The following is a 54,395-nucleotide window of genomic DNA, read 5'->3' as shown; positions in this document are numbered from 1 at the left end:
CGCGTCGCCGGATCGGCGCCCGGGTTGATGGCGAGCAGCGCCAGCGCGGTATCGCCGCCCTTCGTGCGCAGCCAATCAAGCACGCCCGCGGTCTGGGCGGGGGTCGCGAACCATTCGAGCGTGTCGATCGCGATCGGCCTGCCCGTCGCGAACAATGCGACGTCCACTGGCGTGCTGGCGAGCCGCGCGGCGTTGGCGTCGAGCAATTTGCGGCGATCGGCGGGCGACGCCTTCGCCCATGCCTCGGCCAGGTCGGCGTTGGCGCTCGACTTGATCGCGAACATCTGACGCGTCGTCATCATCGGCGCGAGGTCGGGGGTGCCGACCCGCGCGACGAACGCGTCGAGCTTGCGACGCTCCAACGCCACGAGCGTATCGGTCGCGGTATTGTCGCTGATCGAGATCATCAGCGTCGCGAGCGTTTGGATTGTCACCGGGCTGCCCGCTGGCCAGCTTTGCGTGATGCCGGAGGGGAGCGAGGCCGGGCCGACGGGCACGACTTCCGCCCATTTGCGCTCGCCGCCCGCGACCTCGCGCGTCAGTTCGCCCAGGACCCAGAGCTTGAACGCCGATCCCAGCGGCGCTGCCCGATCGGGATTGTACCCCGCCAGCAACCGCTGCGCATTGCCGTCCAGCGCATAGATTCCGAAACCGCTATTGCCCGGCAACGCACGGAAGGCGGTGGCGAGTTTCTGGACGCTGTCGCCGGCAATTTCGAAACCGGCGAACAGCAGCGCGCTGACCCGGTGCGGCGCGGTCGGTTCGATCGCGAGCTGGATGTTGGCGACGCCGCGCTCGAACTTGACTCGCGCGGTGCCCGACAAGGCGTTCGCGGCGGTGAAGGATTCCAGCGCGAGCGGCTTCCCCAATTGGCCGGTCAACTGGACGATGAGCGTATCCCATTTCTGTTTGGGAATCGCTGCCTGGAACGACGGCGCGAAAAAGCTGTCGAACGCCGTGGTTCCCGCGATCAGGGACGGCAGTTCCCCGGCTCGCGCGATGATCGCCGGGTCAGCGGCAGTAGTAGCGGGTGTGGAAGGCGGTGGCGGCGGGGTCTGTGCGGTCGCCGGCGTGGCCGCGAGCAATAGCAGTCCGATCAGTCCGCGCATCTCTACCTCCCGAAGATCAAGCGTCGATCGCTTCCTCGTCCAGTCGCGCAGCGTTTTCCTGGATGAAGGCGAAACGGTGCGCAGGATTGGTGCCCATCAGCCGGTCGACCAGATCCTTGACGCCAGCGCGCTCCTCATATTCCTGGGGCAGCGTGATGCGGATCAGGCTCCGCGCCTTCGGGTCCATCGTCGTTTCCTTGAGCTGGCCCGGGTTCATTTCGCCCAGCCCCTTGAACCGCGCGACTTCGACCTTCTTGCCCTTGAACTCGGTCGCCTCCAGCTCGGCGCGGTGCGCGTCGTCGCGGGCATAGGCGCTCTTGGTCCCCGCGGTCAGGCGATAGAGCGGCGGCTGCGCGAGATAGAGGTGCCCGCGCCGCACCAGATCGGGCATTTCCTGGAAGAAGAAGGTCATCAGCAACGTCGCGATATGCGCGCCGTCGACATCGGCGTCGGTCATGATGATGACGCGTTCGTAGCGCAGGTTGTCGGGCTCGCAATCCTTGCGTGTGCCGCAGCCGAGCGCGAGCGTCAGGTCGGCGATTTCCTGATTGGCAAGGATCTTGGCCGATGTGGCCGACGCGACGTTCAGGATCTTGCCGCGGATCGGCAGGATCGCTTGAGTCTTGCGGTCGCGGGCCTGCTTGGCCGAGCCGCCCGCCGAATCACCTTCGACGATGAAGATTTCGGTACCCTTGGGGTCGTCCGCCGAGCAGTCGGTCAGCTTGCCGGGCAAGCGGAGCTTGCGCGCGGAGGTGGCCGACTTGCGCTTGACCTCGCGCTCCTGCTTGCGCGCGAGCCGCTCGTCCATCCGCTCGACGACATAGGCGAGCAGAGCCTTGCCGCGGTCCATGTTGTCCGACAGGAAATGGTCGAAATGGTCGCGCACCGCCTTCTCCACGAGGCCGGCGGCTTCCGGGCTGGTGAGGCGGTCCTTGGTCTGGCTCTGGAATTGCGGATCGCGGATGAAGACCGACAGCATCAGTTCGCACCCGGTCATCACGTCGTCGGCGGTGATGTCCTTGGCCTTCTTGTTGCCGACCAGTTCGCCGAACCCGCGAATGCCGCGGACGAGCGCGGCACGCAGGCCCGCTTCGTGCGTGCCGCCGTCGGGTGTCGGGATGGTGTTGCAATACCAGCTGTAACTGCCGTCGCTCCACAGCGGCCACGCCACCGCCCATTCGACGCGGCCCTGATTCTCACCGGGAAAGTCCTGGTTGCCCGTGAAGAACTGCGCGGTCGCGGTCTCGCGGTCGCCGATCTGTTCCTTCAAGTGATCGGCGAGGCCGCCGGGAAACTGGAACACCGCTTCTGCGGGCGTATCGTCGGTGATGACCGCAGGATCGCATTTCCAGCGGATCTCGACGCCGGCAAACAGATACGCCTTCGACCGCGCCAGCTTGTAGAGCCGCGCGGGTTTGAAATGCAGTTCGGGGCCGAAAATCTCCGGGTCCGGCGTGAAGGCGACCGAGGTGCCGCGCCGGTTGGGCGTCGGGCCCACCGTTTCCAGCGGCGCGAGCGTCTGCCCCTGACTGAACCGCTGGCGATAGAGCTGGCGGTCGCGCGCGACCTCGATCACCGTATCCACCGACAAGGCGTTGACCACGCTGATGCCGACGCCGTGCAGGCCGCCGCTCGTGGCATAGGCCTTGCCCGAAAACTTGCCGCCCGAATGCAGCGTCGACAGGATCACCTCTAGCGCCGACTTGCCGGGGAATTTGGGATGCTCGTCGACCGGCATGCCGCGGCCATTGTCGGTGATCGTGATGCGGTTGCCCACGTCGAGCGTTACTTCGATCCGCGTCGCATGACCCGCGACCGCTTCGTCCATCGCATTGTCGAGTACTTCGGCGGCGAGATGGTGCAGCGCGCGCTCGTCGGTCCCCCCGACATACATGCCGGGGCGGCGGCGGACGGGTTCGAGCCCCTCCAGCACCTCGATCGAGGAGGCGGTATAGTCGCCGGCCGGCTTGGGAGAGGAGGCGAACAGATCGTCGGACATGGCCCGCTATACGAGGCCGCGAATCCCCGACGCAAGCGCGCCGGCGTCCCTTATCCACAACAATGGGCGACCGCGCCGAAATGCGGTCGCCCGGAGTGTCGTCAGCGCTTGGCGATCTTTAGCGTGCTGGTGTCTAGGCTGGCGGTGGTTGTGCTGGACGCGGTTGAGGCAAGAGTAGTGGCGCCCGACGCAGAGGGGACGTCGACCAGCGTCGTGGTGGTGCCGTAATTATAGCCGGCCAGCATCTTGATCTGCTGCCCATTGCCCAGATCGCCGCCCGTGCAGCTCAGGAGCTTTTCGATGCAGTTGTTGGTCCACAACGCGAGGACGCTGTCCTCCCAGGCGCCGAACCAGTCGGCGTGGAAGGTGGTACCCGGCTCGCTCGGCGTCATGCCGGGCATGCGGTCGGACGACAGATACCAGTTCGCCGCAGTCGTATCGGTCGTATACCAAGCGCCGAGCTGGAATTCGGGAATGATATAGGGATAGCCGGCGGGGCATTTGGGCTGGGCGTATTCGTCATAGACGCGATATGCCAGGTGGCTGCGGTGATCGGGGCTGTCGAGCTCCTTGCCGTTCCAGCAATCGGGCGCGACCAGCACCGCGCCGAGGCGCGAGCCCGCCGGGCAGCCGGCGAGCGCTTCCTTGATCGACGCGAAGTGGCCTGACACGGCGCCGGTCCCGTCACAATTCCACCAGCGCTTGGCGATGTTGGTGGGCGTGCTCGCCGGGTCGAACATGTTGTAGCCGAAGATGTACCGTAAGCCCCGCGGCAACGGTACGCAGGCGGTCGCCAGCGTCTTGCAGCGCGGATCGCTAGACGGCATGCGCTTGTAATAGACCGCCAGATAATCGGGCATCACCACCTTGCCCGATCCGTTCATCATCGACGGAATCCAGTAGGCCGACCGGTTGAGCAGGGCGTTGCATGAACTGTCGCCCGTCGTGCGCAGCGACGCGTAGGTCGAATTCGCCCCGGCCAGCGTGTTGCCGAAGAAGGTGTGAAGATGCGACTTGCCGGGCTGGCCGGGATAGACGATCGGATCGTCATACGAATTGTGCGTTGGCGCGCAGAGGAAGCGGAACGCGCCGACGTCATCCTCGTGCGCGGGGATCGCGCCATTGCCCCATGCGGCCTGGAGATAGTTGGCGACGTCGATGCCGGACGCGATCGCGGCTTGGCCATCGATCGACGGCGATGCAATGCTGACCCCGAGCGGCGCGCCCATCGGGGCTGGCGTCGGTGTCGGGGTCGGCGTGGGCGCGGCCATCGGCGTCGGATCGAAGACGCTGATGATCGCAATGTTTTTCTTGAGACCCGCGCCGGCGGCATTGCTGCCCGCCTTGGTGGCGGCGGCGAATGCCGTACCCGCCACGAGAAGCGCCATCACGCCAGTAATTGCTTTTTTCACTGTCCAAGTACCCGCCCGTTGACGGTCGATGCGACCATTTCGGCAGCGTATTGACGGGCGAGGACACTATGTTGGGTAAAGGGCTGCGGTTAACGAGCCGCATACCCTAATATGGCTGATTCGGGGGCGGAAGGTGACGGATGGCGCGCTACGCCATCAAACGGAACGGACGCGCGAGCCGCTGTCCGATGTCGCGAGTCCGGCTTTCGCTATAGCGCAGGCTGCGTGCCCATTCTCAGCGAACGCGCGGCCCGCCGAACGGCAGGGGCGGCGGGGGGCGTCGATCACGGCGAGGCAGCTGCGCCTGATAGGCGTGGCCGCAATGTTCGACGCAATACGGGAAGCCGGGGTTCACCTTATCGCCGCAGAAATGGAAATCGGGCTCGCCCGGGTGACCGAGCGGCCACTTGCAGATCTTGTCGTTGAGATCGAGCAGGCTCGTCTTGTCCGCCATTTCGGGGGACGGCTTGGCGGGAACCAGCCGGCGCGGCGGGGCGGGAGTGATCGGCGGCTGTTGCTCGCCCGGTGACTGGCGCACGAAGCCGCCAGGACCGACCGAACGCAGGATAGGTTCGGGCGTAGTCGGCCGCTGGGGGGCGCCAATATCCGTGCTGACCGAAATCGGCGCGGCCGAAACGGGCGTGGGAGCCGCGACCGGAGCCGGGGCCGGTCGCGGCGCGGGCGCGGCAGGTGCCGCCGCCTTTTTCGCGGGAGCCGGCGCGGGCATTTCGCCGGATTCGTTGGGCTTCACCGGCGAGGGGCGCGACTGCAGGCCCAGGCGGTGCGCCTTGCCGATCACCGCATTGCGGCTGACCCCGCCAAGCTCGTCGGCGATCTGGCTCGCCGTCTGCCCGGCTTCCCACATCTTCTTGAGCGCGTCGATCCGCTCGTCGGTCCAGCTCATAATCGTCCTTTTCAAATCGTCTTCCGGGCGGTTGCGGGCCGCCGCGTCAAAGCCTAACTGCGAGGCCAATGGACGCGCCCACATCTCCGCCCGATAAAATCGCTGCGATGCCGCCCCCGGGCGTTCCGACGATCCGGAGCGTGAACTGGGGTGGCCTGAGAACCCTCTATGTGAAGGAGGTGCGCCGTTTCTTCAAGGTGCACCTGCAGACGATCTGGGCGCCGGCGATCACGACCCTGCTGTTTCTGGTCGTTTTCACCGTCGCGACGGGGGCAAAACGGCCCGTTCTGGTCGGCGGGGTCGAGATTCCGTTCGGCGATTTCATCGCGCCCGGGCTGATCATCAGCCAGGGGATGATGGGCCCGGCCTTCGCCAATTCGAGCTTTTCGCTGCTCGTCGGCAAGATCCAGGGGACGATCGTCGATTATCTGATGCCGCCGCTCTCGACGCTGGAGTTGTTGGCGGGGCTGATCGGCGGCGCGATGACGCGAGCGTTCATCGTGGGGTTCATCGTATGGTGCGCGATGGCGCTTTACGGTCTCGACGTGTGGCCGCGGCATTTTTGGGCGGTGCTCTGGTTCGGGTTCCTGGGGTCGATGTTCCTGTCCCTGCTCGGCGTCCTGACCTCGATCTGGGCGGACAAGTTCGACCATGCGGCAGCGGTGACCAACTTCGTGATCGTACCGCTCGGCCTGCTTTCGGGCACCTTCTATTCGGTCGATCGCCTCGCGCCCGCGTTCCGCGCCTTCAGCCACGCCAACCCGTTCTTCTACATCATCTCGGGCTTTCGCTACGGGTTCCTAGGCACTGCCGATTCGCCGATCCTGGTCGGCAGCATCGCGGTGTTCGGGCTCGACCTGGTGCTGGCGGTCGCGTGCTACTGGCTGCTCAACAAGGGCTGGAAGATCAAGAGCTGACCAGGCTTAACGGGGGCTGCAAACCGCGTTCAGCCTGTTCCCATATCCAGCGCGCTAGAAACACCTTCGACACCGATGTTCGGTGGATGGAGGTAGATATGCGTAAGGTTCTCGTTTCGGTCGCCGCCCTGGGCGCTGCGTTGGCAGCGAGCTCCTCGATGGCGCAGTCATACGGTTATCCGGGCGGCGGCTATGGCCAGCCGGGCTACGGTTACAATGAAGGTTATGGCGGCAACCGCATGGCGGTGCCGACGCCGTGGCAAGTGCGCGACATGGTCGAACGGGCGATTCAGCGCGGTGACGTGTCGCGGGGCGAGGCACGCGATCTGCGCGACAACGTCCGCGATCTGTTCCGGCTCGAACAGCGCACGCGCTACGGCAATGACTGGCGAGCCCGCGAAAAGCTGCAGCGCAAGACGATGGACGTGCTGCGCGACCTGCGCGAGGCGCGGCGCGACGGCTATCGCGACGATCGCTACGGCTGGAACCGTTAGGCAAAAACGATGGAACGGCGGGTGGCTACGCCCGCCGTTTCCCGGTTCGCGTCACGGTGTTGACGCTGTGTGCCGACACCAAGTAAATGCGCGCTCCGGGCGGCCCCATTCCGGGGCCGCCTTTTGCATTTTTGAGGAGCAAGTCCCGTGACCATCACCCCGCTCATGCCCGTTTACCCGCGGTGCGGCGTGCGGCCGGTGCGAGGCGAGGGCTGCTACCTGATCGGCGAGCGCGGCGAACGGTATCTCGATTTCGCGGCGGGCATTGCGGTCAACGCGCTGGGCCACGGCCACCCGACCTTGGTCAAGGCGATCGCCGACCAAGCGGCGACGCTGATGCACGTGTCGAACCTCTACGGCAGCCCGCAGGGTGAGAGCCTGGCGCAGCGCATCGTCGACATGAGCTTCGCCGACACCGTGTTTTTCACCAATTCGGGCGTCGAGGCGATTGAGTGCGCGATCAAGACCGCGCGGCGCTATCACGACGTGAATGGCAATCCAGAACGCTACAAGCTGATCACCTTCAAGAACGCGTTTCACGGGCGTTCGCTCGGCGCGATCTCCGCGACCGACCAGCCTAAGATGCGTGACGGGTTCGAGCCGTTGCTGCCGGGGTTCGATTACGCGAAGTTCAATGACCTAGAAGGCGCGCTCGCGCTGATCGACGGCGAGACTGCCGGGTTCCTGGTCGAGACGGTGCAGGGCGAGGGCGGGATGACGGCGGGCACGCCCGAATTCATCCAGGGCTTGCGCAAGGCGTGCGACGAGCACGGCCTGCTGCTGATCCTCGACGAGATCCAGTGCGGGTACGGCCGCACCGGCAAGATGTGGGCGTACGAGCATTACGGCATCACACCCGACATCATGACCGTCGCGAAGGGCATCGGCGGCGGCTTCCCGCTCGGCGCGTGCCTCGCGACCGAGGAAGCGGCGAAGGGCATGGTGATCGGCACGCACGGGTCGACCTATGGCGGCAATCCGCTGGCGATGGCGGCGGGCGAGGCGGTGCTCGACGTGATGCAGGAGCCGGGGTTCCTCGATCATGTCACCAAGATGGGCGATCGCCTCCGCGCCGCGTTCGAACAGTTGATTCCCAATTACGATCACCTGTTCGAGGAGATCCGCGGCAAGGGCCTGATGCTCGGGATCAAGATGAAGGAGCCCGCGGTCAGCCGCGACTTCGTGGCGCATCTGCGCGACAATCACGGACTATTGACGGTCGCGGCGGGCGAGAACGTGTTCCGCGTGCTGCCGCCGCTGATCATCGAGGAAAATCATATCAGCGCGTGCATCGAACGGCTGAGCGAGGGCGCGCGGACCTATTCGACCGCCACGGCGACGGCGTGACGCGCCACTTTCTCAACTTGTCCGACGCGGGGCCGGACGGGGTCGCCGCGATGCTGGCCGACGCGATCGATCGCAAGGCGGCGCGTGCCGGCTGGCCCAAGGGCAAGGTCGACGCCGACGCGCCGCTCAGCGGGCGCGTGCTGGCGATGATCTTCGAAAAGAACTCGACCCGCACGCGTGTCAGCTTCGACATGGCGATCCGTCAGTTGGGCGGTACCAGCATCGTGATGGATGCCGGGCAGATGCAGCTCGGCCGCGGCGAGAGCGTCGCCGACACCGCGCGCGTGCTGTCGGCATTCGTCGATGCGATCATGATCCGGACCGACGATCACGCCAAGGTCGTCGAGATGGCTGAATACGCGAGCGTGCCGGTGATCAACGGGCTGACCGATAACTCTCACCCGTGCCAGATCGTCGCCGATCTTCAGGCGATCATCGAGAGCGGGCGATCACTGCCCGGCCTCAAGGTCGCATGGCTGGGCGACGGCAACAACGTGCTGGCGTCGTTCATGGAGGCCGCCGGGCTGATGCAGTTCGATGTCGTCGCGGCGTGCCCGCAGGGGTTCATGCCGTCGGACGAGGACGTCGCGCTGGGCAAGGGTCGCGCCCGCGTGGTCGGCACCGCGAAGGAAGCGGTCGAGGGCGCGGACATCGTCGTCACCGACACCTGGATTTCGATGGGCCAGGCGCATGCCGACACCAAGCTCGCGGCGATGATGCCGTTCCAGGTCGATGCCGCATTGATGGCCGCCGCCAAGCCGGATGCGAAATTCCTCCACTGCCTGCCCGCGCATCGTGGAGAGGAAGTGACGGCGGAGGTAATCGACGGCCCGCAATCGTTGATCTGGCCCGAAGCGGAGAACCGCCTACACGCGCAAAAGGCGATCCTGCGCTGGTGCTTCGGGCAGATCGGTTGATCGAGAACACGACCCGCCCCACATGGGCGGCATGACTTCCCCCGCCATTACCGACATCGACGAAGCGCTCGGCTTCACGCTCCCGGCACGCCACGCGCGCGGACGGTTGGTGCGGCTGGGGCCGGTGCTCGACGAGATTCTCGAAGCGCACGCTTATCCGCCGGCGATCGAGGCGTTGGTGGCGGAGGCGCTAACGCTGACGGCCTTGATCGGATCGACGCTCAAGGACCCGACCGGCCAGTTGACGCTCCAGGCGCAGACCCAGGCGGGCGTCGTGACGTTGCTGGTGTGCGATTATCGTGGCGGCGAATTGCGCGGCTACGTCCAGTACGAAGCGGACAAGCTGGCCGAAGCGCCCGCCGAGCCGAGCCTGTTCGCGCTGTTCGGCGAAGGCTATCTCGCGATCACCTTCGACCTCGCGCAGACCAAGGAGCGTTACCAGGGCATCGTGCCGCTCGACGGCGAGACGTTGGCGCAAGCGGCGGAGAGCTATTTCGTCCAGTCGGAACAGATCCCGACGCTGATCAACTTCGGCATGAAGCGCGATGCCGAGGGGCAGTGCGTCGCGGGCGGGCTGTTCCTTCAGCATTTGCCCGACGGCGAGGACGGACGCGAGCGGCTGCACACACGGCTCGACCATCCCGAATGGGAGCACGTGTCGATCCTCGGCCGTACGATGGGCGCGGACGAGCTGGCCGATCGCGACATTCCGCTCGAAACATTGATCTGGCGGCTGTTCAACGAGGAAGATGAAGTCCGTGTGCTCGCGCGCACGCAGTTCGCCAAGGGATGCCGCTGCGACGCCGATTACATCGCCAGCGTGCTCGCCAAGTTCACCGACGCCCACCGTGCCGAAATGGCCGACGAGGATGGGATGATCCAGGTCGGCTGCGCGTTCTGCGCCAAATCCTTCCCCGTCCCCGCCGTTGCGGCAGCTCGCTGATCGCCGCGAGCATGCCACAATGTCGTGCTATGCAGCGTTCATGACGTGGGGGAAACGATTCGCAACGGCCGCGCTGGCGGCCGGGCTGGCAAGTGGTGCGGCGATCGCCGGCGGGCAATTCGCGGCGCTGACGGGGCTGCAGCGCGGCGATTGGCATTTCAAGGAAATCGGCGCGGTCAATACGCGCATAGTGTGCGCCGCCGATCCGTTCCGGCTGATCCAGTTCAACCATCCTGGCCCGCCCTGCACGCGTTTCGCGATCGTGGATGCGGCGAACCAGGTGACGATCCAGTATAATTGCGGGCCGCGTGGATACGGCAAGACCACGGTGACGGTGACGCAACCCGGCCAGATCCGGCTGGATACGCAGGGGATCGCGCCCGATGGCCGACCGTTCGACAGCAGTTACGAGGGGCAGTTTGCCGGCCCCTGCGCGCCGCCGGCGCGTTAAGCGAGCGTTTAAGGTCGCCCGTGCATAAACGGGTCAGGCCGGACGAGTACTTCTTTCTCCCCGGTTGACGCATGGAAGCGTCCAAACTGGGCCGCCTTTTGCAAAAAGGTGGCCCGTTGTTTGGGGTGGGTTGCGGCGCGCAGGCCAAGCGCTTAGCTCCAGTGTCACAATGTCATCTACATCGCCCTTGGCGGTCGCCCTGATTTCGGGCGGCCTCGATTCCATGGTTGCCGCCGCCATGATGCGCGCGGACGGCTATCGCCTGCTCGCCCTTTCAATCGACTATAACCAGCGCCACCAGATCGAACTCGCGGCTGCGCGGCGGATCGCGCACACGCTGGGGGCGGAGAGGCACGTCGTTCTACCGCTCGACCTGCGCGCATTTGGCGGGTCGGCGCTGACCGCCGAGATCGACGTGCCGAAGGGCGGAGTCGGCCAGGAAATCCCGATTACCTACGTGCCCGCGCGCAACACGATCTTCCTCAGCCTGTCGCTCGGTTGGGCGGAGGCGGCGGGTGCGCGCGACTTGGTGATCGGGGTCAACGCGCTCGATTATTCGGGCTATCCCGATTGCCGCCCCGAATTCGTCGCGGCGTTCGAGGATATGGCGGCGCTGGCGACCAAGGCTGGGGTCGAGGGCGACCGTTTCCATATCCACGCCCCGCTGCAGCACATGACCAAGGCCGACATCGTGCGCGAGGGCACGCGGCTCGGGCTCGACCTGGGGCTGAGCTGGTCGTGCTATGACCCAGCGCCGGGCGGGGTGCATTGCGGGCTGTGCGACAGTTGCCGATTGCGGTCCAAGGGGTTTGAGGAAGCCGGAGTGCAAGACCCGACGCTGTACGCGGACGTCTGATGAGCTACGCCGTCAAGGAGATGTTCCTCACGCTCCAGGGCGAGGGCGTGAACGCCGGGCGGCGCGCCGTGTTCGTGCGCTTTGCCGGGTGCAACCTGTGGTCGGGGCGCGAACAGGATCGCGCCTCAGCGGTCTGTCAGTTCTGCGATACCGATTTCGTGGGTACCGACGGCCAAGGCGGGGCGCGCTTCGCCGATGCCGAGGCGCTGGCGGCGGCTGCCGCCGGCTTCTGGGGGCCGGATCGCGCGGAGCGGTTCTGCGTGCTGACCGGCGGCGAGCCGATGCTGCAGATCGACGACGCCCTGATCGACGCCCTCCATGAGCAAGGGTTCACGATCGCGATGGAAAGCAACGGCACCTTGCCCGCGCATCCCGGCATCGACTGGGTGTGCATCAGCCCCAAGGCGGGCAGCGAGGTGGTTCAGCGGCGCGGCAACGAACTCAAATTGGTCTGGCCGCAGCGTGGCAGCGACCTCGATACGATCGAAACCTGGGATTTCGACCATCTTCTGATCCAGCCGCTCGACACTGGCGATGCGGCGGGCAATGCCGCGAGCGAGGCGGCGGCGATCGGGGTGGTGATGGAGCGACCGCGCTGGCGCCTGACGCTACAGGCGCACAAGCGACTGGGTTTGCGCTGATGCGCGGTCGGCGCCGGCCTACTTCTTCTTGCCGCAATAGCTCACATTGTATTTCCCCTTGCGCCAGCAGCTCGGCTGGAAGTCGGGGATGAACAGATACGTTCGCGACGAAAAGGCGCGCGGGAATTGCTGCTCGCCATAGGGGACCAGGCTGTTGCGCATTTCGCGCATGTAGTTGACCGCTACGTCGCCCATCTGGCCGCGCGGCGCGAAGATCACTTCGGTGCCGATCTTGCTGGCAGTCTGGCAGAAACCGAATTGTGCCTGGACGGTCGCGAACGCCGAATAGGTGCGCGTGCCGAATCGGTCGAACGCCGTTAGGCCCGCCGCCTTGGTCTTGGCGGTACGGATGAAATAGGCGTTGAGCGTGTCGAACGCCGCCTTCAGTTCAGCGGAATGGTCCTTGAGCAGCGCATTGTAGTGATCGACCGTCTGCAGCATCGGCGAGAAATCGCATTGCAAGGCGGCGACGTTGAGCGCGGCGCGCAGGTTCCATACCAGCCCGGCGCGGATTTCCGCCGGGGTGGCGCCCGGCAACGGCATGCCGAGTTCCGGCTCCAGCCCAGTGACGGGAGTGCCGCGGAAGTCGTAGGATTTCATGAAAAACTGCGCGGACGCCGGTGAGCCGGCGAACAGGCCGGCGGCAAGCATAACGCTCGCCATGATACGCATTTTCATCCTCATCCCTTCGAACCCTTGTGTGCCCCGATGTTTAGGGAAATTTCCCCGTCCGCCCAAGTGCTTTTGCCTCTTTGCTGCGGCAAAACGCAACAGGGCCGCGCCACCATGAACCGGCCATGAATCGAAAGGGCCGCTCGCCTAAGCGAACGGCCCTCCAACCGATCATCCGACCCTGAAAGGGGCGGACCACCAGGCGAATTACATCGCGTTGGTGGTGGTCGTCGTGGTGGTGTTGCTGGTGGTCATGGTGTCGTTGGCCATCGCACCCGCATCGTTCATGCCGGCGTCAGACGTCGTCATCGTGTCGTTCATCGTCTCCGTGGTGTTCAGCTCGGTGACGGTGTTGGTGGTTTCGGTCTTCGCGCAAGCCGAGATCGCCAGCGCAGCGGCCGCGATCATGCTGCCCTTGATGATGAAAGAACGCATTTGGAAGCTCCCTAGATAAAGGATTTGGTCGGCTTTTTCCGGCCTTAATACCCAAATCGAGGTGGACATTAATCGGTAATATCGTTTCGCTCAAGCCGCTTTTCGCGTGCAGGCAAGGGCGGCCAGAAAAGCCGGCAGTCGCGCGGCCAGCGCCGCGTCGAAAAAGGCGGGGGCGATCGGCAGCCCCAACGCGGCAGCACTCGTCACGGGATAATCGGGCAATCCGCAGGGCACGATGCCGCCGAAATGCGATAGATCGGGGTCGAGGTTGACTGAAAAGCCATGCATCGTGACCCAGCGCTTCACGCGTACGCCGATCGCGCCGATCTTCGCCTCGGCCGCCCCTTCGCCCGTCCATATCCCGACCCGCCCCGGTTCCGCGCGCGCGGCAATGCCGAGATCGCCGAGCGTCGCAATCAGCCAATGCTCCAACGCATGGACGAAGCACCGCACGTCGCGCCCGCGCTTGTCGAGGTCGAGCACCAAGTAACCCACCCGCTGGCCCGGCCCATGATAGGTGTAGCGCCCGCCGCGCCCGGTGTCGAACACCGGGAAGCGCGGATCGATCAGTTCGGCGGGGTCGGCGCTGGTGCCCGCCGTATAGACCGGCGGATGTTCGAGCAGCCACACCAGTTCGCGCGCCTCCGCCCCCGCGACCGCCGCGACACGCGCCTCCATCTCCGCCAGGCTCTCGGCATAGGGCGTCAGGCCGGCGGAGACGCGCCATTCGATGTCGTCGGGGATCATGGTCGGCGCGCTACTCCCGCGACGTGGCGCGGCGCAAGTGATTGGCAAGCATAAGGCACTCCGCTAGAGCGGCGTGACAGGCAATTCGCGGGGTCGGATCGATGGTCAATATGGGCAATGTCTGGGACCGGACATCCGAGTTCCTGAGCGCCAACATGCGCGCCCTGTTGCCGGTCGTGTTGCTGGCCATATTGCTGCCCAGCGCAATCAATGTGTTGGTGGGCGGCGCGACGGGCGCGATCAATCAGATGATCGTTCAGGGTTATGCCCTGCTCTGCGCGCTGATAACGATGTGGGGGCAACTCGCCGTCGCGGCGCTGGCGCTCGATCCCGACGGCGGACGGGCGCGCGCGATGGCGGCGGCGACCGGCAGTTTCGGCCGCGCCGTGGTCGCGATGCTGATCGTGTTCATCGTACTCGCGATTCTGGCTTTGCCGGTGATCGGCGTGTTGGCCGCCAGCGGCGTCGATCTGTTGGCACTGCGCAATGGCGGCATGATGCAAGCAAATGTGTCTCGTGGCGCCGCGACGTTCGTCTGGATATATGCACTGCTGCTAGGCGTGGCGATCCTGGTCATCACGACTCGACTGGCGCTTCTCTATCCGGTGATCCTCGCCGAGGGCGGGGTGGTCGCCGCGATCAGGCGGGCCTGGGCGCTGTCGCGCGGCATGGTCTGGAAGATGATCGGCGTGTGGTTGCTGTTCGGCATCGTCTATCTGGTCGCGAACGCGGCTGTCACGTCAGGGATAGGCGTGGTGCTAGGGCTGGTTACCGATATGACGTCGCCTTTTTCGATCGGCCGGATTCTGGTCGCGATCCTGAGCGGGCTGGTGACGACGGCGTTCACGCTGATTGTCGCGGCCTTTTCCGCCAAGCTTTACCGCGCCGCGATCACTGCCCGCGAGGGCGTGCCCGCCGCGTGAGGCCGACCGTTTCGACCCTGATTGCCGATGCCTGGTCGCTGTGGCGAGCGGATCGTGACATCCTGACGCGGATCGGCTCGGTCTTCATGCTATTGTCGGCGCTGGCGGTTGCTTTGCTGCTCGAGCCGCAGCTGGCGCATGCGCTCGACCTGCTGCCGGCCGACGATCAGAACGGCCGATTCATCGTGTTCGTCAACTGGATGAGTGCCAATGCGGCCTGGCTGTTGCTGGTCCAGATCGTCGCCAATTTCGGGGCGCTGACCATCATCGTCCTGTATCTCGACCGAAATCGCCCAGATCTGCGGGCGGCTCTGCGCAGCGCGCTCGGCTGGCTCCCACTTTATTTCGTCGCGATCGTGTGCGTGTCGTTGCTGTCCGCGCTCGGCATCGCCGCGTTCGTCATCGGTTACTTCTTCGTGCTCGCGCGGCTGTCGCTGGTGGGGCCGGTGATGATCGCGGAGCGGCAGTCGAACCCGTTCGCCGCGATCGCGCGCAGCTTCGCGCTGACGCGCGGTTATACCTTCACGCTGACCGGAACCTTCATGATCGTCCTGCTGGGGGGCTATCTCGCACAATCGCCGCTAGACGCAATCGATACTTGGCTGACCGTCAACGCGCCGAACCCGATCGCGCGAGCGATCGTCGATATCGCTGGCAGCACGGTCAGCGCGCTAGCCGCGATCGCGCTGGCCCTGGCCCAGGTCGCGGCCTGGCGCCGGCTCAGCTCCAGGTAGCGACGGGGGGCAGGCTCATCAGGATCGCGTCTATATTGCCGCCGGTCTTGAGCCCGAACAACGTTCCCCGGTCATAGACCAGGTTGAATTCGGCATAGCGCCCGCGCCATTCGTGCATCGTCGCCAGATCGGCATCGGTGAACGGATCGCCCATCCGCCGCCGCACGATGCGCGGGAATGCGTCGAGAAACGCACGGCCGACATCCTGCGTGAACGCGAAGTTCGCCGCGAAATCGCCCTCCAGATGATCGTAGAAAATGCCGCCGACGCCGCGATGGACCTTGCGGTGCCGAATGTAGAAATAGTCGTCCGCCCATTGCTTGAAGCGGGAATAATGCCCCGGGTCGTGCGCGTCGCACGCCGCCTTCAACGTGGCGTGGAAATCGTCGGTGTCCGCCGCAACTGGCAACGGCGGGTTGAGGTCCGCGCCCCCCCCAAACCAGCGCTTGGTCGTGACCAGGAACCGCGTGTTCATATGGACGGCGGGGACGTGCGGGTTGGCCATGTGCGCGACGAGCGAAACGCCGGTGGCGAAGAAGCGCGGATCCTCGCCTGCGCCATTGATCGACTTGGCGAAGTCGCCCTCGAACGTGCCGCCGACGGTCGAGACATTGACCCCGACCTTTTCGAACACGCGGCCCTTCATCACCCCGCGCACGCCGCCGCCGCCCGGTTCGCCGGAAGGATCGACTCGGTCCCAGGGCGTATAGTCGAACGCCGCGTCTGATCCCGCCTCGCGTTCGATCGCCTCGAACTCGGCGCAGATCATGTCGCGCAGATGCTCGAACCACTGCCGCGCCATATCCTGTTCGGTGTCGAGTTCGATCATTCCGGCCATCCTTGGGTTTGTCGTAATGCTTCGCCGAGCGCCATCGCCGCTGACACCGCGACGTTCAAGGAGCGAAATCCCGCCCGCATCGGGATCGAGATGCGCAGGTCGGCGCGGTCGTGGACGGCGTCCGGCACGCCTGCGCTCTCGCTGCCGAACAGCAGCACGTCGTCCGCTTCGAACCGCGCCGCGGGCAAGGACGTCGCCGCCCTGGTCGTCAACAGCACCAGCCGCCCGCTCAGTTGCGCCATGAACGCGTCCCAGTCTGCATGGCGCACCACCTCCGCCTGCCCCGCATAATCCATTCCCGCGCGCACCATCGCGCGGTCACCGAACGCGAACCCCATCGGCTCGATCAGGTCGACGCCGGCGCCCATGCACGCCCCCAGCCGCAGGATCGTGCCCACGTTCCCGGCAATGTCAGGCTGGTAGAGCGCTATTCGCATCAAAAAGCCGTTGGCAAAGCGGCGTCGCCATGTCTATCAGGCCCGCAGCTTCCGTGGGGACGGGGGCGTTCCGGTGGGCGTGGCACTCCCATGCCGTTAAAAGCGCTCCACCGCCAGGTTTGACGTGCGCTAGTTTTGATAGGGCTTTGCTGAATGGCGACCGACACTGTTTTGAATCCGGGTGAGTCGCCCGACACCGTAAGCGATCCGCGCCGACGCGACTTTCTGAACATCGCCGCGGTCGCGTTTCCGGCGGTGGGCGGTGGGATCGCGGTATTAGTGCCGCTGATCAACCAGATGAGTCCGTCGGCGGACGTGCTGGCGCAATCGACCACCGAGATCGACCTGTCGAAGATCGCGCCGGGTCAGGGCGTCATCACGACGTTCCGCAAGCAGCCCTTGTTCGTCCGCAACCTGACGCTGAAGGAAATCGCCGAGGCCGATGCGGTGCCGGTGTCGTCGCTGCGCGATCCGCAGACGCTCGAACAGCGGACCAAGGAAGGCCACAAGAACTGGCTGATCACTCTCGGCGTGTGCACCCATCTCGGCTGCATTCCGCTGGGCATCAATGAAGGCGACAATCGCGGCAAGTTCGGCGGCTATTTCTGCCCGTGCCACGGTTCGCAATACGACACGGCGGCGCGCATCCGCCTGGGTCCGGCGCCGCTGAACCTCGCCGTTCCCGATTACAAGTTCACGTCGCCGACCACCGTGCTGGTCGGCTGAGGGGGTATAGAGAATTATGAGCTTCCCCTGGGCCAAGCAATACGAACCGAAGGCGCCGCTGATGCGGTGGGTGGACGAGAAGCTGCCGTTGCCGCGGCTCGTCTACAACGCGGTCGGCGCGGGTTATCCGGTGCCGCGCAACCTCAATTACTGGTGGAATTTCGGCGTGCTCGCGGGCGCCGCGCTGGCGGTGCAGATCGTCACCGGCATCGTTCTCGCGATGCACTTCCACTCGTCGGCGGCGAGCGCGTTCGATTCGGTCAACGGCACGATCATGCGCGACGTCAACGCCGGCTGGTTCCTGCGCTATGCGCATGCCAACGGCGCGTCGATGTTCTTCATCGTCGTCTACACCCACATCTTCCGCGGGCTGTACTACGGATCGTACAAGGCCCCGCGTGAGATGGTGTGGCTGCTCGGCGTGGTCATCTTCCTGCTGATGATGGCGACCGCGTTCATGGGCTATGTGCTCCCCTGGGGCCAGATGAGCTTCTGGGGCGCGCAGGTCATCACCGGCTTCTTCTCGGCGATTCCGTGGGTGGGGGACGCGATCCGCGTGTGGCTGCTCGGCGGCTATGCGCCGGACGACGCCGCGCTCAACCGCTTCTTCTCGCTCCATTACCTGCTGCCGTTCGTGATCGCGGGCGTCATCATCCTGCACATCTGGGCGCTGCACATTCCGGGGTCGAGCAACCCCGAGGGCGTCGATGTGAAGGGCGAGCAGGATACGGTGCCGTTCCACCCGTACTACACCGCGAAGGACGGGTTCGGGCTGCTGCTGTTCCTGGCCTTGTTCTCGGTGCTGATCTTCTACTTCCCCGATTATCTGGGGCACCCCGACAATTACATCCCGGCAAACCCGCTGGCGACGCCCGCGCACATCGTGCCTGAATGGTATTTCTGGCCGTTCTACGCGATCCTGCGCGCCTTCACCGCGGACTTCATCCTGCCGGCGAAGCTGTGGGGCGTGCTCGCGATGTTCGGGTCGATCCTGCTGCTGTTCTTCCTGCCGTGGCTGGACAGTTCGCCGGTGCGGTCGAACAAGTATCGGCCCAAGGCGCGGATCGCGTTCTGGGTGCTGGTCGTCGATGTGCTGATCCTGGGCTATTGCGGCGGTTCGCCGGCCGCTCCGGTCTATATCATCCTGAGCCAGATCTGTGCGGCGTATTACTTCCTGCACTTCCTGGTCGTCCTGCCGATGATCGCGCGCAGTGAGCGGCCCGCGCCGCTGCCCAATTCCATTACCGAGGCAGTGCTGGCCAAGCATGGCGGCGCGGCGGCGGCGCACTGAGCGAGCTATAGGGGATAATCGAGATATGGTTCGCGCAATTGCTTTCGTGATCGGGGCGGGTTTCGCCCTGGTCCTCGCGATCGCTCTCTACGGGTCGGTTGCCGGCCTGATCACCGATCCGCCGGCGCCGACCGCTGAGGAGGAGTTCCACCTCCATCCGCGCCCGGCGAATCTGCGTTCGGATGGCATCCTGGGCAAGTTCGACAAGCAACAGCTGCAGCGCGGCTTCCAGGTCTACAAGGAAGTCTGTTCGGCGTGTCACTCGCTCCGCTTCGTCGCATTCCGGGACCTCGAAGGCATCGGCTATAGCGAAGGGCAAGTGAAGGCGATTGCCGCCGGATACGAGAACATCCCGACCGTCAACCCGGACACCGGCGAACCCGCGACGCGCAAGGGCGTGCCGGCCGACCGCTTCCCGCTGGCGTTCGCGAATGACATCGCGGCGCGCGCGGCGAACAATAACGCCATCCCGCCCGATCTCAGCTACATCACGCGGTCACGGCATGGCGGGGCTGACTACGTCTATTCGCTGCTGACCGGATACAAGGATCAGGCGACCTACAAGAACGCCGAGGGCAAAGAAATCCTGAAGGCGTTCCCCGACCTGAAGACGCCCAACGGCCTGCACTTCAATCCGTATTTCGCGAACCTCAACGTCGCAATGCCGCCGCCGCTGACCTCGGAAGGTCAGGTCCAGTACGCCGATGGCACCAAGCCGACGGTCAACAACATGGCGCGTGACGTCGCTGCGTTCCTGGTGTGGGCGGGCGATCCGAACTTGGAGAAGCGGCACCAGTACGGCTTCTTCGCGGTCATCTTCATGCTGATCTCGGCGGCACTCGCCTACGGCGCGTATCGCAACGTCTGGCGCGACGTGAAGCATTGATCCGGGGCGGCCGGGCGCCGCTCCCTCGACCGATACCGGGCCCGCGAGCGGAACCAGCCGTTCGCGGGCCCGTTTCGTCTTGGTCACGGGGCGTTTTGCCGTGTGTCCTCGTGTATGGAGACGGACGATGAGACTTCGGATGATCGCGATCGGCGCCGTGTCGCTCGCCGCACTTACCGGGTGCGTTGATGACCGCTATGGCTATTCGAGTGTAAGTGTCGGTTATGGCGCGCCGGGTTATTACGGCCGCGGCTATTACAGCGACTTCTACGACGGCGCGTACGGCATGCCTTATTATGGTTGGTATGGCGGCTATTATTACCCCGGCACCGGCTATTACGTGTACGATCGCAACCGCCGTCCGATGCGCTGGAACGACAGCCAGCGGCGTTATTGGGAAAATCGCGGGAGCGGATGGAGCGGGCAGGGCCGGCGCGACGAATGGCGCGGGTTCGATCGCGGCCCGTCACGTGGCGGTGGCGACGGTTATCGCTGGCGCGGCAGTGGCAATCGCGGGCGGCGCTAAGCCCGCGAGTCTATTCCACCGGCCGCGTGCGGATCAGCCCGTTGGCGACGAAGGTCATCACGGGCTGGTCGTGCTGGTTGAACACGGTTGTCCGCACCTTGGTGATGCCCATGCCGGGGCGGCTCGCGGACAGGCGCTTTTCGAGCATTTCGGTCTCGCAGCGCAGCGTGTCGCCGGGATAGACCGGGCGCAGCCATTTGAGTTCGTCGATTCCTGGCGATCCTAGGCCCGCTTGGCGATGCTCGCGGAAATAATCGACCGTCATCCGCATGGTCATCGCCGCGGTGTGCCAGCCTGATGCCGACAGACGCCCGAAAAAGGTCTGCGCGGCGGCCTCATCGGACAGATGGAAGGGCTGCGGATCATATTTTTCGGCGAACGCGACGACTTCCTCGCGCGTCACTTCATAGGCGCCGAAACTCGCCTTCGAGCCGACCTCCAGGTCCTCGAAATAACGCAGACCGCCGCTCATTTGCCGAGCGCCGCGCGAAACGGGGCGTCGTCGCCGTCGAGATTCTGACCCGCCGGCAAGCCGAGCAGATCGCGCAGTAGCGGCGCGATGTCGACATTGTCGAACGTCGCCAGCTTGCCAAGCGGCCTGATTGCTGGACCGCTCGCGATAAATAGCGCCAGCATGTCGGGCGCGAAATTGTCGTAGCCGTGCGCGCCGCCTTCGACTTTGTGCTTCGGCGGATGCAGCACCACCGTCCAGCCGTCGTCGGGCATGCACAGGATCGCGGGCACGCGCGGATTCTTGCCGTAGTGGAAGCGCTCCGGCACCTCTGCCTTGCGGTAACAGGTCAGGTGCGGGCCGTGCGCGCCGAGCAGCGCCTTTTCGACCGTGGCGGTCTTGCCGGGCTTGGGGTTGATCGAGGCATAGACGCCGTCCTCGACCACGTCATAATCGTCGACGTTGCTGAATTTATCGAGCACGATCACGCGGTCGTCGGCGATCGGCGCCATGCCGTGGTCGGCGACAATGACGAGATTGGCGGGCTGGCCGAGCGCGGCAAGTCCTTCGCGCAGCCGCCCGATCGCGGCATCGGCCGCCGCCACCGCCGCCGTCGTCCTTGCGTCGAAGGGGCCATATTCGTGACCGGCGGTATCGACCTCGTCGAAATACAGCGTCACGAATTGGGGCCGATTCGCCGCAGGGCGACGCAGCCAGTCGATCGCCATGTCGACGCGCTGGCGGTCGCTGATCGCCTGGTTGAACTGAGTCCAGTCGGTCGGCCGCACGCCACCGGTCAGCTCGTTGGGCCATTCCTTCGCCTTCTCGCCGCCCCAGGCGACGTTCGAGCCGGGCCAGAACCCCGTGCCGGTGCGGATGCCGGCCTTTTCCGCCGTCACCCAGATCGGCTCGGCGGCGTTCCACCAGAACGGATCGTCCGACGCCATCGTGAAGGTCTCGTCTGGCCGCGCCGCGTCCTTCATCTTGTTCGCGACGATCCCGGTGCGGTCGGGGCGCAGTCCGGTGACGATCGTCCAGTGGTTCGGAAAGGTCTTGGACGGATAGCTCGGCCGCATCGCCGCGCTGATCCCCGCGGCGGCCAGCGCGTTGAGGTTGGGCGTGGCCCCGCGATCGAGATAATCGGGCCTGAAGCCGTCGATCGACACCAGGATCGTGACGGGCGCGCGCGTTTCGGCCTGGGGTGTCGCGACGGGCGCGGGCGGGGCGGCGGCAAGGACCGGCGGGGGCGTCGTGCTGCACGCGCCGAGCGTGGCCGCCGCGGCAAGACTAAAGGCTCGAGCGATCCAGCGCATTACCGACTCCCGATATGACGCCGCCGCCATGCCGGAATTCGCCCCTATCCGCCAAGGCTCAATTTGACGAACCCGGTCCAGCCGCCGGGCGACCGGCCATAGGCGGCGTCGAGCACGCGCGGCCGGGCGATCAGGAAACCACTGCCGCCGATCGCCGCTTCCACGGGGCCGACCAGCTTGAGGCGATAGGCATAGCCGAGTTCGCCACGCGTGACGCGAAACGGGCGGTCGTGCAGCGGGTCGGCATGGTCGGGGAACAGTTCGTCATTGGCGACATTCTCGATCCGGCCGAACAGGCTGTGATGCTTGCCCAGGTCCCAGTTCGCCTCGCCGATCCACGCGGTCAGCGATCGTCCGGGCACGCGGTTCTTGACCGAGAAGCCAGCCAGCGCGGAAAACCCGCCGCTGGCATATTGCACGCTCGCCGTGGTGCGCGCCTCGTCGATGCCGGGTTCGAGCGCCTCGGGGCTTTTCAATCGCCCATAGCTAGCCTGTGCGGACCAGTTGGGTGAGGGGTTCCACGTCGCGCGCAAGCTCCACGAGTCGAGCGCGGGCCGCTCGATATCCCAGCGATACTGGTCGGGCTCGCGTCCACGAAACGCCGATCCCTCGATCTGCCAGCGCGTGCTGTTCAGCCCGATCGTCACGACGCCGAACGTGATGTGCGTGCTGTCGAACCAATGGTGCGTGATCGGCGCGAGCGGCAGATACTTGGCCGAGTTGCGATGCATGAAGGCGGAGGGGCCCAGCGCCGGCTCAGCGACCGGCCCGCCATAGACGAACACGTCGATGTTCGCGCTGATCGGGACGGAGACGCGCGCGGACAATTCCATGAACAGATCGTGCGGGTGCTGGCGGTCGATCAGCGGGGTGACGCCATCGGCGGTCTCCCCCGTCGCGAACAGGCTGGGATAGCCGCGCTTGCCCATCAACGGGTCGAGGCTGAGCATCGTGATCAGCTTGAGCGTCGCGCCGCCGGTGCCCAGGTCGCGCTGCGCCTCGGCCATCGCCATCGACGACACGAACCCGGAACGGTCGCCGCGCGGCCCACTCTGATCGGTATAGACGCCCCAGGCATAGCCGTGGAGCATCAGCATCCACCCGCCGGCCATGACGTGGAGGCCGGTCATGCCGCCGCCGATCGCAGGCAGGCGCGACGTGCCCGATCCTTCGCCCGGCATGTCGTTCATCGCCTTGCCGCCGCTCATGTCCATCCCGGCCATGGGCGCGGGGGCAGGGGCAGGGGCAGGGGCAGGGGCGGGGGTGGAAGGCGTGAGGGGAGCAGGGGAAGGCGGGGCGGGCGGCGTCATGTCCATGCCGGGCATAGCAGGATCGGCGGGCGGAGCAGCCGTCGGCGCTGGCTCCGGCGGCACGCCTATCGCGGGCGCGGGTTGCGGCTCCGGCTTTGGCTGCGCTGGAGTTTTGGGCGCTGGTTTCGCTTTTGGCGCTATACGCGGCGCCGGGGCCGATCGGGGAGCGGGCGCCGTTTTGGGCTTGGGCTTCGCGGCGGGCTTCGCGGGCATGTCCATCCCCGGCATGCCCGGCATCGACTGCGCCACCGCAGGGAGCGGCAGCGCGGCGGAGCAGAACAGGAATACGGCGCGCCTCACTTGACCACCATCCACGCCGCCATCGCGACCATCATCACATTCTCGGTCAGCGACACGAACCCCAGCGGCACGTTGCTTGAACCCCCGACGCACGCGCACTTGATGGATCTCCTGTCGATATAGACCGCCTTCACCACCGACGCCGCGCCGACCGACCCGATGAACGCCGCGACCGGGACCGACAGCGACATCACTGTCCCCGCCGCCATCAGCACCCCGGCCAGACCCTCCAGGAACGGATAGGCATAACCATAGGGCACCCAGCGCCGCGCGAGCAGGTCGTAGTTGAGGAACATCGTCGAGAATGTCTCGACATCCTGCAGCTTGAGCATCGCGAGCAGGCACATCGCGAACGACACGAACCACTCGCCCGCACGCACCGTCAGCGGTGAGCCATAGGCGGCAAAGCTAGTCGCCAGCGCCATTGCCGCCGCCATCCCGAACACCGCGATGACGGGGATGTAGCTCGCGCCTTTGGCCGGGACGTGCTGTCCGAAGAAACGGCGCAGATCGTTGTTCCCGCCGACCCGCCGCCCATCGATGAACGTCTGCGGCGTGGTTTCGACGTGATGCTCAGCCTTGAACGCGTCGGTCCCCGCGCGGGTGCGCAGCCAATGGTCATCGACCGTGTAACCGTGCCGTTCGAGCAGCCATTTCGACTTGATCCCGTACGGACAGACGTGCTCCGGCATGACCATGCGATAGAGCGTCGCATGCTTTGATTCGTTCGCCATGCGTCCCATATAGCTTCCGTACCATGGTACGGAGTCAAGCGATGAACGGGATGACGATCGGTGGGCTCGCCGCGGCGGGCGACGTGGGGGTCGAAACCGTGCGCTATTACCAGCGGCGCGGGTTGCTCGCGGAGCCGGCGCGCGACGGGCCGTATGACGGCGTGCGGCGCTATGGCGCGGACGATGCGCGGCGACTGCGTTTCATCCGGGCGGCGCAGGCGGCCGGGTTCACGCTCGATCAGATCGCCGAACTGCTCGATCTCGACGCGCGTGATGATCGGCCACGGGCGCGGGAACTGGCGCGGGATCAGATCGCGGCGCTCGATGCGCGGATCGCCGAACTGACGACGGCGCGCGATTCGCTGGCGAAGCTTGCCCGCGAGTGCGGGAAGGGGGATGCCGGGCCTTGCCCGATCATCATGGCGTTCGAGCGCTGAAGCCGCGCTCTATTGCAGGTTACCGTCTGCTTTCCCCCGCGTCCGCCACAACGCGAAATCGCGAAACTCCAGCGGTTGCTTGAGCTGCAGTCCGGCCTGGCCGTCGTGACACCAGCGTATCGTCGCGCCGCGTTCGCCCAGCCCATCGGCGACGATCTTGCATGCGCTGCCTACAACCAGCATGCGATCAGTGCGAATCCGCATGCCGGCTTGCGACGCGTTGATGATCTCGACCTCGAATTCCCGGTCCTCGACGCGCATCACGGCGCGCTCGCCGATATCGATGCGCGGGGAGCGAACGCGACGCCCCAGTTCCTCGATCGCCTGGTGTGCGAGATAGGCGAGGATTGGCACCTTGCGGTCGAACTGGACGCCGATCGCCGAGCCATCGACCCAGACGACACGTCCCGCGACGGCGCGGCCTGTTCTGAGTTCGAAGCGCACCGGCTCCCCCACCGCCACCTCTCGATAGACGTTGGCGCGCAATCCGCCGGCTGAAACGTTTCGCAAGATGCACAGTTCGTCGCCGTGCACGGTCTCGATCCTCGCGACCTGCAGCACCGTGCGATGACGGTCGTCGGCACGCTGGTCGCCTATCGGCGCTCCCGCTTTTGAAGCGACACTCTTCCGCTTTGGCAAAAGATCTGCTGCCACGTGCTTTCTCCAGCCTGGGCACTATATAGCAGCAAAGCTTTGATTGTTGGCAACTTTTCTTGGTTAACGGGCCTTTATCCGCTAAATGGCGCGAAAATTGGCGGGCCGTTCGTCAGCAGAAATCGGCCTTCTCTTGGAATGCATGCGCGTTTGCTCGCGAATCGCGATTATTCCGGAAACATCATCGTAAGGACAAAGCGATCCCACCGACCGGGACTGGCCCGGTCGGTGGAACTCGCGGGAAATCAGGCGTAGCGGACGCGCATCGTCGCCGCCGTACGGCGACGCAGGGCGAAGCCCATCGCACCAAAGCCCATCACCATCATCGCCCAAGTTGCCGGTTCCGGCACACCACCGGTCAGTTCGGTGCCGATCTTGCTTTTGATCGCCGCGTCGAAAGTCGCGAACGAGGACGCGGCCGTGGTGAACGACCCGGCGCCGCCCTGGATGTTGTTCTGGTAGAACGCCAGCAGGCCAGATTCGCCCAGAATCGGCAAGCCGTTGATCTGGTCGATGCCAAGCGCCAGCGCCGCATTGCGCGCCGCGAGCGTGTTCGTCCCATCATTTTCCGCGCCGTCGCCCGACACGTCGATGACCTGCCTAGCGCTGGTGAACGTGTTGTTGAAGAACTTGGGCGCAACGTAGTTGAGCGCACTGCCCGGGGCGGTGTTGCCGCTGAAGGGGCGAGAGGTCGCCGCAATCAAATTGGCGAACGCCGCAGACGAAGCGGCAGAGTTGACCAACGTCCAGCCAACCGCCTGCGATTGCTCGGCGCTGCCCGACCAGTAGATCAACGTGATCGCGGCCGACCTGCCGCTTTGGAAAATGGCTTGGATCGTGGGATCGTTGAACGCGTTGACATAGCCCTGCCGCTGCAGATTGAACTCGGTTGAATCAACGCTGCCGGAGACGTCCACGAGCAATGCGAGCTCGAGGTCGACGTTCTGCGCCTGTGCCACGTTCGGCGCCATCAATGCGCTCACGCCAAGCGCAGCGGCGCTTAAGATACGGAAATTCATCGCTATTCCTTCCAGATATTAACTGATGGATAGCGACCCTGTTTTGTTTTTTAGACTCTTTCAGCCAGCGTGAGTTGGTCCCCCAGCCCCCGAACAATCTTACGAGTCGTTACAACTGTAAATCGTTGGTTAAGAATAAGCGAGTCGGCAGGCATTCGGCCTGTCCCGCAATTGGACAGAATGGGGAGAGCCGCGCCAGCGTGACGGCCCGGAATCGCGCCAGAATCGCGATCGCGCCTAGCTGTGCAGGAAATGCATCACATCACCGTCGTGGACGACATAGGCCTTCCCCTCGGCGCGCAGTTTGCCGGCCTCGCGCGCCTTGGCCTCGCCGCCCAGCGCGACGTAGTCGTCGTAGGCGATCGTCTCGGCGCGGATGAACCCTTTCTCGAAATCGGTGTGGATCTCGCCTGCCGCCTGCGGGGCGGTGGCGCCGGCATCGACGGTCCAGGCGCGCGCTTCCTTAGGGCCCACGGTGAAGAAGGTCAGCAGGTGGAGCAGCTTATACCCCGCGGTGATGACGCGGGCGAGGCCGGTTTCCGACAAGCCCAGTTCGGCCAGGAACTCGCCGCGATCCTGCGCCGGCATGGTCGCGATCTCGGCCTCGATCGCCGCGGACACGACAACGGCCTCCGCGCCCTCCGCCTTGGCCTTCTCGAACACCCGCGCGGAATGCGCGTTGCCGGTCGCCGCGTCGCCTTCATCGACATTGCAGACGTAGAGGACCGGCTTGGCGGTGATCAGCTGCGCCTGGCTGAGCATGCGCGCTTCCTCGGCGTCTTTCGGCTCGGTCAACCGCGCCGGCTTGCCATCGCGCAGCAGGTCGAGTGCCTGGCCCAGCACGCTGGCGGCGATCTTCGCTTCCTTGTCGCCCTGCGCCGCTTTCTTGGCCAGATTGGGCACGCGCTTTTCCAGGCTTTCCAGATCTGACAGCATCAATTCGGTCTCGACCGTCTCGGCGTCGGCAATCGGGTCGACCTTGCCCTCGACATGCGTCACGTCGCCATTCTCGAAACAGCGCAGCACGTGGACGATCGCGTCGACCTCGCGGATGTTGCCCAGGAACTGGTTGCCCAACCCCTCGCCCTTCGACGCGCCGCGGACCAGCCCGGCAATATCGACGAACGCCAGTTGCGTCTCGATGATCTTCTGCGACCCTGCGATCGCGGCGAGCTTGTCCAGCCGCGGGTCGGGCACGCCGACATTCCCCACGTTCGGCTCGATCGTGCAGAACGGATAGTTCGCCGCTTGCGCCGCCGCCGTTTCGGTCAGCGCGTTGAAGAGCGTCGACTTGCCCACATTGGGGAGGCCGACGATGCCGCATTTGAAACCCATGATGCTCGCTTTTGGGGAGGTAGAAAGCGCGCCGTGTAGGCGCAGATGCATGAAAGCGCCAGTCGGACGCGGCTGCCCCGCTCCGACCGCAATCATTAATTTTTCGTAAAAAACTTGTGTGGGCCGGCGTGGATCGTATCGTCTAGTACACGGGGCCGCGCGTGAGGGATGCGGCCGGAAGGGGAAAATTGATGGGCATCGCGTCACGGGGAGTCGCGATCATCGGCTTGGCCATCATGCTGTTAGCAATAGCGCAGCCTGCGGTCGCGCGTGAACGCAGCGCAGCGCGGCCCGACATCGCCGCGGCGCGGTTTGGTGTGATCAATGGCCGAACCCCGCGTCTCGGGCCGAAGCTGGTGCGCCGGGGTGGCTATCTCGCGATTACCGATATGGTCCGCCCGCGCTTCGTCGGCGGGATGATCGACATCTATCCCTCGACCAAAACCGGCTTCCGTCTGTCGGTCGGCGACCGCTATTTCGCGAAGGTCAATTTCTGGCGCGATGCCGAGCAGGCGACGCATGGCCTGTTGCTCGATTCGGCCGCGCGGGGCGGCGTCGGCGCACAGCAGCGCATCTATCGACGCCGGACGCCGGCTGCGGTGGTAGGTTATGATACCGAACTCGCACCGAATCTGGTCGTCGGATTGGAAGGCGGTACGCTGTTCGGTCGCGCGATCAGCCGTGGTCCGCGGATCCGCATGTCGAGCGGCGGTGACCGCGCCGTCAACCGCGCGGGGCTGAACCCGATCGCGACCTTCGCCGTCCGCCTGGCGTTCTAGCTAACGGTTCAGCCCGATCCCGAATATCGGCTGGGTCTGCGCGCCCGAATCGAAACCGGCGATCAGCGGTCGAGCCTTGGCGATCGCGGTCTGGACCTGCGGCAGCTTGAGCGAAGCGTCGTGGCTCTCCTTGCTGTCCCACGCTTCGGTGATCCAGATCGCGTCGGGATCGGCCAAGTCCTTGGCAACGATATAGCTGAGACACCCGGGCATCGCCCCCGAACTCTCGAGCAGGATGTCGAGCAGCGTGTCGCGTTTCCCCGCGATCGCCTTCATCCGGCCGACCATGCCGAACATGTGATTTTCCTCCACGGCAAACGCCCCTTTCGGCCACGCCATCATCGCGGCGGTGCCGCCCAGCATCATGCGTCGGTCGATGGCCATGGGGAGTTTGATAGCTTCGTTTTCAATTCTCGTCATGCCGGACTTGATCCGGCATCCCGCTTCATCGCCTCACTGGAAAAGCGGGACCCGGGATCAAGTCCGGGGTGACGAAGAAAAGACTGAGGAACGTTACCGATAGTTGAAGCTGATGCTGATCCGGTCCTGTTTCGCCGCATTGGGCATGACTTCGTGCCGCAACCAGCTTTCCCACAGGAACACGCTGCCGGCGTCCGGCTCGACATAGACGAACGTGTCCGGGCGCGACGGCGCGGCCATCATCAGCGGCAAGCGCGGGTCTTCGAGCCGCAGCGCGCCCGACCCCGGCGGCACCGCGACATAGACGGTGCCCGACACGATGCTGTGCGGGTGGATGTGCCCCGAATGCGTGCCGCCGGGTTTCAGGACGTTGACCCACAGGCTGTCGAGCTTGAGCTTCTTGCCGAGCTCGAACCCTGCCGCCTTCGCGAACGTCGCGACATGCTTGTCGAGCAACCGCACCAGGTCGGCGAAGCGCGGGTCGCGCAACGGCAGATCGTCCAAGGATGCGTAGGAGGTGTAGCCGCGATAGCCATGCTCCTTCGACCAGAACTGCCCGGCCTTGTCCTGGGCGGCGACATCCCGGCACGCATCGGCCAGTTCATCGACCAGCGCCGCATCGCCGAGCGGCGCGTCGTAGAAGTGCGTCGGGAACAGTGTGCGCGTCACTTCCCGTCTCCCATCCTGAGCGCCAGGTCGTTCATGAAGCGCACGTCGTCGCCCCTGGCGAGCCAGTCGGCCTCCGCGGCGATCGCGCCGAGCAAGTCGCTCAGCGGCTCGATCTCAGCCTTCGCGTAATTGCCCAGCACATGGCCGGTAACGCGGTCCTTGTGCCCCGGATGCCCGATCCCGATCCGCACGCGACGGAAACCGTCGCCCAGATGCTGGATGGTCGAGCGGATGCCGTTATGCCCCGCGGCCCCGCCACCGCGCTTCACCTTGACCTTGAACGGCTCCAGGTCGAGTTCGTCGTAGAAGACGGTCACGTCCTGCGGCTCCAGCTTGTAGAAGCGCATCGCCTCGCCGATCGACCGGCCGCTTTCGTTCATGAAGGTCGCGGGCTTGAGCAGGATGATCTTCTCAGCCCCGATGCGGCCCTCTTGCGTCCAGCCCTGAAACTGCTTCTTCACCGCGCCGAAATCATGCACCTCGGCGATCGCGTCCACGGCCATGAAGCCGACATTGTGGCGATGCATCGCATATTGCGCGCCGGGATTACCCAGGCCGACCCAGAGTTGCATTGTTCGCCCCTACCGGGGTTTCCGCCGACGCGGAAGCGGCACCGGTGCCGCCGTCGCCGAGAGGCGACCAAACAAGAAGGGCGCGCGATCCAGCCGATCGCGCGCCCCTCGTTCGTTCGTTCCCGAACGCGAAGCCGGTGTTACTCGGCGTCGCCCTCGGCGGCAGCGGTCTCGCCTTCGGCAGGTGCCGCGGCTTCAGCAGGGGCCGCAGCGGTCTCGTTATCGCCTTCGGTCGACTTGAGCGCCGACGGGGCGACGATCGTCGCGATGGTGAAGTCGCGGTCGTCGATCGCCGACGTCGCGCCCTTGGGCAGCTTGACCTGCGAGATGTGGATCGAATCGCCGACCTCGAGGCCCTTGAGCGAAATCTCGATCTCGCCGGGGATGTTCGCGGCGTCGACGACCAGCTCGAGTTCGTGGCGAACGATGTTCAGCACGCCGCCGATCTTGATGCCGTGCGACTCCTCCTCGTCGGTGAACACCACCGGCACATTGACGTGCACGGTCGCGTGCTCGCTGATGCGCAGGAAGTCGACGTGGAGCGGACGGTCGGTGACGACGTCGAACGCGACGTCCTTGGGGAGGGTGCGGACGGGCTTGCCGCCCACGTCGATCATGACGACCGTGTTCATGAAATGCCCGGTGCCCAGCGCGCGGACCAGTGCCTTCTCTTCCAGATGGATCGAGACGGGGTCCTGCTTCATGCCATAGATGACGGCGGGCACGCGGCCGTTGCGGCGCAGATCACGCGAGGCTCCCTTGCCTCCACGGTCGCGCGTCTCGGCGGCGAGCGTCAATTGGTCGCTCATGATATTCTCCGAAATACGTTGGTTCAGTGGACTTCCGCGTCACGCCTCCAGGGATGACCACGTCGCGGAAGCGCGCGCCTGTAGTGGAAAGGGGGCGGGGAGGCAAGGGTGGGCAGTGCCCGAAGCAGTCCGTTACAGTGCAGTCCTAGACTCGACTGGTCCGGGTCTTTCCCGCAACATGGTTAATAACGGGGAGAAGAGACGATGCGATTCGTAGCGACCGCGGCGTCGGCCGCAATGTTCCTTGCCGCTCCTGCGGGCGCGGTAACGATCGTGCAGACCGACAATGATATGACCCAGCACGGGATGGCGAAGTTCGATGTGACGCTCGGCGTGCTCAATTCAGTCACGTTGAAGATCAAGGTCAACAAGTCGAACTACAACCAGTTATACAGCACGACCGCTGCGACGGGAAACTATGCAGTGAGCTGGACGTCGAACGGGCTGTGGACTCTCAGCAATGCAGCCACGGGCAATCTCTCCATCGCGTTGACAGGATCGGGTAGCACGACGGTCAATGTCGTCCGGGCGACGAACTTCGTTTATGGCTATTTCTCGATCTACGATGTAATCGGGAGTCAGACATTCGACCTGAACCCGGCCAACTTCAACGGTGTCGGATACATCCTGCTGGATGGTAAATACCTGGGCGCGCATCTGGTGGATGCGAGCGATACGACGTTCGTCCTGCCACCCGATTTTGCGGTGCGCCGCGTCAACGGCGGGTGCGGTGGTGGTGGCACCCCTGGGGATGATCTGTGCGGCACCGCCAGCTATACCCTTACCTACGACTACACGCCGTGGGCGGCATTCGGCGTTCCGGAACCAGCGACCTGGGCGATGATGCTACTCGGCTTCGGCGCGATGGGGGCGGCGATGCGACGGCGGCCGGCGAAGGTGAGTTTCGCCTGACCTTTATTGCGTCCGCTCCACCTTCAGTCCCTTCGCCGCGAGCAGGTCCGGGATCGAGTCCTTCCCCGCCAGATGCCCGGCACCGACCGCGACGAGGACCTCGCCCTTCTGCGCCATCCGCGCGGCTATCCAGTCGGCCCAGCGGCGGTTGGCGGCGGTGACGAGGAAGGCGCGGAGTTCCTTCGACGGGCCGGCCTTGTCGATCGCGGCCAAGTCGCCGCTCGCCCACGCCTCGTACGTCGTATCATAGTCAGCGCCGTCGAGCGTCTCGTCGAGCATCCGCGACTGCAGCTGCGGCGGCAGCATGTCGAGCGCGCGGAGCTGGTCGCCGGGCTTCTCGAGCGCCACGCGTTGCCGCCCGCGAAACGCCTTCCACAATTGCGCATCGATGCCGTTCTTCGCGGTCGCGCGGCTGTCGAGCGCGTCGCCGGTCGCCAGTATCACCGCCGCCGCCCAGTCCTTATAGCCGTCGAACGCGTCGCCCGGCTGGCCGGTTCGTTCGATCGCGCGCGCCAGTGCGTCCTGCCGGTCGGCTGCGACGCGCTTGGCGAGCGGAAGGAGACCCGGGGCCTTGCCGATCGCGTCGAAATCGCCCGGCGCGGTCGGATCGGTTTCGAGCGCCAGTTCGTCCGCGCCCATCGCGCGATCGACTGCGTCGCTCCGCCAGTCGATCCGCGGCGGCAACAGGTGGATCGACCCCATCAGCCAGATCGTCGTGTCGCCGTCGCGCACCACCCACATCGGTGGCTTGGCTGGCTCGCGCGCAAGCGGACACGCGGTCAGCATGCCCGCCAGCGCCGCCAGCAGCAGGGCGCGGAGCAGCGTCAATAGGGCATGCGTGTCGCAGTGAGCTTGAGCGCCTTCAACTGCTCGATCACGCTCCGCTGCCCGGCCAGATGCCCGGCGCCGACCGCGATAAATACCGTCCCCGGCTTCGCCATCCGCGCCTTGATCCACTGTGCCCAGCGCGCGTTGCGGTCGTAGAGCAGGGTCTTGGCCAGTTCCGGTGTGTCCTTGACCCCGTCGTTCATCAGCTCGCCGAGCGTAGCTGGGTCACCGCGCGACCAGGCGCCAACCATCTTGTCCATCGTCTCGCCGGTCTTGGGCAAGTCCTTCAGCGTCGATTCGAGGAACGCGACCTGCGTCGGTTCGGACAGGCCGGCGAGATAGCCGATCTGCTGGTCGGGCGTCTCCAGACCGGTGATCGGCTTCTTGCTCGATGTGGCGGCGGCGGTCAGCACGCTTTCGGGGCCACTCGCGGCGTCGTAGCCGAGCTTCATCAGCGGGATCAGCGACAGGTTGGTCGCGACCAGCCAGGGCTGCGCGCGGTCGAACAGCGCCGACGGAAGACCGAGATCGGCCAGCGCCTTCAGATAGATCGGCCGGTCCTCCGCGGGCAGGCGTTCGGGCAGCGTCGGGCCGGAGGCGGTGAACCCCTTCGTCATCACCAGCGCCTGCATCGCGGCGGGATCGGGCTGGACCATTTCCAGCACCAGTTCGTCGGACGAATCGAACGCCTTCTTCACCGCCTCGTCGAACCACGACAGGCCGGGCTTAAGCAGGTGGACCGTGCCGAACAGGTAGATCGTCGTGTCCCTGTCCTTGACCACCCACAGAGCAGGATCGGCATCGGCCGTGGCGGCGGGCGAAGGCTGGGGGGCGGGCGACGTAGGCGCGGGCGCGGCCGTCTGGGCATAGGCGGCGCCAGCGGCGATCAGCCCGAGCGCGAGAAGCAGTTTGCGGAGCATAATACGCAGCATGGCGGTCCTTGAACGAGTGCGCGAACGCCGCGCGTGTCCCACAATAGGTAGTACGGGAACGATGACCAAGACCTGAAGCGGCATTGACCCTACGCCCCCCCTGCGCCAGAGGCTTCCCGCACCGCACCATGACCCAGCCGCTTTCCTTCCAGCGCATGATCCTGACGCTCCATCAATATTGGAGCGAGCGCGGCTGTCTGATCCTGCAACCCTATGACATGCGGATGGGGGCGGGGACGTTCCACACCGCGACGACGCTCCGTGCGCTTGGGCCCGACCCGTGGAACGCCGCGTTCGTGCAGCCGTGCCGCCGCCCGACCGACGGCCGTTATGGCGAGAACCCCAACCGGTTGCAGCATTACTATCAGTATCAGGTAATCCTGAAGCCCAGCCCGCCCGACCTGCAGGAGCTTTATCTCGGCAGCCTCGCGGCGATCGGAATCGATACCGCCAAGCACGACATCCGCTTCGTCGAGGACGATTGGGAATCCCCGACGCTCGGCGCCTGGGGGCTTGGCTGGGAAGTGTGGTGCGACGGGATGGAGGTGACGCAGTTCACCTATTTCCAGCAGATGGGCGGGTTCGACTGCAAGCCGGTGTCGGGTGAACTGACCTACGGCCTCGAACGCCTCGCGCTGTATCTGCAGAACAAGGACAGCATCTACGACCTCGCGTTCAACGACGCGCAAGGGAACACGCCAGCCTTCACCTATGGCGACGTCTTTCTCGAAAACGAGAAGGAAATGTCCAAGTGGAACTTCGAGGTCGCCGACACCGACACGCTGTTCGACCTGTTCAAGAAGGCGGCGGCCGAGTGCGAGAATTGCCTCAACCATCAGCTCCCGATCCCCGCTTATGAACAAGCGATCGAGGCAAGTCACATCTTCAACCTCTTGAACGCCCGAGGCGTGATTTCGGTCGCCGAGCGCCAGGCGTACATCGGCCGCGTCCGCGATCTCGCGAAGGGCGCGTGCGCGGCGTGGATGGACAAGAACGGGTGGGCGGCGTGACCGACTTCCTGCTCGAACTGCGCTCCGAGGAAATCCCGGCGCGGATGCAGGACAAGGCGCGCGACGACCTCGCGCGGCTGTTCGCGGCCGAGCTGGAGAAGGCGGGCCTCAAGACCGATGCGATCGTGACCTTCGCGACGCCGCGCCGGCTCGCGCTGATCGCGCGCGACTTGCCCGCCGAGACTGCGGCGGTGTCGGAGGAAGTGAAGGGCCCGCGCGTCGGCGCCCCGCCGCAGGCGCTCGAAGGCTTCCTGCGCAAGACCGGCCTCGCCGAAAGCGACCTGATCGAACGTGACGGCGTGCTGTTCGCCGTCATCGACAAGCCCGGCCGCCACACCTCCGACGTGCTGGCCGAGGCGATCCCGGCGATCGTTCGCGCCTTTCCCTGGCCCAAGTCGATGCGCTGGGGCGAAGCGTCGTTGTCGACCGAAAGCCTGCGCTGGGTCCGCCCGCTGCACGGCATCGTCGCGCTGCTCGGCGAGGACGTCGTGCCGTGCGAGATCGCGGGCGTTCAGTCCGGCGCGGCCACCGTCGGCCACCGCTTCCACCATCCCGGCGTCATCACGATCGGCTCGGCGGCGGACTATGCCGAGAAGCTCCACGCCTGCCACGTCATCGTCGATCAGGACGAGCGCCGCGCGATCATCCGCGAGCGTGCAACGGCGCTGGCGGCGGAAGCGGGCTTAGAGCTGATCGCGGACGAAGGGCTGGTCGCGGAGAATGCCGGGCTGACCGAATGGCCGGTGCCGCTGCTCGGCCGCTTCGACGCGGATTTCCTCCAGGTCCCGCCGGAGGTGATCCAGCTCACCGCGCGCGTGAACCAGAAATATTTCGTGTGTCGCGACGGGGCGGGCAAGCTCGCCAACGCCTTCGTCTGCACCGCCAATATCGCCGCGACCGACGGCGGCGCCGCGATCGTCGAGGGCAACCGCAAGGTACTCGCCGCCCGGCTGAGCGACGCGCGCTTCTTCTACGAGACCGACCTGAAGGTGCCGCTCGCGGAGCAGGCGAAGAAGCTCGAGAAGATCGTCTTCCACGAGAAACTGGGCACCGTCGCCGACAAGGTCGAGCGCGTCGCGAAGCTCGCCGAATGGCTGGCGACCGAACGCATCGTGCCGAACTGCGACCCCAAGCTGGCGCGCAGGACAGCAGAATTGGCCAAGGCCGACCTCGTTACCGGCATGGTCGGCGAGTTCCCCGAGCTGCAGGGCCTGATGGGCGGCTATTACGCCGCCGCGCAGGGCGAGGACGAAGCGGTCGCCGACGCAATCCGCGATCAGTACAAGCCGGTCGGGCAGGGCGACGACGTCCCCACCGCGCCGGTGACGGTGGCGGTGTCGCTGGCGGATAAGCTGGATACGTTGATGTGCTTCTTCGCCATCGACGAGAAGCCGACTGGCTCCAAGGACCCGTTCGCACTGCGACGCGCAGCGTTGAGTGTTATCCGGCTCATTCTAGAAAATGATCTTCGTTTTAGTATCGATGATACTTTGGAAACGATGACCGACATTATCGGGATGGGGTGGCCCGAAGAAAGCCGACATGGCGATCGCTATGAGCGCGCTCGTCGTCTCGATGCCCTCCTACTCAACCAGATTGCGACGGGCGACGCAGGCCTTCATTGGTTCATAATCGATCGTTTCAAAGTGCAGCAGCGTGATAACGGATTGCGGCATGATGTGATTGACGCCGCTTTCCAAACTAGCGGTGACGACTTGGTGTCGTTGTGCAATAGATCGCGCGCCTTACAGTCCTTCATCACTACCGAGGACGGTGCGAACCTGCTCGCCGGCTACAAGCGTGCGGCGAATATCCTGAAGAAGGAAGGCGTTACGGACGCCGAGGCGAAACCACTTTCCTACACGCCCGAAAATGCAGAGGCTGACCTGATCGCCGCGCTCGACGCTGCCGAGCCTGCCGCCGCCAACGCGGTCGCAGCCGAGGATTTCGAGGCGGCGATGGCGGCGCTCGCGACGCTCCGTGCGCCGATCGACGCGTTCTTTGACAATGTGACGGTGAACGACAGTGACCCCGCGAAACGCGCGGCGCGGCTGGCTTTGCTCGCGCGGGTACGCGACGCGGTCCATAACGTGGCCGACTTTTCGAAGATCGAGGGCTGACGCGCTAGTGTAAATCCAGTGTAAACTTACCATCGCCTCCCCAGCGAAATCAGATACTTAGAGGAACGGCATGACTCAGTACGTCTATCGCTTCGGCGGCGGAGTTTCGGACGGCGGCAAGGGCGACAAGAACCTGCTCGGCGGCAAGGGCGCGAACCTCGCGGAGATGGCCTCGATCGGCCTGCCGGTGCCCCCGGGCTTCACGATCGGCACCCCAATGTGCGCGGTCTATTATGACGAGGGCGGCAATTTCCCCGACAGCCTGAAGGCCGAGGTCGCCAACGGCATCGCGCATATCGAGGCGGTGACGGGCAAGAAATTCGGCGACGCCGCCGATCCGCTGCTGGTGTCGGTGCGCTCGGGCGCGCGCGCGTCGATGCCGGGGATGATGGACACCGTCCTCAACCTGGGACTCAACGACGAGACGGTGTTGGGGCTTGCCACCACCAGCGGCGACGAGCGTTTCGCCTGGGACAGCTATCGCCGCTTCATCCAGATGTATTCGGACGTCGTGCTGGAACTGGATCACGGTGCGTTCGAGGAAGCGTTGGAGATCGCTAAGGAAGGCAAGGGCTATTTCCTCGACACCGACATGACCGCAGCCGACTGGAAGGCGCTGGTCGCCGAATACAAGAAGCTGGTCGAGCAACAGTGGGACAAGCCCTTCCCGCAGGACGTCCACGATCAGCTGTGGGGCGCGGTCGGCGCGGTGTTCGGGTCGTGGCAGTCGGAGCGCGCGAAAGTCTATCGCCGGCTCAACGACATCCCGGCGTCATGGGGCACCGCGGTCAACGTCCAGGCGATGGTGTTCGGCAACATGGGCGACACCAGTGCCACCGGCGTGGCGTTCACGCGCGATCCGTCGAAGGGCGACAATGCCTATTACGGCGAGTTCCTGATCAATGCGCAGGGCGAGGATGTCGTCGCGGGCATCCGCACGCCGCAGTACCTGACCCTGGCCGCGCGCGAGGCGGCGAACGCCAGGCCGCTGTCGATGGAAGAGGCGCTGCCGGAGGTCTACACCGAGCTGGCCGGCGTGTTCGACACGCTCGAGAAGCATTACCGCGACATGCAGGACATCGAGTTCACCGTCGAACGCGGCAAGCTCTGGATGCTCCAGACGCGGTCGGGCAAGCGCACCGCCAAGGCCGCGCTGAAGATCGCGGTCGACATGGCGGAGGAAGGCCTGATCACGCGCGAGGAAGCGATCCTGCGGGTCGAGCCGGGCGCGCTCGACCAGTTGCTCCACCCCACGCTCGATCCCAAGGCGGCGCGCGACGTGCTGACGCGTGGCCTGCCGGCGTCGCCGGGTGCTGCGAGCGGGAAGGTCGTGTTCGACGCCGACACCGCGGAAAAGCGCGCGGCGGCGGGCGACGCGGTGATCCTGGTCCGCACCGAAACGTCGCCGGAGGACATCCACGGGATGCATGCGGCGCGCGGCATCCTGACCGCGCGCGGCGGGATGACGAGCCATGCGGCGGTCGTCGCGCGCGGCATGGGCCGGCCCTGCGTGTCGGGCGCGGGCTCGCTGTCGATCGACGCCAAGGCGAAGGTGCTGCGCTGCGCCGGCCGTGAGGTCAACGAGGGCGACATCATCACCATCGACGGCGCGTCGGGCGAAGTCATGATCGGCGAAGTGCCGACGGTGCAGCCCGAACTGGCGGGCGACTTCGGCACGTTGATGGGCTGGGCCGACGAAGTCCGGAAACTCAAGGTCCGCGCCAACGCCGAAACCCCGCTCGACGCCAGGACCGCGCGCGAATTCGGCGCGGAGGGCATCGGGCTGTGCCGCACCGAGCATATGTTCTTCGACGCCGCGCGGATCACCGCGGTGCGCCAGATGATCCTGGCCGAGGACGAGAAGGGCCGCCGCGCCGCGCTCGACAAATTGCTCCCCGAACAGCGCAGCGACTTTGTCGAACTGTTCGAGGTGATGGCCGGTCTGCCCGTCACCATTCGCCTGCTCGACCCCCCGCTGCACGAATTCCTGCCGCACGAGGAAGAGGAATTCGCCGAGGTCGCGGCGGCCGCCGGGGTCGAGGTCGAGTACCTCAAGCGCCGCGCGGCCGAGCTCCACGAGTTCAACCCGATGCTCGGCCATCGCGGATGTCGCCTGGGCGTGACCTACCCCGAAATCTACGAAATGCAGGCGCGTGCGATCTTCGAGGCGGCGGTCAGCCTGGCCGAGGCGCCGGTGCCGGAAATCATGATCCCGCTGGTCGCAACGCGGCGCGAACTCGAGCTGATGAAGGCGGTCGTCGACCAGGCGGCGGAGGCTGTGTTCGCGGAAACCGGCAAGCGTGTCGATTACCTCGTCGGCACGATGATCGAACTGCCGCGTGCCGCATTGAAGGCGGGCGAGATCGCCGAGGTCGGCGAGTTCTTCTCGTTCGGTACCAATGACCTGACGCAAACCGCGCTCGGCGTGAGCCGCGACGACGCAGCGCGCTTCCTGCAGATCTATGTGGAAAAGGGCATTTACGCGAAGGACCCGTTCGTCAGCCTCGACGTCGACGGCGTTGGGGAGTTGATTCAGATCGCCGCGGAGCGTGGGCGGGAAACGCGCCCCGGCATCAAGCTCGGCATTTGCGGCGAGCATGGCGGCGATCCGGCGTCGATCGCGTTCTGTGCGCAGGTCGGGCTGGATTACGTGTCGGCGTCGCCCTACCGCGTGCCGATCGCACGGCTCGCGGCGGCGCAGGCCGCGCTGACCAAGGCTTGACGGAGTCGCGTCGCCGCGACACTCCTGACGCCATGAGGCGGTGGCTCGCGATCGTTGGCATCCTGTCGCTCGGCGCGTGTAGCGGGCTGGGCCAGGACGGGCCGTCGCAGGAAGAGATGTCCGACGCACTCGCCCGCCGCGGCGAGAAGGTGCAGTCGACCGAACGCATCGCGTGCAAGGCGGCGCCGTCGCTTCCAGGCTATATCTGCGATTTCAAGACGACGGTCTGCTCGGCCTTTACCAAGAAGTGCGACAAATCGCAGCAGCGCACCGGCCGCTTCGTCCAGGTCAGCGGTAGCTGGATGTTCATGGGGGACGTCAACGATCCGGGTCGCGGCACCATCCCGCCACCCGAGCCGACGCCAAGCGAACCGGTGGTCGTGACCGATCTGGGCGAGACCGACACGAACATGGTCGCGCCGACCCCGACGGCCAGCCCGAGCGCCACACCGACTCCGAAGGCGTCCCCCACGGCCAAACCGTCGCCGACTCCATCGCCGAGCGCGACGCCGAGTCCGAAACCCACGGCCAGCCCGACGGCCAAGCCCGTCCCGACCCCTGCCGGGGTTAACAACGTATGGCTCAGCGGCCGTTGGGGTGCGGCGGATGGCGATTGCGCCGCGCGGCGCGCGGTCAAGTTCGGTGGTGGCGGCGGCTTCTACGGCAAGCGCGGGATCGGCCGCTGGAGCCTCAAGGGTAAGACCGTGACCGTGACCGGCACCTATTCGGACGACGACAAGCCGTTCGAACAAAAGCTCAGCGTCGAACGCACCGGCGACGACGCGATGACGATGGAAGGCAAGCGCTACCACCGCTGCCCGAACTGAGGAGGGGGAGTATGAAACCCTGGGCGAGATACCTGATCTGCGCGGTGGCCGGGCTGGCGCTCGGTGCGGGGGCGGCAGTGCAGCGGGTGCGGACCGGCGCGCTCGGCGCGAGCACCGCGATCGGGCCGTGGACGACGGGCAAGGATTTCGGGACCGCAGGTGCGAGCGCCTTCACCCGCGCGGTCGTGTCGTTGCGCGGCATCCTCGCGCTGCCTGCGCACGAGGCCCGCTATTATAACGCTGCCGTCGATAGCGCGGGCGAACCACTCGACGGCAAGTGCCGCTATCGCGTGACGGGGAAGGCGTTGCCGAGCAAATGGTGGAGCCTGACGCTCTACGACCATCCCGGCTATCTCGTCTCCAACCAGGCCAATGTCTTCTCAATCGCCAGCGCGCATGTTCCCAATCCGGCGAACTGGTCGGTGGTCGTTGCGCCGTCCGAACAGGCCGGGCTGTGGCTGCCGACCGGGCGGATCGACCGGTTCGAATTGACGCTTCGCACCTATCTGCCCGACGATGGCGGGGTCGGGAACCTGACTCGCGACCAATTGCCCTCGATCGTCAAGGAGGGCTGCTGATGCGCCGCTGGACCTTACCTTTGCTGCTCGGGCTGATCCTGAGCATCGTCGGCTATACCGTCATGATGGTCGAATTTCCCCGCGTGCTGATGGGATTCGCGACGCAGCGGATCAGCAAGGCGAGCGGCTATAACACTCTCTTCGCCACGCCGATGGCGACCGACAAGGCGCGGGCGATCGTGCGGCCCAGCCCCGACCTCGCTTATTCGTCGTGTCCCTTCGACGTGTCGAACGGCCCGGTCCTGGTCGATGTGCAGCCGGTCCCCGCGCCGTATTGGTCGCTATCGGTGTTCGACGGGCGCACGGATGTGGCGTTCGTGCGGAACAATATCGACGCGAACGGCCAGCCGATCCGCGTGGCGATCGCGCTGGCGGGCCAGCCGGTGCCCGACGGGATGCAGGCGGTACGGGTAAAGGACGCGACCGGCATCGCGTTGATCCGCATCCTGGTCCAGGATCGCGCTCAATTCCCCGCGATCGACGCCGTGCGGAAGAAATCAAGCTGCAAGCCGCTGAGCTGAGTCGGGGTCAGGCCGGGCGCTCTGCCTTCAACCGCGCATTCTCGTTTTCCAGGTCGCGGACATAGGCGTCGCGGTTGGTGGTCAGCGCCTCTCGCTCACGCCATTTGGCGTCGGTCTCGGTGCGATAGGTGGCGTGCGCGTCACGTTCCGATTCATAGAGGCGGCGCCATTTCGCTCCCTTCGGCGCGATCAACAGACCGAGCACCAGTCCCAGGAGCAGGACGAGGCCGAGAACGGCATATTGAGTGACGTCGGTGAACAGCATCGGGCGCGCCTTTTTCCGGTTCGTTATGCCGGAGAAACGACGCGCCCTTCGCTTGCGTTCCCTGGCCGAATTACATCGGCGACTTGAAAGCGTCCGAGATGCTGCACGACGCCGGACCAAGAATGACGATGAATAGCACCGGCAGGATAAAAAGGATCAGCGGGATCGTCATGATCGCGGGCAAGCGCGCGGCCTTTTCCTCGGCGCGCATCATGCGCTCGTTGCGGAATTCGGCCGACAGCACGCGCAGCGCCGAGGCGAGCGGCGTACCGTATTTCTCGGTCTGGATCATCGTCGTGACGACGCCTTTGACCGCGTCCAGATCCACGCGCGTCGCCAGATTCTCGAACGCCTGGCGGCGATCCGACAGGAAGCCCAGTTCGATCGCGGTCAGCGCGAATTCGTCGCCCAGTTCGGGATAGGCCTTGCCCAGTTCCTTCGATACGCGGTGGAACGCGACGTCGACGGTCAGGCCGGCTTCGGCGCAGATCACCAGCAGGTCCAGCGCGTCCGGCAGACCCTTGCGGATCGCGTGGCTGCGCTTGGTGATCTTGTTCTTCAGGTAGATGTCCGGGCCCTTATAGGCCAGGATGAAGGTGCCAGCGACGAGGCCGTAGGCCTTCAGCGGCGACCAGCCCGCGAACATGTCGGTGCCGTAGACGAGATACAGCATCGGCCCGCCCAGCACGATCGGCAGGACGAGACGGCCGAAGATGACCGCGACGGCATATTCCTTCTTGCGGATACCCGCCTGGAGCAACTTGGTCTGGGCAACCTTGAGCTGGCTGTCCTGCAGGACCTTGAGGCTCGACAGGAATGAGCGGATCCGGTCGGTCGTGTCGTTCTGGCGGACCAGCTTCGCGCGGCGCTTGCTGGTCGATGCCGTGATGCCGGCCTTTAACTGTTCGCGGCGATCGTTGAGCGCCTTGACGCGCTTCGCCATCGGATCGCGCGACGTCATAACCGCGTAGATCGCGAGCAGCACTGCGAACGCGGCGACGGCGGCCAGCATGGTGCCGACCCAGACGACGTCGATGCCAAGCAAGGTGGGGTTGTGCGGTTCCATCATCAAATCTCGAAATTGACCATCTTGGCCATGATGAAGGCGCCAAGACCCATCCAGATCAGTCCGCCGACGCCGGCGATGATCAGCCGCTGATCGACGAAGAAATTGCCCATATATTGCGGGCTGATCCACATGATCAGGCCGAACACGATGAACGGCAGCGAGCCGACGATATAGGCCGACGCCTTCGATTCGGACGACATCGCCTTGATCTTCAGCTTCATCTGGCTGCGCTGGCGCAGCACGGTGGCGAGGTTCGCCAGCGTTTCAGCCAGGTTGCCGCCGGTCTCGCGCTGTATTGCGATCGAGATGACGAAGAATTGGAATTCGGGCGTGCCGAGCCGGTCGGCCGTATCCTGCAGCGCGGCGTCCATCGTCCGACCGATCTTCATCTTGTCGCTGACGGCACGAAACTCCTCGCCGACCGGACCGGGCACTTCCGCGCCGACCACGCCCATCGTCTCCGAGATCGGCAGACCAGAGCGCAGGCCGCGTACGAGCAATTCTATCGCGTCAGGAAATTTGGCGTTAAACTTGGCGACGCGCTTCTTGATGTAGAAGCCGACAATGAAGTGCGGCAGGCCCGCTCCGACCACAACGGCAATGAGTAACGCCACGATCAAGGGCGCGCCGCGGATCGCCAGCAGGCCGCCGACTAGCACCATCAGCGCGACCGTCGCCATGCCGTACTGGCCGACCGTCCAGGTTTTGCCGGTCATCGCGAGCCGTTTTTTGAGCAGCGCCGGACGCGGCAGCAGCCGCGCCATCGCATTGTCCATGTTGCTATCGCGCTTGCCGGTGATGCGGCGCATCTGCGCGGCCATCGCGGCTTCGCTGGCCGCGCCACTGTGACGTTCCTTGAGCGACGTCAGACGGCGCGTCTGCGCCTTCTCCGCGTTGGGACCCGCGAAGGCGAAGACCAGCATGAGCAGCATGATGCCCGCTCCTGCTACGACCGAAATCAGCGGCACCAACGGCATCGCTCAGCGCTCCACATTACTAGCAGCCACCCGAACCCGGGCGGCCGCGATCAATTCGACTTCGCCGCCTTCTTGCTGGGCATCAACGACTTGAGGTCGGCGAACTTGCCCATAATCGACTGCGCCTTGCCGCCATCCTTCTTGCCCGACGCCTTGACCGGAGCTTCGACGTTGTCGCCGATCGCCATCAGGCGCGTCGCCAGGTCGGTGAGCGGCGCGACGGTCTTGGAGCCCTTGCCGGCTTCGGCCATCGGCTTGCCCAGCTTGGCCGCCTGCGCCGCCAGCTTCTGGTCGTAGGGAACCACGAAATCGACCTTGCGCTCGATCGAGCCTTCGAAATCCTTGCGGCTGATCTCCAGCGTGCCCTGCGGTACGCGATTGGCGACGACCAGCACTTGCGTCTGCGGCGCGTTAGACTTGAGCCACGACAGGATGCGGATCGTGTCGCGCGCCGCCGCCAGCGTCAGCTCGGTCACGATGACCGCGGTCTGGATATCGGTGATCAGGTGCGGATGCTGGACCAGCATCGCGCGCGGCAGATCGACGACGGTGCATTCGAACGCCGCCCGCATCTCTTCCTGAAGCTGGTAGAAAGCGGATCCGTCGGTCAGCATCGGCGAGTTGATCGGCGCTTCCGCGGATAGGACCGCCAGCTTTTCGCTGGCCTTGACCATCGCGCGTTCGATGAACAGCCCGTCAATGCGGCTCGGATTCTCGATCGCGTCGGTCAGGCCGCGGCCCGGTTCGAGGTCCAGCGACAGCGCGCCGGTGCCGAAATGGACGTCGAGGTCGAGCAACGCCGTCGTCCGGCCGCCTTTCTCGCTCATCAGCCACGACACAGATGCAGCGACAGTCGATGCACCGGCGCCGCCACGCGTGCCGATGATCGCCGTCGCGCAATGCGGACGGTCGGCTGCGCCATCGGTAAGCTTCGGCGCGTTCAGGATTGCCTGAGCGCTGCCGAAGGCTTCGCGCAGCATGTCCGCGGACAGCGGCTTCAGGAGATAATCCTGGATGCCGCTGGCGGTCAGGTCGCGGTACAGGCGGACGTCGTTGACTTGGCCCGCCGCGATCACGACGGTGCCGGGCTCGCAGACTTCGGCCAGTGCGTTGATGTCGTTGAGCGGGTCGCCGCTTTCCGACAGATCGACGAACAGCACCTGCGGGCTCGCAGAGACCGACAGCGACTGGACCGCATTGCGCAAGCCACCCTTGTTCACCTTGTCGGCCGACCAGCCCATTTCGCTGGCGATCGGACGCAGCGCCTCGGCGGTAGTCTCGTCGCAGACATAGGCGACGAACGGTTCGCGGTGCGCGACGCCGGCGGGTTTCCACGGAGCGTTCATGTTACTTGGTCCCTCCACCCGTCGATTCGGTCTTGATCGCGGTGCCGCCGGCGCCGGTCGGCGTGGCCTTGCGATAGGTGTCGATCGCACGGCCCGACGTTTTCGCATCGAACGTCTCGGTACCCGGCTGGCCGCGGACCAGATCGAGCGGGTCGGCGACCATCGCGGCGAGGTTGGCCTGGTTGGCGCAACCGAAGTTCGATGTCGTACTGCCTTCGAACTCGTCGGAGCCGGTGCGCGTGAAATCGGGGCAGCCCGGAACCTTGGCGGCGGTGCGGCTGACGACGACGCGCGCCATGCCGGCGCCGAGGGGTGCCGGGGTGATCGGCGCGCGGCTGTCGAGCAGGATGCCGTAGCGCGAGGCGATCGCGGCGACCTGGCTATACGCGCCGGAATTGTTGGGATCGTCCACCGCGACATGATCGCCGTAACGAAGCTTCATCGACGCCAGCCAACCCGCGACGCGGTCGGCTTCGCCCGCAGCGAGGCCTGACGGCGTCGTCTGAACGTCGAACACATAGTCGGTGCGGCTGACTACCGGTTGATAGACGGTGTCGACGCCGCGATTGAGCGTGCCGCAGCCCCCCAGCATCAGCGCGGGGGCGGAAAGTGCGGCGAACAGGATCTTGCGCATGGTGGGTGTCCCTCGCTGGCGTCGTTTACTGGCTGAATCCGGGCGCCGGCGTGCCGGCATCCTTCTTCGATTTCTTGGGCAACACGGCCTTTTCGTCGCGTTTGGCGTCTGGAGCCGGGCTGCTGGGGGCGAGGGGGACAGGCGCGTTGGCGCCGACCGCCAGGCCACCCGCATTGGGCGTCGCCATGGTCGGCTTGGCCCGATCGCCGCCGGTAGCACCGCCGCCGAGCTTGCCCATGAACACGCGGCCCAGGTCCGTCGGCGCCTGATAACCGTCGGTCGGCAGGACGATCTCGTTCGCGTTCACCGGCTTCACCAGATAGGGCGTGACGACGATGATCAACTCGGTCTCGTTACGCTTCCAGCCCGTCGAGCGGAACAGCGCGCCAAGGATGGGTACATTGCCCAGACCAGGCGTCTTTTCGATCTGATTGTTGGTCGAATTGGAAATCAGGCCGCCGATCACCATCGACTGGCCAGAGCCGAGCTCGACCGTGGTCTCGGCGCGGCGCGTGGTCAGCGCGGCGACGAGATTGCCGGCAACCGTGATGGCGCCCGCCGAGGAGAGTTCCGACACTTCCGGGCGAACGCGGAGCGAAATCCGGCCGTCTGACAGAACCGTCGGCGTGTAGGCAAGGCTAACGCCATATTGCTTGTATTCGATCGACACCGCGCCCAGGCCTTGGCTGACAGGGACCGGTATTTCGCCGCCCGCCAGGAACGATGCGGTCTCACCCGACAGCGCCGACAGGTTGGGCTGTGCAAGCGTTACGACCTGGCCGTTGGTTTCGCCGAGGTCGAGTGCGCCCAGGACGTCAAGGCCGAAGATCTTGCCAAGCCCACCCAACGTGGTGCGTTCGGTACCCGGCGTGATTGCGGTGCCCGGAATCTTGCCCGTGCACGAACCGTCAGCCAGGATCGGCGGAATACACTTCGCGGCGGTCGAGCCGATTCCCAGTGGGCCGCCCAGCGCATTGAACTGCTGCGTGATGGTTCGGCCGCTGCCGATCCCGAACTGGAAGCCGCCAGTGCCGTCCAACGTCGTCAGGTTCGCGCCGATGTTCTTGGCGAAGCTCTTGGTCACCTCGGCGATCTTGACTTGCAGGTTGACCTGCAGCGGCGTCGCGGTGCGGATGCGGCTGATCACCTTGACCTTGTCGCCGACGAACGCCTGGACCAGGCTTTCCGCTTCCTGTGCATCCTGCGGGCTCATCACCGTGCCGGTCACCAGCACGACGCCGTTCAGCGTGTAGCTCGACAGCTGGGCCTCAGGCATCGCCAGCTTCAGCATCTGGTTGATCGAGCCGAAATTGTTGCCGACGCGGACAGTCGCGGCGAACACCACCTGTCCGGTCTTCGTCGTGGCGGACACGGTCGTCTCGCCCGGATTCTTCCCGAACACGTAGATCTGGGTCGGCGAGCGGACCTGAATATCGGCGATCGTGTCGTTCGCGACGAAGACATCACTGATCGGACGCGCCAGCGTGACCAGCCGACCCTGATTGGTGTCGACTTCGACCACACGGCTGGAGGCCGATTGAGCGGGCGCGGCGGCCGGCGTCGCAGCGCCGGTGGCGGCGAGCGCCAGCGCGGCGGCCATCGGCCAGCCCGCGCGGTTGAGACGGTTCAGCATCACTTCTTCCCCCCGACCGGAATTTCGGTCACGTTGTTCCCGCGGGCGATACGCACCGTGGGTCCCATATTCATGCCGCCAGGATAGCCACCGCTGCCGCCGCTCCCGGCGCCGCCGCGCGGGCCGTACGGCGAGTCGACCTTGCCCGGCACCGTGCGGCGCTGGAAACGCGACACGTCTGCGCCGGTGGCGAAGGTTGTCTTGCCCGCCACGGGCTGGCTCGCAGCGCTATCCAGGAAAGCCTGCTCGGATTTCGGATCCTTGCCGTTCGGCACCTTCACGCTGCCATCGGCGATCGCCGCGTCCAGTTCGCTTGCGCTGTCGGCCAGCGGGCGAAGCACGACGGACAAGTCGCCCAGGGTGCGCGCCACCGAAATCTTTTCCGCGATCGACGGCGTCGCCTCGATCGTCACCATCGAGATGTTCTTGACCACGGTCTTGCCCTGATCGTCGACATCGGTGGTGGTGCGCTGGTCGGTCGCCAGCACGCGCAGGTTCTTCATGATCGTCTCGGCGACGCTGAGCGGCGGGCCATCGCCCCCGCCAGCCACCTTCTGGGTCAGCATCAGGTCGATGCGGTCACCCGGGAACACGAAGCCTGCGACCGAATTCTTGTTTTCGACCGGAAAGGTCACGGCGCGCATGCCCGGCGTCAGCGCCGCGGCCAGGAAACCGCGATCGCCCGGCTTGACCAGCGACCCCTGGGTCAGCGGCTGGCCGGCGGTGATCACCGTGCGCACGACCGTGCCCTGGAGCGACTTGATGTCGAAGCCGTCCTTCTTCACGAAATACGCGCCACCGACCATCTGGCTCGGCCAGGGCTGGAACTTGAAGCTCGTCGCGTCCAGGATCGTGCCGACCGGCAACGTCTTCGTCGCCACCAGCACTTCGGTGCCGGTGACTGGCGGAGCCGCCATTTGCGCCTGCGCTTGCGGCGCGCTCGATCCGGCGATCAGGCTGCGCGCCATAAACGCCGTAATGGCCGCCACAACCAGCGCACCCACCAGCAAAATGATCTTCCGACTATCCATGTCGTTCAAGCCCCGTTGCCGGCCGATCGGCCGGTTGACCCACCACTAATCTACGTAAACTGGTTAAATATCGGTTCACTCAGCGCGATCATCGACGCCATGGCGATCGCGACGCCGTAGGGCGTCTCGACGGCGCCAGGCGCTTGGCGGCGCCAATGGTCGACCACCATGATCAGCGTCAGCACGCCGCCGATGACCGACATGACCAGCAGCATGAAGAACACGCCCTGCAGCGGCAGCCACAGCGCGAGCGCACCGATCATCTTGACGTCGCCACCGCCCATCCAGCCGAAGTGGAATGCGCCGACGAACAGCGCGAATACGATCAGTGCGATGCCGATCTGCCACGCTACGTCGACCAGGCCGTAGCCGTTGGCGACCCACCAGACCGGCGCCATCAGGGCGATGGCCGCGTTCTTCCAGTTGGCGATTTCGCGCCGGCGCGCATCCTCTATTCCGGCCGACAGCAGGATCAGGACGAGCGCTCCCGCGAGCGCATAAGACAGAATTCCCCAGCCCATCGGACCATAGACCTAGACGGGATGGCTTTCTAAAAAGTAACCAGCGGCCATGGTGGCTTCAGAAAACCAGCGCCGCGCCTACCCGGACGGCAGCACGATCTCGACTTGGACCGCGCCCGACGGCTGGACCTTGCGGCGATTTGATTGGCCGTCGTCGGCGGCGACTCCGCGCGGATCGATCCTGTTCCAGCCGGGACGCGGCGATCTGTTCGAGAAGTATCTGGAGACATTCCATCACTGGCACGCCCAGGGTTGGTCGATCGCTTCGTTCGACTGGCGGGGGCAGGGTAAGTCTGGCCGGCTCTCCGACGACCCCAATGTCGGCGATATCGATACCTTCGAAACCTATCTCGCCGACTTCGCCGCGTTCTGGAAGGATTGGGCGACGACCGCGCCGGGGCCGCATGTCATCGTCGCGCATTCGATGGGTGGGCATCTGATCGGCCGCGCGCTCGATGAAGGGATCGCCTCACCGGCCGCCGCCGTTCTGGTCGCGCCGATGATGGGCGTCCACGCGCCGATCAGCGCGGGGTTCGGTGAATGGCTCGCGAACACGATGATGCGGCTCGGCAACCCGCAGCGCCGCGCATGGAAGGGCAACGAGCGCCCCGCGACGATGGCGAGTCGCCAGACCCTGTTGACGCACGACGACGATCGCTACGCCGACGAGCCGTTCTGGTGGGATAAGGACCCCGGTTTGCGACTCGGTCCGCCGAGCTGGCGCTGGGTGGCGCGCGCGTTCGATTCGACGCGGACGTTGCGCGGTAGCCCGCGGCTGAAGAACATGAAGGTCCCGGTGCTGATGCTGGTCGCCGACGCCGATCAACTGGTCCGGCCGCAGGACACGCTGAGCGTGGCCGCCGCCATGCCCGATTGCCACGTGATACGCTTCGGCCCAGAATCGGCGCATGAAATCCTGCGCGAAGTCGATGCGGTGCGCGACCGCGCGATCAGCGCGATCGACACCTTCCTGTCGGAGCGGGCAGCCCAATGAGCTACGACATCGCCATCGTCGGCGCCGGGATTGCCGGCGCCTCGCTCGCCGCGGAGGTCGCGTCGCATGCCAGCGTGCTGATCCTCGAGGCTGAGGATGTTGCGGGCTATCACGCGACGGGCCGCTCCGCCGCGTTCTGGGAAGAAACGTACGGCGGGCCGGGCGTCCAGCCGCTGACCGCGGCGTCGCGCGGGCTGTTCGACGCCGGCGGATTCCTCCAGCCGCTCGGGTCGCTGCATATCGGGCGCGAAGATGAGCGCGACAAGATCGAGGGGATGCTCGCGCAATTCGCGGGCACCGGCGTCGACCTGTCGCAGGTCGATCCGCGCGAGCGCATTGCCGGGCTGCGGCCCGAATGGAACCTGGCGGTCTGGGAGCCGAGCTGCGCGTATATCGATGTTGCGGGGCTGCATGCAGCCGCTCTGTCGCGGGCCAAGAAGGCGGGCGCGGAACTGGTGCTCGATGCCGCGCTGACGGGCGCGACTCGGACTGATGGTGTCTGGCGGCTGGATACCAAGGCGGGTTCGTACCAGGCGAAGATACTGGTCAACGCCGCCGGCGCCTGGGTCGATCAGGTCGCGGTGATGGCCGGCGTCGCACCGATCGGGATCAGCCCGTTCCGCCGCACGCTTGTCCAGCTTCGTGTCGATCCGCCGGTCCCCGACGACGCGCCGCACGTCGCGCACATCGGTGGCGATTTCTACTTCAAGCCCGAATCGGGCGGACGGCTGTGGCTCAGCCCGCACGACGAAATCCCCAGCGATCCCGGTGACGTCCAGCCCGAGGAACTCGACGTCGCGATCGCGATCGATCGGCTCGAGCACGTTGTCGAATGGCGGGTTGAACGCGTCGAGCGAAGCTGGGCGGGGCTGCGCAGCTTCGCGCCGGATCGCCTGCCGGTCTATGGCTTCGACAATGGCGTGCCGGACTTCTTCTGGTGTGCGGGGCAGGGCGGGTTCGGCATCCAGACCGCACCAGCAGCGTCGCTAGTCGCCGCATCCTTGCTGCTCGCCGCGACGCCCGATCCGCTGGTCGCGCAAATCGACCGGGACCGCTATTCCGCGGCCCGGTTTCGCTAGCGTATCGATCGCCACGCCGTTAATTTGAATGAGTCAACAAACCGGAGAGGTCAGATGGCTCACACGTTCGAGATCTACAAGGACAAGGCCGGCGAGTTTCGCGTCCGCTTCAAGTATAACGGCGAAGTGATGTTCGCGACCGAAGGTTATGCGTCGAAGTCGAGTGCCCAGAACGCGATCGATTCGATCAAGAAGAACGGCCCGGACGCCGAAGTCGTCGACAACAGCTAAGGCCCGCGGGCCGCGTCCGCCGCGTTGCTTGCCAGCCGGTCGGCCCGCTCATTGTCGGGATGGCCGGCATGGCCCTTCACCCAGACCCATTCGACGCGATGCGGCGCGGCGGCGTCGATCAGAGCTTGCCACAGTTCGGCATTCTTGACCGGCTTCTTGTCGGCGGTGCGCCAGCCGTTTCGTCGCCAACCGTGAATCCACTTGGTCAGCCCTTCCATGACGTAGCGGCTGTCGGTCGACAGCGTGACGCGGCACGGCCGCTTGAGCGCGTTCAGGCCCTCTATGGCGGCGCGCAATTCCATGCGGTTGTTGGTAGTCAGCGGCTCCCCGCCCGACATTTCCTTCTCGCGCCCGCCGTGGCGGATCACCACGCCCCAGCCGCCCGGGCCGGGATTGCCCTTGCAAGCACCATCGGTGGCGATTTCGACGTGGGAGAGTTCGGTCATGCGAACAGGCCGGGATTGGCTTCATAGAATTCAAGCCGGCGCAGATAGGCCAGCGGGTCCTTGCGCGTGACCAGAGCGTCCGCGGGGGTATGCAGCCAGTCCCATGCGCGTGTCAGCAGGAAACGGAGCGACGCAGCGCGGGCCATCTGGGGCATCGTCGCGCGCTCGGCGGGCGATAACGGTCTGACGCTTTCATATCCCTCGATCAACGCACGGCCGACGGCCGTGTCATAATGGCTGCCGGTTGCGTCGAACGCCCAGGCCGAATGCGTGACGGCGAGATCCCAGCTCAGATGACCGGTCGCAGCGAAATAGAAATCGATTAGCCCGGTCACCTCGTCGCCGATCATCAACACGTTGTCGGGGAACAGGTCGCCGTGCACCACGCCACGCGGCACATCCCAGTCGATCGTGTCGTAGACGTTGCTCAGCGCGGTCGTGACACGGTCGAACAGCTCAGGCTGAATCGCATCGAAATCGAATCCGTCGCGCGACACGAACGCCAGCAGTCCGCCGGGTCCGAGCGGATTGTCGCGCTCGTCGGCAAAATCGGCGAGGTCGAGGTGCATGCGCGCCTGCGCTGCGCCCGCCGCACGCGCCTGGGCCGGACTGGGGTGCGACAGCGATACGCCGCTCAGAAATTCGATCAGGCAGGCCGGGCGGCCTTCGAGCGTCTGGATCGCGATGCCGTTGCGGTCGGGAAGCATGCGTGGCACCCGGTTGCCCTTAGCCGCGAGGTGATCGAGCAAAGCGACAAAGAAGGGAAGATCCTCCTCGTCGACTCGCTTCTCGTACAGCGTCAGGATGAAGCGGCCCTCGGTCGTATCGACCAGATAGTTCGAATTCTCGACGCCCTCGGCAATGCCTTTTGCCGACACCAATTCGCCGAAGTCGTAGCGCGTCAGGAATTCCCCCAGCGCTTCGGCCGATACGTGCGTGTAGACCGCCAAGGGTCAGGCAGCCTCTTCCAGTCCCCGGGGAAGCTTGAACGCGATGCTTTCGCGCGTCGTTTCCTCTTCGCGTTCTGTGACGTCGAACCGCTCGGCGAGCCGATCGACCAGTTCCCGCACCAGCATTTCCGGCGCGGACGCGCCCGCCGTGATCCCCAGCGTGCCGACGCTATCGAGAAACGCCCAGTCGAGATCGGCGGCGCGCTGGATCAACTGCGCGCGAATGCCTTGGCGCTCAGCGACCTCGACCAATCGCAGCGAGTTGGACGAATTGGGCGCGCCGATCACCAGCACGGCGTCGCACGAGGCTGCGATCGCCTTTACCGCTGCCTGGCGGTTGGAGGTCGCGTAGCAGATGTCTTCGCCGCGGGGCGCCTGGATCGTGGGGAATTTGGCTTGCAGCGCGGCCACGACCGCCGCCGTATCGTCGACCGACAACGTGGTTTGTGTCAGGAACGAAAGGTTGTCCGGGTCGACCGGCACGAACGCTGCGACATCGGTGACGGTTTCGATCAGCGTCATCGATCCTTCGGGCACCTGGCCGAATGTGCCGATTACCTCGGGATGACCGGCATGGCCGATGAACACGATGTGCTTGCCCGCGGCGACCAGCCGTTCGGCCTGACGATGGACCTTGCTGACCAAAGGACAAGTCGCGTCGAGATAGGACAGGTCGCGCTCGGCGGCCTTGGCCGGCACGGCCTTGGGCACGCCGTGCGCGCTGAACACCACCGGCACGCCGTCGGGCACCTGATCGAGTTCCTCGACGAAGATGGCGCCCTGCGCCTTCAGCGTATCGACGACGAACTTGTTGTGGACGATTTCGTGCCGGACATAGACCGGCGCGCCGTATCTCTCGATCGCCAGTTCGACGATGCGGATCGCGCGGTCGACCCCGGCGCAAAAGCCGCGCGGCGCCGCGATCAGCAAAGCGAGGGGCGGTTTGGGGGCAGAGGCCATCGCCGCGCCTCTACGCGATTGCTTGCGTGAGGCAAAGGTGCTTCCTATGGATGCGCCCCGGCTCCCCGCGTATCGAAAAGGTTCTTCCGCCCGTGTCACCCCGCATCTTCGCCGCCCCGCTCGCCCTTGCGCTGGTGCTGGGCGGTTGCGCCAGCAAGGGCGATCTCGACATTTCCGAAGCGGGCGCGGGCGTCACCGCGGTGCGCACCGCCTGCCCGACCGTCGGCGTTCCCGCCGGGACCGGCGACGTGACCCTGTTCGACCCGGCGACGAGCCGCGACGCGACTGCGATCGATGTGGTTGCGGTGATGACCGACGTGCGTTCGACCTGTGGCGACAACGGACCAGACGTCATCACCGACGTGACGTTCCAGGTGCTCGCGCGCCGCGCCAAGGCCGACGGGCCGCGCGACGTGACGTTGCCTTATTTCATCACCGTCGTGCAGGGCGGCAGTGCGGTGGTCGCCAAGCGTGTCGGTCGCGTGGTGGTGCATTTCGATGCTGGACAGACGCGTGCGAGCGTCAACGGCTCGGCGCGCGCCAGCGTCGTCCGCGCCGCCGCCACGCTGTCCGACGACGTCAAGCGGCGCATCACTCAGCGTCGCAAGGCGGGCGGCGAGGCGGCGGCGGTCGACCCGCTGACCGCGCCCGACGTCCGTGCCGCCGTGTTGCGCGCGTCGTTTGAGGCGCTGGTCGGCTTCCAGCTCACTGACGAGCAGCTTAAATATAACGCGACGCGATAGTTCGTGTCGCGGCGTCGGCCCGCTCCCCCACCCCGGCCGCCCATAGAATATCCTGATTG

General features: G+C 65.5%; 60 protein-coding genes (1 of these 60 running past the window's edge). 27 read left to right on the top strand and 33 right to left on the bottom strand.

What is annotated here, in order from left to right:
• The 4 genes from J0J06_RS08415 to J0J06_RS08400 all read right to left on the bottom strand — a co-directional run.
• A protein-coding gene (locus J0J06_RS08415; RefSeq protein WP_294041022.1) for a serine hydrolase crosses the window boundary here: on the bottom strand, positions 1 to 1,109 show its 5' portion. The gene continues 196 nt to the left of window position 1, outside the view; 1,109 of the gene's 1,305 nt are visible here — the first part of the coding sequence; it begins with the start codon at positions 1,107 to 1,109; its stop codon lies beyond the left edge, outside the window.
• 16 nt (positions 1,110 to 1,125) lie between these two features.
• Complete coding sequence (parE, locus tag J0J06_RS08410) at positions 1,126 to 3,108, bottom strand: DNA topoisomerase IV subunit B (protein ID WP_294041021.1); 1,983 nt, start codon at positions 3,106 to 3,108, stop codon at positions 1,126 to 1,128.
• A gap of 101 nt (positions 3,109 to 3,209) precedes the next feature.
• A complete protein-coding gene (locus J0J06_RS08405) occupies positions 3,210 to 4,496 on the bottom strand; it encodes a DUF1996 domain-containing protein (protein WP_294041019.1) in 1,287 nt (428 codons plus the stop codon).
• Positions 4,497 to 4,755: 259 nt separating this feature from the next.
• Complete coding sequence (locus tag J0J06_RS08400) at positions 4,756 to 5,424, bottom strand: GcrA family cell cycle regulator (RefSeq protein WP_294041018.1); 669 nt, start codon at positions 5,422 to 5,424, stop codon at positions 4,756 to 4,758.
• Positions 5,425 to 5,531: 107 nt separating this feature from the next.
• On the opposite strand from J0J06_RS08400, the gene J0J06_RS08395 reads away from it, so the two are divergent.
• The 8 genes from J0J06_RS08395 (at position 5,532) to queE (ending at position 11,990) form a co-directional block, all read left to right on the top strand.
• Entirely contained in the window at positions 5,532 to 6,341 is an 810-nt protein-coding gene (locus tag J0J06_RS08395; RefSeq protein ID WP_294042432.1) for an ABC transporter permease, read from the top strand.
• Positions 6,342 to 6,439: 98 nt separating this feature from the next.
• The gene (locus tag J0J06_RS08390; protein WP_294041016.1) at positions 6,440 to 6,835 is read left to right on the top strand and encodes a hypothetical protein; all 396 of its coding nucleotides are present in this window, start codon (positions 6,440 to 6,442) and stop codon (positions 6,833 to 6,835) included.
• A gap of 147 nt (positions 6,836 to 6,982) precedes the next feature.
• Positions 6,983 to 8,182 carry an aspartate aminotransferase family protein gene (locus tag J0J06_RS08385; RefSeq protein ID WP_294041014.1) on the top strand — a complete coding sequence of 400 codons (1,200 nt, stop codon included), beginning with the start codon at positions 6,983 to 6,985 and terminating at the stop codon, positions 8,180 to 8,182.
• Positions 8,179 to 9,099 (top strand): ornithine carbamoyltransferase, encoded by a 921-nt coding sequence (argF, locus tag J0J06_RS08380; RefSeq protein WP_294041012.1) that lies wholly within the window; start codon positions 8,179 to 8,181, stop codon positions 9,097 to 9,099. Before J0J06_RS08385 ends, argF begins: the two co-directional genes overlap by 4 nt.
• Positions 9,100 to 9,121: 22 nt before the next feature.
• Positions 9,122 to 10,042 carry an Hsp33 family molecular chaperone HslO gene (locus J0J06_RS08375; protein ID WP_294041010.1) on the top strand — a complete coding sequence of 307 codons (921 nt, stop codon included), beginning with the start codon at positions 9,122 to 9,124 and terminating at the stop codon, positions 10,040 to 10,042.
• A gap of 40 nt (positions 10,043 to 10,082) precedes the next feature.
• Positions 10,083 to 10,493, top strand: coding sequence for a hypothetical protein (locus J0J06_RS08370; RefSeq protein ID WP_294041008.1), 411 nt, complete (start codon positions 10,083 to 10,085; stop codon positions 10,491 to 10,493).
• 130 nt (positions 10,494 to 10,623) lie between these two features.
• A complete protein-coding gene (queC, locus tag J0J06_RS08365) occupies positions 10,624 to 11,349 on the top strand; it encodes a 7-cyano-7-deazaguanine synthase QueC (protein WP_294041006.1) in 726 nt (241 codons plus the stop codon).
• Entirely contained in the window at positions 11,349 to 11,990 is a 642-nt protein-coding gene (gene queE, locus J0J06_RS08360) for a 7-carboxy-7-deazaguanine synthase (RefSeq protein WP_294041004.1), read from the top strand. Before queC ends, queE begins: the two co-directional genes overlap by 1 nt.
• Before the next feature lie 18 nt (positions 11,991 to 12,008).
• Here queE and J0J06_RS08355 read toward each other — a convergent pair whose 3' ends face one another.
• From J0J06_RS08355 to lipB, 3 genes are all read right to left on the bottom strand, one after another.
• Positions 12,009 to 12,668 (bottom strand): hypothetical protein, encoded by a 660-nt coding sequence (locus J0J06_RS08355; RefSeq protein ID WP_294041003.1) that lies wholly within the window; start codon positions 12,666 to 12,668, stop codon positions 12,009 to 12,011.
• A gap of 201 nt (positions 12,669 to 12,869) precedes the next feature.
• The gene (locus J0J06_RS08350) at positions 12,870 to 13,097 is read right to left on the bottom strand and encodes a hypothetical protein (RefSeq protein WP_294041001.1); all 228 of its coding nucleotides are present in this window, start codon (positions 13,095 to 13,097) and stop codon (positions 12,870 to 12,872) included.
• A gap of 90 nt (positions 13,098 to 13,187) precedes the next feature.
• Entirely contained in the window at positions 13,188 to 13,844 is a 657-nt protein-coding gene (lipB, locus tag J0J06_RS08345; RefSeq protein WP_294040999.1) for a lipoyl(octanoyl) transferase LipB, read from the bottom strand.
• Between the two features lie 101 nt (positions 13,845 to 13,945).
• On the opposite strand from lipB, the gene J0J06_RS08340 reads away from it, so the two are divergent.
• Together J0J06_RS08340 and J0J06_RS08335 are read left to right on the top strand one after the other, a co-directional pair.
• Positions 13,946 to 14,767, top strand: coding sequence for a hypothetical protein (locus tag J0J06_RS08340; protein WP_294040998.1), 822 nt, complete (start codon positions 13,946 to 13,948; stop codon positions 14,765 to 14,767).
• Positions 14,764 to 15,501, top strand: a complete 738-nt coding sequence (locus J0J06_RS08335) for a hypothetical protein (RefSeq protein WP_294040996.1) — start codon at positions 14,764 to 14,766, stop codon at positions 15,499 to 15,501. Before J0J06_RS08340 ends, J0J06_RS08335 begins: the two co-directional genes overlap by 4 nt.
• Here the strand turns inward: J0J06_RS08335 and hemF are convergent.
• Entirely contained in the window at positions 15,488 to 16,330 is an 843-nt protein-coding gene (hemF, locus tag J0J06_RS08330; protein ID WP_294040994.1) for an oxygen-dependent coproporphyrinogen oxidase, read from the bottom strand. The genes J0J06_RS08335 and hemF overlap by 14 nt on opposite strands.
• Entirely contained in the window at positions 16,327 to 16,776 is a 450-nt protein-coding gene (locus J0J06_RS08325; protein ID WP_294040992.1) for a tRNA (cytidine(34)-2'-O)-methyltransferase, read from the bottom strand. Before J0J06_RS08325 ends, hemF begins: the two co-directional genes overlap by 4 nt.
• A gap of 153 nt (positions 16,777 to 16,929) precedes the next feature.
• On the opposite strand from J0J06_RS08325, the gene petA reads away from it, so the two are divergent.
• The 4 genes from petA to J0J06_RS08305 all read left to right on the top strand — a co-directional run bounded on the left by petA (position 16,930) and on the right by J0J06_RS08305 (position 20,205).
• Positions 16,930 to 17,502 (top strand): ubiquinol-cytochrome c reductase iron-sulfur subunit, encoded by a 573-nt coding sequence (petA, locus tag J0J06_RS08320; RefSeq protein ID WP_294040990.1) that lies wholly within the window; start codon positions 16,930 to 16,932, stop codon positions 17,500 to 17,502.
• A 16-nt stretch (positions 17,503 to 17,518) separates the two neighbouring features.
• Positions 17,519 to 18,793 (top strand): cytochrome b N-terminal domain-containing protein, encoded by a 1,275-nt coding sequence (locus J0J06_RS08315; protein WP_294040988.1) that lies wholly within the window; start codon positions 17,519 to 17,521, stop codon positions 18,791 to 18,793.
• Positions 18,794 to 18,818: 25 nt separating this feature from the next.
• Positions 18,819 to 19,679, top strand: a complete 861-nt coding sequence (locus J0J06_RS08310) for a cytochrome c1 (protein ID WP_294040986.1) — start codon at positions 18,819 to 18,821, stop codon at positions 19,677 to 19,679.
• Between the two features lie 127 nt (positions 19,680 to 19,806).
• Positions 19,807 to 20,205 carry a hypothetical protein gene (locus tag J0J06_RS08305; RefSeq protein WP_294040984.1) on the top strand — a complete coding sequence of 133 codons (399 nt, stop codon included), beginning with the start codon at positions 19,807 to 19,809 and terminating at the stop codon, positions 20,203 to 20,205.
• A 10-nt stretch (positions 20,206 to 20,215) separates the two neighbouring features.
• Here J0J06_RS08305 and J0J06_RS08300 read toward each other — a convergent pair whose 3' ends face one another.
• Genes J0J06_RS08300 through J0J06_RS08285 form a run of 4 tightly spaced genes read right to left on the bottom strand, consistent with a single transcriptional unit; the run spans position 20,216 to position 24,313 of the window.
• Positions 20,216 to 20,665, bottom strand: a complete 450-nt coding sequence (locus J0J06_RS08300; RefSeq protein WP_294042430.1) for a MaoC family dehydratase — start codon at positions 20,663 to 20,665, stop codon at positions 20,216 to 20,218.
• A gap of 8 nt (positions 20,666 to 20,673) precedes the next feature.
• On the bottom strand, positions 20,674 to 21,969 hold the full coding sequence (locus J0J06_RS08295) for a nucleotide pyrophosphatase/phosphodiesterase family protein (RefSeq protein WP_294040982.1): 1,296 nt from the start codon (positions 21,967 to 21,969) through the stop codon (positions 20,674 to 20,676).
• A 44-nt stretch (positions 21,970 to 22,013) separates the two neighbouring features.
• Positions 22,014 to 23,579, bottom strand: coding sequence for a hypothetical protein (locus J0J06_RS08290; RefSeq protein ID WP_294040980.1), 1,566 nt, complete (start codon positions 23,577 to 23,579; stop codon positions 22,014 to 22,016).
• The gene (locus tag J0J06_RS08285) at positions 23,576 to 24,313 is read right to left on the bottom strand and encodes a glutaredoxin (protein ID WP_294040978.1); all 738 of its coding nucleotides are present in this window, start codon (positions 24,311 to 24,313) and stop codon (positions 23,576 to 23,578) included. Before J0J06_RS08285 ends, J0J06_RS08290 begins: the two co-directional genes overlap by 4 nt.
• Positions 24,314 to 24,354: 41 nt before the next feature.
• Here J0J06_RS08285 and J0J06_RS08280 point away from each other — a divergent pair, with 41 nt between their 5' ends.
• Positions 24,355 to 24,750, top strand: a complete 396-nt coding sequence (locus J0J06_RS08280) for a MerR family DNA-binding protein (protein ID WP_294040976.1) — start codon at positions 24,355 to 24,357, stop codon at positions 24,748 to 24,750.
• Between the two features lie 9 nt (positions 24,751 to 24,759).
• Here J0J06_RS08280 and J0J06_RS08275 read toward each other — a convergent pair whose 3' ends face one another.
• The 3 genes from J0J06_RS08275 to ychF all read right to left on the bottom strand — a co-directional run bounded on the left by J0J06_RS08275 (position 24,760) and on the right by ychF (position 27,758).
• Positions 24,760 to 25,404, bottom strand: a complete 645-nt coding sequence (locus J0J06_RS08275; RefSeq protein WP_294040974.1) for a PilZ domain-containing protein — start codon at positions 25,402 to 25,404, stop codon at positions 24,760 to 24,762.
• Between the two features lie 245 nt (positions 25,405 to 25,649).
• Positions 25,650 to 26,423: a DUF1194 domain-containing protein gene (locus J0J06_RS08270; protein WP_294040972.1), complete on the bottom strand. Its 774-nt coding sequence runs from the start codon at positions 26,421 to 26,423 to the stop codon at positions 25,650 to 25,652.
• A 237-nt stretch (positions 26,424 to 26,660) separates the two neighbouring features.
• Positions 26,661 to 27,758 (bottom strand): redox-regulated ATPase YchF, encoded by a 1,098-nt coding sequence (gene ychF, locus J0J06_RS08265; RefSeq protein WP_294040970.1) that lies wholly within the window; start codon positions 27,756 to 27,758, stop codon positions 26,661 to 26,663.
• Positions 27,759 to 27,949: 191 nt separating this feature from the next.
• On the opposite strand from ychF, the gene J0J06_RS08260 reads away from it, so the two are divergent.
• A complete protein-coding gene (locus tag J0J06_RS08260) occupies positions 27,950 to 28,537 on the top strand; it encodes a hypothetical protein (RefSeq protein ID WP_294040968.1) in 588 nt (195 codons plus the stop codon).
• Here the strand turns inward: J0J06_RS08260 and J0J06_RS08255 are convergent, their stop codons facing one another.
• The 4 genes from J0J06_RS08255 to J0J06_RS08240 form a co-directional block, all read right to left on the bottom strand.
• Positions 28,538 to 28,921: a putative quinol monooxygenase gene (locus J0J06_RS08255; RefSeq protein ID WP_294040966.1), complete on the bottom strand. Its 384-nt coding sequence runs from the start codon at positions 28,919 to 28,921 to the stop codon at positions 28,538 to 28,540.
• Positions 28,922 to 29,050: 129 nt separating this feature from the next.
• Positions 29,051 to 29,626, bottom strand: a complete 576-nt coding sequence (locus J0J06_RS08250; RefSeq protein WP_294040964.1) for a TIGR02466 family protein — start codon at positions 29,624 to 29,626, stop codon at positions 29,051 to 29,053.
• Positions 29,623 to 30,198: an aminoacyl-tRNA hydrolase gene (pth, locus tag J0J06_RS08245; protein ID WP_294040962.1), complete on the bottom strand. Its 576-nt coding sequence runs from the start codon at positions 30,196 to 30,198 to the stop codon at positions 29,623 to 29,625. Before pth ends, J0J06_RS08250 begins: the two co-directional genes overlap by 4 nt.
• Positions 30,199 to 30,338: 140 nt before the next feature.
• Positions 30,339 to 31,007 (bottom strand): 50S ribosomal protein L25/general stress protein Ctc, encoded by a 669-nt coding sequence (locus J0J06_RS08240; RefSeq protein WP_294040961.1) that lies wholly within the window; start codon positions 31,005 to 31,007, stop codon positions 30,339 to 30,341.
• 204 nt (positions 31,008 to 31,211) lie between these two features.
• Here J0J06_RS08240 and J0J06_RS08235 point away from each other — a divergent pair, with 204 nt between their 5' ends.
• Positions 31,212 to 31,919 (top strand): PEPxxWA-CTERM sorting domain-containing protein, encoded by a 708-nt coding sequence (locus tag J0J06_RS08235; RefSeq protein ID WP_294040959.1) that lies wholly within the window; start codon positions 31,212 to 31,214, stop codon positions 31,917 to 31,919.
• 3 nt (positions 31,920 to 31,922) lie between these two features.
• Here the strand turns inward: J0J06_RS08235 and J0J06_RS08230 are convergent, their stop codons facing one another.
• Complete coding sequence (locus tag J0J06_RS08230; RefSeq protein WP_294040957.1) at positions 31,923 to 32,747, bottom strand: TraB/GumN family protein; 825 nt, start codon at positions 32,745 to 32,747, stop codon at positions 31,923 to 31,925.
• Positions 32,744 to 33,679 carry a TraB/GumN family protein gene (locus tag J0J06_RS08225; protein ID WP_294040955.1) on the bottom strand — a complete coding sequence of 312 codons (936 nt, stop codon included), beginning with the start codon at positions 33,677 to 33,679 and terminating at the stop codon, positions 32,744 to 32,746. The genes J0J06_RS08230 and J0J06_RS08225 overlap by 4 nt, the downstream gene beginning before the upstream one ends.
• A gap of 128 nt (positions 33,680 to 33,807) precedes the next feature.
• Between J0J06_RS08225 and J0J06_RS08220 the strand changes: the two genes are divergently transcribed.
• The 6 genes from J0J06_RS08220 (at position 33,808) to J0J06_RS08195 (ending at position 41,457) form a co-directional block, all read left to right on the top strand.
• Complete coding sequence (locus J0J06_RS08220) at positions 33,808 to 34,689, top strand: glycine--tRNA ligase subunit alpha (protein WP_294040953.1); 882 nt, start codon at positions 33,808 to 33,810, stop codon at positions 34,687 to 34,689.
• A complete protein-coding gene (gene glyS / locus J0J06_RS08215; RefSeq protein WP_294040951.1) occupies positions 34,686 to 36,809 on the top strand; it encodes a glycine--tRNA ligase subunit beta in 2,124 nt (707 codons plus the stop codon). Before J0J06_RS08220 ends, glyS begins: the two co-directional genes overlap by 4 nt.
• A gap of 70 nt (positions 36,810 to 36,879) precedes the next feature.
• The gene (ppdK, locus tag J0J06_RS08210; protein ID WP_294040949.1) at positions 36,880 to 39,531 is read left to right on the top strand and encodes a pyruvate, phosphate dikinase; all 2,652 of its coding nucleotides are present in this window, start codon (positions 36,880 to 36,882) and stop codon (positions 39,529 to 39,531) included.
• 32 nt (positions 39,532 to 39,563) lie between these two features.
• On the top strand, positions 39,564 to 40,358 hold the full coding sequence (locus J0J06_RS08205; RefSeq protein ID WP_294040947.1) for a hypothetical protein: 795 nt from the start codon (positions 39,564 to 39,566) through the stop codon (positions 40,356 to 40,358).
• Between the two features lie 11 nt (positions 40,359 to 40,369).
• Positions 40,370 to 40,936 carry a DUF1214 domain-containing protein gene (locus tag J0J06_RS08200; RefSeq protein ID WP_294040945.1) on the top strand — a complete coding sequence of 189 codons (567 nt, stop codon included), beginning with the start codon at positions 40,370 to 40,372 and terminating at the stop codon, positions 40,934 to 40,936.
• Positions 40,936 to 41,457, top strand: coding sequence for a DUF1254 domain-containing protein (locus J0J06_RS08195; protein WP_294040943.1), 522 nt, complete (start codon positions 40,936 to 40,938; stop codon positions 41,455 to 41,457). The genes J0J06_RS08200 and J0J06_RS08195 overlap by 1 nt, the downstream gene beginning before the upstream one ends.
• A gap of 7 nt (positions 41,458 to 41,464) precedes the next feature.
• Here J0J06_RS08195 and J0J06_RS08190 read toward each other — a convergent pair whose 3' ends face one another.
• From J0J06_RS08190 to J0J06_RS08155, 8 genes are all read right to left on the bottom strand, one after another.
• Positions 41,465 to 41,722, bottom strand: coding sequence for a hypothetical protein (locus J0J06_RS08190; RefSeq protein WP_294040941.1), 258 nt, complete (start codon positions 41,720 to 41,722; stop codon positions 41,465 to 41,467).
• A gap of 70 nt (positions 41,723 to 41,792) precedes the next feature.
• Positions 41,793 to 42,788, bottom strand: a complete 996-nt coding sequence (locus tag J0J06_RS08185) for a type II secretion system F family protein (protein WP_294042428.1) — start codon at positions 42,786 to 42,788, stop codon at positions 41,793 to 41,795.
• Between the two features lie 2 nt (positions 42,789 to 42,790).
• Entirely contained in the window at positions 42,791 to 43,768 is a 978-nt protein-coding gene (locus tag J0J06_RS08180; protein ID WP_294040940.1) for a type II secretion system F family protein, read from the bottom strand.
• A gap of 50 nt (positions 43,769 to 43,818) precedes the next feature.
• Positions 43,819 to 45,114 (bottom strand): pilus assembly protein CpaE, encoded by a 1,296-nt coding sequence (locus J0J06_RS08175; protein ID WP_294040938.1) that lies wholly within the window; start codon positions 45,112 to 45,114, stop codon positions 43,819 to 43,821.
• Position 45,115: 1 nt separating this feature from the next.
• Positions 45,116 to 45,748, bottom strand: coding sequence for a CpaD family pilus assembly protein (locus J0J06_RS08170; RefSeq protein ID WP_294040936.1), 633 nt, complete (start codon positions 45,746 to 45,748; stop codon positions 45,116 to 45,118).
• A 25-nt stretch (positions 45,749 to 45,773) separates the two neighbouring features.
• Positions 45,774 to 47,381, bottom strand: coding sequence for a type II and III secretion system protein family protein (locus J0J06_RS08165; RefSeq protein WP_294040934.1), 1,608 nt, complete (start codon positions 47,379 to 47,381; stop codon positions 45,774 to 45,776).
• Positions 47,381 to 48,412: a Flp pilus assembly protein CpaB gene (gene cpaB / locus J0J06_RS08160; RefSeq protein ID WP_294040932.1), complete on the bottom strand. Its 1,032-nt coding sequence runs from the start codon at positions 48,410 to 48,412 to the stop codon at positions 47,381 to 47,383. The genes J0J06_RS08165 and cpaB overlap by 1 nt, the downstream gene beginning before the upstream one ends.
• Before the next feature lie 50 nt (positions 48,413 to 48,462).
• Positions 48,463 to 48,933 (bottom strand): prepilin peptidase, encoded by a 471-nt coding sequence (locus J0J06_RS08155; RefSeq protein WP_294040930.1) that lies wholly within the window; start codon positions 48,931 to 48,933, stop codon positions 48,463 to 48,465.
• A gap of 49 nt (positions 48,934 to 48,982) precedes the next feature.
• Here J0J06_RS08155 and J0J06_RS08150 point away from each other — a divergent pair, with 49 nt between their 5' ends.
• From J0J06_RS08150 to J0J06_RS08140, 3 genes are read left to right on the top strand one after another with little or no spacing between them, the layout of a single operon-like run.
• On the top strand, positions 48,983 to 49,927 hold the full coding sequence (locus J0J06_RS08150) for an alpha/beta hydrolase (protein ID WP_294040929.1): 945 nt from the start codon (positions 48,983 to 48,985) through the stop codon (positions 49,925 to 49,927).
• Positions 49,924 to 51,006 carry an FAD-dependent oxidoreductase gene (locus J0J06_RS08145; protein ID WP_294040927.1) on the top strand — a complete coding sequence of 361 codons (1,083 nt, stop codon included), beginning with the start codon at positions 49,924 to 49,926 and terminating at the stop codon, positions 51,004 to 51,006. The genes J0J06_RS08150 and J0J06_RS08145 overlap by 4 nt, the downstream gene beginning before the upstream one ends.
• 54 nt (positions 51,007 to 51,060) lie before the next feature.
• The gene (locus J0J06_RS08140; protein WP_294040925.1) at positions 51,061 to 51,237 is read left to right on the top strand and encodes a YegP family protein; all 177 of its coding nucleotides are present in this window, start codon (positions 51,061 to 51,063) and stop codon (positions 51,235 to 51,237) included.
• Here the strand turns inward: J0J06_RS08140 and rnhA are convergent.
• From rnhA to ispH, 3 genes are read right to left on the bottom strand one after another with little or no spacing between them, the layout of a single operon-like run.
• Complete coding sequence (gene rnhA, locus J0J06_RS08135; RefSeq protein WP_294040923.1) at positions 51,234 to 51,683, bottom strand: ribonuclease HI; 450 nt, start codon at positions 51,681 to 51,683, stop codon at positions 51,234 to 51,236. The two genes, J0J06_RS08140 and rnhA, sit on opposite strands and share 4 nt — an antisense overlap.
• Positions 51,680 to 52,633, bottom strand: a complete 954-nt coding sequence (gene thrB, locus J0J06_RS08130) for a homoserine kinase (protein ID WP_294040921.1) — start codon at positions 52,631 to 52,633, stop codon at positions 51,680 to 51,682. The genes rnhA and thrB overlap by 4 nt, the downstream gene beginning before the upstream one ends.
• Positions 52,634 to 52,636: 3 nt before the next feature.
• Positions 52,637 to 53,593 (bottom strand): 4-hydroxy-3-methylbut-2-enyl diphosphate reductase, encoded by a 957-nt coding sequence (gene ispH / locus J0J06_RS08125; RefSeq protein ID WP_294040919.1) that lies wholly within the window; start codon positions 53,591 to 53,593, stop codon positions 52,637 to 52,639.
• Positions 53,594 to 53,685: 92 nt separating this feature from the next.
• Between ispH and J0J06_RS08120 the strand changes: the two genes are divergently transcribed.
• The gene (locus tag J0J06_RS08120) at positions 53,686 to 54,336 is read left to right on the top strand and encodes a hypothetical protein (RefSeq protein WP_294040917.1); all 651 of its coding nucleotides are present in this window, start codon (positions 53,686 to 53,688) and stop codon (positions 54,334 to 54,336) included.
• The last annotated feature ends 59 nt before the right edge of the window (positions 54,337 to 54,395 follow it).

Source organism: Sphingomonas sp. (assembly GCF_017304615.1).
GTDB lineage: Bacteria > Pseudomonadota > Alphaproteobacteria > Sphingomonadales > Sphingomonadaceae > Sphingomonas.
This window is presented reverse-complemented; position numbering and strand designations above follow the sequence as displayed.

Excerpts from the sequence above, each read along its gene's own strand:
- J0J06_RS08155 (WP_294040930.1), bottom strand. The coding sequence starts at position 48,933 with ATGGGCTGGGGAATTCTGTCTTATGCGCTCGCGGGAGCGCTCGTCCTG.
- J0J06_RS08240 (WP_294040961.1), bottom strand. The coding sequence starts at position 31,007 with ATGAGCGACCAATTGACGCTCGCCGCCGAGACGCGCGACCGTGGAGGC.
- J0J06_RS08255 (WP_294040966.1), bottom strand. The coding sequence starts at position 28,921 with ATGGCCATCGACCGACGCATGATGCTGGGCGGCACCGCCGCGATGATG.
- parE (WP_294041021.1), bottom strand. The coding sequence starts at position 3,108 with ATGTCCGACGATCTGTTCGCCTCCTCTCCCAAGCCGGCCGGCGACTAT.
- J0J06_RS08340 (WP_294040998.1), top strand. The coding sequence starts at position 13,946 with ATGGTCAATATGGGCAATGTCTGGGACCGGACATCCGAGTTCCTGAGC.
- J0J06_RS08175 (WP_294040938.1), bottom strand. The coding sequence starts at position 45,114 with ATGAACGCTCCGTGGAAACCCGCCGGCGTCGCGCACCGCGAACCGTTC.
- J0J06_RS08295 (WP_294040982.1), bottom strand. The coding sequence starts at position 21,969 with ATGCGCTGGATCGCTCGAGCCTTTAGTCTTGCCGCGGCGGCCACGCTC.
- petA (WP_294040990.1), top strand. The coding sequence starts at position 16,930 with ATGGCGACCGACACTGTTTTGAATCCGGGTGAGTCGCCCGACACCGTA.
- J0J06_RS08235 (WP_294040959.1), top strand. The coding sequence starts at position 31,212 with ATGCGATTCGTAGCGACCGCGGCGTCGGCCGCAATGTTCCTTGCCGCT.
- J0J06_RS08270 (WP_294040972.1), bottom strand. The coding sequence starts at position 26,423 with ATGAATTTCCGTATCTTAAGCGCCGCTGCGCTTGGCGTGAGCGCATTG.
- J0J06_RS08195 (WP_294040943.1), top strand. The coding sequence starts at position 40,936 with ATGCGCCGCTGGACCTTACCTTTGCTGCTCGGGCTGATCCTGAGCATC.
- J0J06_RS08205 (WP_294040947.1), top strand. The coding sequence starts at position 39,564 with ATGAGGCGGTGGCTCGCGATCGTTGGCATCCTGTCGCTCGGCGCGTGT.
- cpaB (WP_294040932.1), bottom strand. The coding sequence starts at position 48,412 with ATGGATAGTCGGAAGATCATTTTGCTGGTGGGTGCGCTGGTTGTGGCG.
- lipB (WP_294040999.1), bottom strand. The coding sequence starts at position 13,844 with ATGATCCCCGACGACATCGAATGGCGCGTCTCCGCCGGCCTGACGCCC.
- J0J06_RS08310 (WP_294040986.1), top strand. The coding sequence starts at position 18,819 with ATGGTTCGCGCAATTGCTTTCGTGATCGGGGCGGGTTTCGCCCTGGTC.
- J0J06_RS08395 (WP_294042432.1), top strand. The coding sequence starts at position 5,532 with ATGCCGCCCCCGGGCGTTCCGACGATCCGGAGCGTGAACTGGGGTGGC.
- J0J06_RS08140 (WP_294040925.1), top strand. The coding sequence starts at position 51,061 with ATGGCTCACACGTTCGAGATCTACAAGGACAAGGCCGGCGAGTTTCGC.
- J0J06_RS08185 (WP_294042428.1), bottom strand. The coding sequence starts at position 42,788 with ATGGAACCGCACAACCCCACCTTGCTTGGCATCGACGTCGTCTGGGTC.
- J0J06_RS08370 (WP_294041008.1), top strand. The coding sequence starts at position 10,083 with ATGACGTGGGGGAAACGATTCGCAACGGCCGCGCTGGCGGCCGGGCTG.
- J0J06_RS08180 (WP_294040940.1), bottom strand. The coding sequence starts at position 43,768 with ATGCCGTTGGTGCCGCTGATTTCGGTCGTAGCAGGAGCGGGCATCATG.
- ppdK (WP_294040949.1), top strand. The coding sequence starts at position 36,880 with ATGACTCAGTACGTCTATCGCTTCGGCGGCGGAGTTTCGGACGGCGGC.
- J0J06_RS08200 (WP_294040945.1), top strand. The coding sequence starts at position 40,370 with ATGAAACCCTGGGCGAGATACCTGATCTGCGCGGTGGCCGGGCTGGCG.
- J0J06_RS08355 (WP_294041003.1), bottom strand. The coding sequence starts at position 12,668 with ATGAAAATGCGTATCATGGCGAGCGTTATGCTTGCCGCCGGCCTGTTC.
- J0J06_RS08220 (WP_294040953.1), top strand. The coding sequence starts at position 33,808 with ATGACCCAGCCGCTTTCCTTCCAGCGCATGATCCTGACGCTCCATCAA.
- J0J06_RS08315 (WP_294040988.1), top strand. The coding sequence starts at position 17,519 with ATGAGCTTCCCCTGGGCCAAGCAATACGAACCGAAGGCGCCGCTGATG.
- J0J06_RS08280 (WP_294040976.1), top strand. The coding sequence starts at position 24,355 with ATGAACGGGATGACGATCGGTGGGCTCGCCGCGGCGGGCGACGTGGGG.
- J0J06_RS08145 (WP_294040927.1), top strand. The coding sequence starts at position 49,924 with ATGAGCTACGACATCGCCATCGTCGGCGCCGGGATTGCCGGCGCCTCG.
- ychF (WP_294040970.1), bottom strand. The coding sequence starts at position 27,758 with ATGGGTTTCAAATGCGGCATCGTCGGCCTCCCCAATGTGGGCAAGTCG.
- J0J06_RS08325 (WP_294040992.1), bottom strand. The coding sequence starts at position 16,776 with ATGCGAATAGCGCTCTACCAGCCTGACATTGCCGGGAACGTGGGCACG.
- ispH (WP_294040919.1), bottom strand. The coding sequence starts at position 53,593 with ATGGCCTCTGCCCCCAAACCGCCCCTCGCTTTGCTGATCGCGGCGCCG.
- J0J06_RS08375 (WP_294041010.1), top strand. The coding sequence starts at position 9,122 with ATGGGCGGCATGACTTCCCCCGCCATTACCGACATCGACGAAGCGCTC.
- J0J06_RS08165 (WP_294040934.1), bottom strand. The coding sequence starts at position 47,381 with ATGCTGAACCGTCTCAACCGCGCGGGCTGGCCGATGGCCGCCGCGCTG.
- J0J06_RS08150 (WP_294040929.1), top strand. The coding sequence starts at position 48,983 with ATGGTGGCTTCAGAAAACCAGCGCCGCGCCTACCCGGACGGCAGCACG.
- J0J06_RS08190 (WP_294040941.1), bottom strand. The coding sequence starts at position 41,722 with ATGCTGTTCACCGACGTCACTCAATATGCCGTTCTCGGCCTCGTCCTG.
- J0J06_RS08285 (WP_294040978.1), bottom strand. The coding sequence starts at position 24,313 with ATGGCGAACGAATCAAAGCATGCGACGCTCTATCGCATGGTCATGCCG.
- J0J06_RS08260 (WP_294040968.1), top strand. The coding sequence starts at position 27,950 with ATGGGCATCGCGTCACGGGGAGTCGCGATCATCGGCTTGGCCATCATG.
- J0J06_RS08390 (WP_294041016.1), top strand. The coding sequence starts at position 6,440 with ATGCGTAAGGTTCTCGTTTCGGTCGCCGCCCTGGGCGCTGCGTTGGCA.
- J0J06_RS08225 (WP_294040955.1), bottom strand. The coding sequence starts at position 33,679 with ATGCTGCGTATTATGCTCCGCAAACTGCTTCTCGCGCTCGGGCTGATC.
- J0J06_RS08405 (WP_294041019.1), bottom strand. The coding sequence starts at position 4,496 with ATGGCGCTTCTCGTGGCGGGTACGGCATTCGCCGCCGCCACCAAGGCG.
- J0J06_RS08350 (WP_294041001.1), bottom strand. The coding sequence starts at position 13,097 with ATGCGTTCTTTCATCATCAAGGGCAGCATGATCGCGGCCGCTGCGCTG.
- rnhA (WP_294040923.1), bottom strand. The coding sequence starts at position 51,683 with ATGACCGAACTCTCCCACGTCGAAATCGCCACCGATGGTGCTTGCAAG.
- hemF (WP_294040994.1), bottom strand. The coding sequence starts at position 16,330 with ATGATCGAACTCGACACCGAACAGGATATGGCGCGGCAGTGGTTCGAG.
- J0J06_RS08305 (WP_294040984.1), top strand. The coding sequence starts at position 19,807 with ATGAGACTTCGGATGATCGCGATCGGCGCCGTGTCGCTCGCCGCACTT.
- pth (WP_294040962.1), bottom strand. The coding sequence starts at position 30,198 with ATGCAACTCTGGGTCGGCCTGGGTAATCCCGGCGCGCAATATGCGATG.
- J0J06_RS08400 (WP_294041018.1), bottom strand. The coding sequence starts at position 5,424 with ATGAGCTGGACCGACGAGCGGATCGACGCGCTCAAGAAGATGTGGGAA.
- J0J06_RS08170 (WP_294040936.1), bottom strand. The coding sequence starts at position 45,748 with ATGCGCAAGATCCTGTTCGCCGCACTTTCCGCCCCCGCGCTGATGCTG.
- queE (WP_294041004.1), top strand. The coding sequence starts at position 11,349 with ATGAGCTACGCCGTCAAGGAGATGTTCCTCACGCTCCAGGGCGAGGGC.